This is a genomic window from Paenibacillus vortex V453, from assembly GCF_000193415.1.
Classification (GTDB): Bacteria; Bacillota; Bacilli; order Paenibacillales; family Paenibacillaceae; genus Paenibacillus_AQ; species Paenibacillus_AQ glucanolyticus.
Window position 1 is genome coordinate 346,028 of the sequence record NZ_ADHJ01000037.1, and the last position, 57,671, is coordinate 403,698.

Sequence of the window (57,671 nt, forward strand, 5' to 3'; positions counted from 1 at the left end):
CATTGTAGATATTCAGATTGGTCTCATGCATCTCTTCGATTTCCTGCTGCGTTTTCATCGGTTCCGTGCTTCTCAGATGGACGTATGTCTGAACGTTAGCTGAATCCTCGTTGTCTGTCAGTCGATCCATGACGCGTTCCGACACAATGATATTCAACCCGCCAACACCTACCGGGTTCATCCCCATGGGAGCTTGATCCGTCAATGCGGCAACGGTCACGTTGCTTATCTTCTTCGTTGATCCGCCACTTTCTTCACTGATATTCGTTAATTCGATGCTTTGACCGATATTCGCATACATAGCCTTCGTCTGGATATATCTCCCCGTATTCATGTCTTGGTAATGGATTGTATCCATCACAATTGCGGCGGGATGATCCGGATCCGTAAGCTGCGTGTAATCTGCGCCGACGGCTGTGGCATAGGCTTGCAGACTGGAATCGTTCAGTGCATGAATCTTGATATCGTAAGGATATTTCCCGTTCTGAAGCAACTCCCTATCCTTCTTAACCTTCTCCTGCAATTCTTCGGCAATCAACGCTTCCTCGATCCAAGCGTTCTTGTACCACTCGTGAGTCATATTGTACTCTGTAACACCATCCAGGGAAACAATCGATTGCATCAACCGTTCGTCTATTCTTTTGCCGCTGCTGTACGATACTTCAATATCAAAGTCGACGCCTTCCTGCGACAGATCCAGGGATCGTTTCATACCGACGGTGAAAAACGATACCGTTAGAAACAAAACGATGCTGATAACAAGCGAAAATACGATAGCATGATATCTCCGTTTGTTCCGTTTTAAATTTTTCAGCCCGATCTCCGCTTCAATGCCGAACAGCTTGCGAATGAACTTCGACGTTCTCACGGCTTTGACCGTAAGTTTCACATCGGTGGTTTGGCGAATCGCGTCCATGGCGGATACCTTGGATGCTCGGATCGCCGGGACATACGTCGAAATGAAAATCGTCAGCATCGACACCATACAAGTAATCAAGAGTGATAACGGCGTGACGATGAGTCTCAACTCTTCTTGGGTCCATAATGCCCCTTGAATCATGGAATTCATGAACCAAAAGGTGATTCCAATTCCGGCAAGCCCGCATAGGATGCCAATAGGAATGCTGATCAAGCCAATGACAATGCCTTCAAAAAGCACTGAATTTCGCTTCTGTCTCTTCGTAGCCCCCACACTCGCAAGCATCCCTAAATGGCGGGAGCGTTCCGAGACGGATATCGCAAAAGCATTATAGATGAGCGAAACCGAGCCGATCATAATGACCCCCATAATGATCGCTGATAAGGAGAACATCATGCTGTACGAGGCTTCGCTTTTGGACAGGCCGTAATAATGAAGCAAGCTGTTATTATATTGGACGTTACCGATATCGTTCTTCTCAGCCAACTCCTCCGCATGAACGAACAAGAACGGGTTGACACGCTGTAACACCACCAACGCATCGACTCGATCGTCTGCCCCGATGAAATTTTCATCGACATAACTAAGGATTGTATACCCCGGGGCCCAAGCCGATTCCCATACGGGAGATTTAATGATGCCTACCACCGTATACTCCCTTGTCTTGACATGCTCCAGCGTTTCGGTCAATGTGCCGTCTTCCCTGCGCAGCGGTTCGGTCTGGTCCAGACAATGATTGCCTTCTTGCTCGAATCGTTCCCCGACGCGAAGGGTGAGATGATCGCCGATGTCGTAATTCACTTTGCCGTCCATTGCAACAGCTTCGGATATGACAACTTCCTTGTCCGTCTGCGGGAGACGTCCCTTGCTTAGGTCAATCTGAAATTGCTCAAAACCTTGCGCATTATATTCCTTGATGAATAAATACGGCTTATTGGGATTCTCACCCCCTTCTAATGGGGCGTACCCAACATCTCTTGTCATCGCAACAGATTTGGATTCGTCATCGCCCTGTATTGCCGCAAGCTGCTCCTTGGTGACATCTTGATATTGGACATGCCACTCCCCGGTGTCTGCAATGGTGTGCCTGACCATTACATCCGAGAAGGAAAACACAAGCGTAGCGACAGCGGTCACCATGGCAACCGATATGATGACGCCGATGATCGTTACCAGCGTCCGTCTCTTGTTCTGCTTCAGATGCCGGATGGTTAGTGTATGAACAATGTTCATCGCCTGATCACCTCGTCTTTGGCAATCCTCCCGTCTTCAATTGAGATGATCCTGTCGGCTTGCAAGGCGATTCGTTCATCATGCGTGATAACGATCAGCGTCTGCTGATAGGTCTTATTCAACATTTTTAATAAATCGACGATCTCGCTGCTATTCTTGCTGTCCAGATTCCCGGTCGGCTCGTCGGCCAGCATGATCGCAGGATTGCCGATGAGCGCTCTGCCAATCGAGACCCGCTGCTGCTGTCCGCCGGATAACTGATTCGGCAGATGATTTAACCGATGCTGCAAATTCAGCGTATTCACAAGGCTGTCCAACTGCTGTTGATCTACCTTTTGCTTGTCCAGCAAGAGCGGCAGCGTCATATTCTCCTCCACCGTCAGGACGGGAATCAGATTGAAAAACTGGTAGATCAAGCCGATTTGCCTGCGTCTGAAGATGGCCAGCTGCGTTTCGTTCAAGGTATACATGTCCGTATCCTGAACAAAAACTTTGCCGCCAGTCGGCCGATCCACGCCGCCCAGCATATGAAGCAGTGTCGATTTCCCCGAACCGGACGGGCCGATAATCGCAATGAATTCGCCTTTTTGCACCGAAAAAGAAACATCGTCAAGCGCCTTCACTGCCGATTCACCTGTGCCATATATTTTAGACAACTGCTCGATTCTTAAAATTTCCATTGCCATACCTCCTGCTCTTAATACTCAATTCCAGAAATATACCATTTCTCTAAATCCAACATCCCACAGGGTTGCATTGCCCTCCAGGGTGATCGTAAGCTCATGGGCCTGCGGAATGAGGATTTCGGACATATTCGCCTCATGGCGTTGCGCTTCTGCATATACGGACAGCATCTCATGTCCATCGACAGCAACCCTGATGCTGCCATGGGATTCCTTTTGATCAGGAATTCCATAATTCAGGTAGAGATAGATCTCCTCCTTGTTGCCTAACGTATACGTGTACGCCTCCTTCATTTTGCCTTCGATGCTGTACACATTATATTGGGGTTCTACAATTTGACCGCCGATGCTGAGACTGTATCGCTGGGTTCCCCTTGATGGGTTTCCGGTGCTGTCTTTCCATTCATTTATCGCCACAAACGGACCCATTTCTTTGGTAAACACTTGGTCAACTATACCGAAGACTCCCCATACCCCGAGCAGCAGGACAACACTGGAAATGCCCGCAGCAGCTATATTTCTCCAGTCGTTTTTTGTACGAAAGCCGAGTTTGTACGCCCCGAATCCGATGGCTGCGCCCGATGCGTTCTGTATGACGTCATTCATATCGAAGCTGCCGAGAAACGTCAGTGCCTGAATGGTCTCCAGGATGAGAATGGACAGGATGAACCCCGTCAGGAATCGTATAAAGCTGGTCTGATATAACAACGGAATCAAAATGCCAAAAGGGATGAAGGCTGCGATGTTCCCAAAGCCGACAAGATCCATCAGTGCAGGATGCAGAAGTTCGGATATATCTGGCAGCCTAAAAAAACTGTCCGGCAAGAACATAAAGGTGTGCTCCGTAATCTGATCTACCGTGTCTAATCGACCGAAAGCGAAAAACAAAAAATAAAGAATCAACAGGGTGTAACCTATCGTGAGGCCCAATATCATCTTGCGGTGTTGCTTCAATTGCATGGTTTCACCTCCATCGTTTAGCTGATGAATATCATTTTATCTGTCTAAAATGACTTTCCCGTGACGATGGAGGTGACAATTCAGTCACTTACGGCGTGCCGCCCCGCTATACCACTTGCTTATAAAATTTAATTCGGAACTGCGTACCCTGCTCACTGTCGCTCATCACATCGATCACGCCGTTCTGGCTGGCAACGATGCTATGTGCCATCGCAAGTCCTATGCCAATGCTTCCCTCACCGGCATTTTTCCCTTTGTAAAAACGCTTGAAAATGTAGGGCAGATCCTCTTTCGGGATGCCTATTCCATTGTCTGTTATGACAATTTCCGTAAATAGCGTGTTTTCGGAATATGTGATGGCGATCGCTCCGCCTTCAGGCGTATGCTCCACACCGTTTTTTAGAATATTGATGACCGCTTCGGCAGTCCAATTGAAATCGCCGACAAAAGAAACGTTATCATCGCCCGCGATAGAAACGGACTGTCCCTTGATATCCATCGGAATCATGATCGGCTCTAATGCCTTCTGAATAAGGCTTTTCACGAGGATTTGATCTTTCTTGAAAGGGATGGTCTTCGCGTCCATTTTCGATAGCTTTAATAAGGAAGAAACCAGCCAATCGATGCGTTCAAGCTGGACGCGAATATGATGGGTGAACTCTGATCTTTTGGCAGGAGGCAGGTCAGGGGCGCTTAACAAATCCGCCATCACGGTCATGGAGGTAAGCGGCGTTTTGAGCTGATGCGAAATATCGGAGATGGCATCCGTCAACTGGATTTTGTCCCGCTGCAATAGAGAGCGGTGCTCCGAGAGCATAAGGGTCACTTTGTAAATATCATTCTTGAGAATGCTCAGCTCGCCTTCTTGATTATCGCGAATGTCAAGGGAATCATTACCGTTGCTAATTTCCCGTAAATAGGCGGACAGCTTCGCCAGCTCGCGATATCTCCATCTCGTGAATAACAAACTGGTGCCAATAAGCAGAATGGACAGAATGGCAACAAACGCCGCCGTGACAGACGAGATAAAGGCAGCAGCAACAATCGCCGATAAGCTGATTGCGCCCATGGCGAGCAATAACATTTGGACTTCCCGATTACGCAGCATCTAATCACCGACCTTATAGCCTAATCCGCGTACGGTTTTGATCAAAGTCGGATGTCCTGGATCATCCTCCAGCTTTTCCCTTAGCCTTTTGATATAAACCGTTAACGTATTGTCATTCACGAAGTCGCCGGCCACGTCCCAGATTTGCTCCAGAAGCTGATTCCTTGTGAGAACCTGTCCGATGTGGTTGCCAAAGATCAGCAGTAGACGATACTCTAAGGCGGTAAGTGGAATTTCGGTCCCTTTTTTATGTACTTTGCCTTCCAGCGTATTGATTCGGATATGATCGATGTCTATGATCGCTCTGGTGTGGGACGGCTTCTGGTATCTCCGCAAGACGGACTTGATCCGGGAGAGCAGCTCACGAACTCGAAATGGTTTAGTAATGTAGTCGTCGGCTCCCATGTCGAGCCCCATCACGACATTGACCTCATCGTCGATCACCGTTAAGAAGATGACCGGAATGTCTCGTCGCTCTTTCACCAGCTTACACAATTCGTAGCCGCTCCCGTCCGGAAGCTGTAAATCGAACAAGCATAACGCAAACTGATCTATGTCCTCGGCGAGCACCCTCTGGGCTGATGCAACATCATGGCAGAGAACAGTTGAAAAACCATCCTGCTGCAGCGAATATTCCAGACCCGATGCAATCGTCTTATCGTCTTCGACTAATAAAATGTTCATCTGCAAATCATCTTTGTGAACGACCATGGATCAACAAGCCTCCTATATTCAAACGTCCGCTAATTAAGATTAGCAGTCGTCAGGCATTTTACAACAAAGCATACACTTGATATTTCTGTTGGATTGTAGTTGTGGTTCACCCAACATTAACACGTTATCAGGAATCCATGCAAAAAGCGATGGAGATGACGGACATGGAAGGAATCAGAGTATAAAAAAAACGCTAAACCCTCAGTCTTAAGGGCTTAGCGAATATATTGGATGAAGTGTATCTCATCTCACAACAATATGTTTATCCCAGAACTAGACGATCGTCAGACAGCTTGTGACCGCTAATCTGCTCAAATTCCCCTAACAGCTGCTCCACCGTCAGGGATTTCTTGCGCTCTTCATCCACATCCAGAATGATTCGTCCCTTATCCATCATGATAAGGCGATTGCCCAGACGAATGGCTTGTTCCATATTGTGCGTAACCATCAGCGTGGTCAGCTTCATATCCCGCACGATTTCATCGGTTATTCGGGTGATCAGCTCGGCACGGGCCGGATCAAGCGCTGCTGTGTGCTCATCCAGCAGCAGGATTTGCGGCTGCGTGAAGGTCGCCATCAGCAAGCTAAGCGCCTGGCGCTCCCCGCCGGACAGCATCCCTACTTTGGCCCGAAGCCGATCCTCAAGGCCAATGCCAAGCCGCTCCAAATGCTTGCGGAAGCTGGCGCGCTTGGAGGCTGTAACGCCTATGCTGAGCCCGCGGGACTGGCCGCGGCGATGAGCCATCGCCAGATTCTCTTCAATGGTCATATGCGGCGCAGTGCCTGCCATCGGATCCTGAAATACGCGGCCGATCCAGCGACTGCGACGGAATTCCGGCAGATGGCCGATCGAAGTGCCGTCAATACGCACTTCTCCGGCATCCGGCTTCATCACGCCAGAGATGATATTCATCAATGTGGATTTGCCTGCACCGTTACTCCCGATAACCGTCACGAAATCCCCCGGCTTTAAGTGAAGATTGACATCCATCAAGGCAATCTTCTCATCCACCGTGCCCGGATTAAACAGCTTGGAGACATGATTCATTTCCAGCATCAGAGCGCACCTCCTTTGCTCTTCCCTTGAGCTGCCAATAGTTCGATTGAACGCCTCCGTGCCTGTGAACGCTGTTTCATCGCCCGGTTGATGGTTGGAACCACCAGGGCAATAATAACGATAACAGCGGTAATTAATTTCAGATCCGAAGCTTCGAGCCATGGAATCTCATAAGCAGCGGCAACGACAATCCGATAAATAATCGAACCGCAGATTACAGCCAGCGTCGTCCGGAATACCGAACCGGTACCCAGAACAGCCTCGCCAATGATAACGGACGCCAAGCCAATGACAATCATTCCAATACCGGAGCCGATGTCCGCAAAACTTGATTGCTGGGCAACAACAGCACCGGATAAAGCGACCAGTCCGTTCGAGATGCTAAGTCCCAGAATCGTGGTTGTATCGGTATTCGCGCCAAAGCTGCGAATCATCCGCTTGTTATCCCCTGTCGCACGGAGCGCAAGGCCAAGGTCCGTGCGGAAGAATGCATCCAGCAGCAGCTTTCCAATAATTACAATCACCAACATAATATAGATCGGATCAATAGACCCGAAGATAATTTCTTCCTGACTTAGTGAGATGTTAGGTTTGCCCATAATTCTCATATTGATCGAGTACAAGGCAATCATCATGATGATACCGGAGAGCAGCCCGTTAATCTTGCCCTTGGTATGCAGCAAGCCCGTACAGATACCGGCTACCATGCCCCCGGCAAATGCAGCCAGCGTTGCAAGCCACGGATTCACACCGTTTGTAATCAGGATCGCTGCAATCGCTGCCCCTGTCGTAAAACTTCCATCCACGGTCAGATCCGGAAAATCCAGAATTCGGAACGTAATATATACGCCGAGCGCCATCAGCGCATACAGCAGCCCCAATTCAATTGGACCATCCAGTTTCATCACGAAATCCAGCATGTCTTTGACCTCCTTTAGGATTAAGCAAGGCGCGGGCTGTTATCTCCGCGCCTTACTCTTACTCGATGATGTTATTGTCCGGGTCTTTGACTTCCTGTTTCATGGCGTCCGTCACTTCGATTCCATAGTCAGCCGCAACCTTCGTGTTCAAGATCAGATCGAGTTTATCCGGCTTCGTGATTTCCATGTCCCCCGGATTCTTGCCGTTTTTCAGGATCTCTACGGCCATCTGGCCCACCTGATATCCATGATCGTAGTACTTGAATCCAACCGTTGCAAAAGCTCCCTTTTCCACCGTATCGCGGTCACTGGAAAAGAACGGAATTTTATTCTTTTGTGCGGTCTGAATAATTGTCTCGACTCCACTTACCACGGTATTATCCAGTGTGATATAAAAGGCATCCACTTTACCGACTAGCGATTCCGCTGCTTGCTTCACTTCCGAAGTATTGGTAACAGCAGCTTTCACAAGCTCGATTCCATGCTCCGAAAGTACCTCTTCTGCCGTGTTTGCCATAACAACCGCATTTGCTTCTCCTTCATCTAAGACCAAACCAATCCTCTTAACATTTGGAAAATGAGTATTTACAAAATTCATCAATTGTTTGGTTGCTTCCGGGTTCGTGTCAGATGCCCCGGTGATGTTGCCCCCTGGTTTCTTCAAATCGCTGACCAGCTTCGCATCGAGCGGATCTGTTACAGCTGCGAACAAGACCGGCTTCTCCTTCACGTTCTGCGCCACAGCCTGTGCCGAATCGGTTGCAATCGCGATCACCAGATCCGATTTTGTATCCTTCAGCTTCTGTCCAATCGAGAGGTTGTTCGCCGGGTCACCTTGTGCATTGTTGTAATCAATCTTCAGCGTTTTGTCATCCTCCGAGATGCCGGCTTCCTTCAGTGCTGCCAGAATACCCTCCCGTGTTGCATCCAGAGATGGATGCTCTACGATCTGCGATATCGCAATGCTGTACTCTTTCTTCTCTGCATCTCCGCCGCTACCCGTTTGGGTCGTGCCGCCTTCCTGCTTGTCCCCGCACCCAACAGCCGTAACCAGCAATGCGGACAGTGTAAGTGATAACCACATTTTTCTCTTCATCATGATTCCCCTCTCATTTGTTAACCACTTTGCCTTGCAAACCATAATTTTCTACATAAAGCGACAACGCTTCCCCGCTTTCATAGACGAAAGCATTAAAGTCAAAAAATAGGTCGTTCCAATTGAACAACGGTCTATTATGAACATTTTATATGTACCCAATTGTATTCGTCAATCAGGATTTTCAAGAGAATGATCCTTTACACAAAAGAACATCCCCGGACAACAACAACCCCGGGGATGTCAGCCAAGCATGATATGTTCTTATATAGAAGATAAATTCTCCGAGTCTACAGAATCGAGCGCCCCTGCATTGTGGCTAACCAAGCTTCTGCCATGAGCGCATGACCTGCCGGCGATGGGTGTACACCATCCGGTGCCCAGTAACTCATCTCCATCTTCGAACTCGCTGCTGCAAAAATCCCATCCAGCGGAACGTATAAGGTTTCAAACTCACGTGATAATTCGCGAACGGCTTGAATTTTGGGATCCAGATCCTCACGCCATTCCTTCTTTGCTTCTGTAACAGGCAGCAAGAACGGCTCCATCAGAATGAAATTCGCACCGGTTAATTCGCGGGTTTGGATAAGAAGCTCCCGGTACCCTTCATAATAGGCCTCCACGGAGGTTGCTTCGCCCTGATTATACTTCCTGCCCGTTTCATTGATGCCGACCAATATGGATACCCATGTTGGATCAAGGCCAATGCAGTCTTCCTCCCAGCGGCCCCGCAGATCGACAACCCGGTTCCCGCTAATCCCGCGATTCAGAAAACGCAGCCTTTTCAGAGGAGACTCCATGCCTAACCGGGCAGCAGCCATGAGTGCATATCCATGCCCCAAACTGTCCGACTCCTCGTAATTTCGACCGCAATCGGTAATACTGTCGCCTTGAAACAATACGAGTGCATTATGCTCGATATGTACCATGCTGTTTAACGCCTCCATTTTAATGAAAGTGTTCTCCTGCTCACCCCTTCATCATAACCGCTTTCATTCGCTCTTGTAACCCCAAAATTCACATTTCATGGCAAACTTTCTATACATTTAAGTTGACTATGTGAAATGAATTCACTACAATTCTATAAGGTATACGTATGGCTGAATATATAAAAAGAACAGGTGATTAAATCATGTCAGAACAACAGAATTATCAGATCCTTCTCTATTATAAATTTGTTCAGATACCGGACCCTGAAGTCTTCAAAGATGAACATCTGCAGTATTGCAAGGACCTTGGGCTTAAGGGACGTATTCTTGTTGCCTCCGAGGGCATCAATGGGACAGTCTCCGGTACGATTGAACAGACGGAACAATATATGCAGGATATGCATGCCAACCCGTTATTTGCGGATATGGTGTTCAAGATCGACCCATCCGAAGGACATGCCTTCAAGAAAATGTTCGTCCGTCACCGCGAAGAGCTCGTGACCTTCCGCGTGGAGGACGAGCTCGACCCTAACATGATCAGCGGAGCCCGCTTATCGCCTCAGCAATTCTACGAGCAATTGCAGCGCGATGATATCATTGTGATCGATGGACGTAATGACTATGAATATGATATCGGTCATTTCCGTAATGCGATTCGTCCAGAGGTTCAGTCCTTCCGGGAGTTTCCGGATTGGATTCGGGAGAATCTGAGCGAACACAAGGACAAAACGATTTTGACTTACTGTACCGGGGGCATTCGCTGCGAGAAGCTGACCGGCTTCATGCTTAAGGAAGGCTTCAAGGATGTTGCCCAGCTCGATGGCGGGATTGTCACCTACGGCAAAGATCCTGAAGTGCAAGGTCGTCTGTTCGACGGAAAATGCTACGTGTTTGACGAGCGCATCTCCGTGCCGATCAATCAGACGGACGAGGACATTATTGTCGGTAAATGCCACCACTGCGGTAAGCCTGAAGACCGGTACATTAACTGTGATAATGATGCCTGCCATCTTCAGCATGTATGCTGCGAAGAGTGTGAAGAGCTGCATCATAGCTGCTGCTCGACCGAGTGTGAGGAGATTGTGGCTGCAAGCCATAACGCTTCCTGATTATAAGTAACCTGAAGAAATAACAAGCGACCGTCCCTAACAATTGCGAGGGACGGTCGCTTATTTATTTAGAACATTTATCATTTTAGCGACATTGTCAATTCCATCACTAAATAAATCAAGAACAACGTGGATGCAATACCATTTATGGATTTATAAAACCCGGATTTATTCTTATACAAGCTTCTAACTTTAGTCACATCTAATTCTTTTCTCAACGAGAAAAGTATTGTAGGCATTGCGCGCGAAAAACCATACAAAAAGCCGAAAAGCAGCCCAACGGTTGGATCTTTAAAAAGACCAATATAGATGTACAGTATATAGAAGGTCATAAATGGTAAATACGTAAAGATCCCCGCTCCCAGAATGCTTCCCCATACCCACATATTTCGAACCGGAGGTCCATTAACCCATGATGCCGGGATTTGCCATTTCCGCTGTGGGACTTTTAAGTTTAAAATTTTAAAATCATGCAGAATGTATAATCCGACTAATACGATCATGAATATCATTTTTAGAATGTACGGCAACCATGAGAAAACGACAAATAATAATAAAGTATACAAAAATCCTGATAGCGCGCCCGAAAGGGACGAAGCCATCAAATAGTTAGCCCAGCACTTCATTCTTGTTTTTAAAGTCTTCTCACCGAGAAGACTGACCTCGAAGGTCACATTTAGCCCTCAATTTGTGCTTACTTTAGTTACGCCTGCTGTGCAAGCCAGGAATAACAATATGATGAATTCAACATATTCCAAGCCTAATTCCCCCTAATTATCTTATCGTTACGGCACATCCACAATCCGATGTATATGGTCGAGTGGAGTCGTTACCGCTTAATGTACAATCACAACAAGCTATGGAACCCCAAGAATAACCTAGGCACCAGCAGCCTGTCGATTCGTAACCATGCGCATAAGAGACTTTATAGCCCGTTGGACATTTGCTTGATTGTGAACTTGAACACCCTGGACAAGCTTTCCGGTTAGGAAAATTACAAGTCGCAGATTGATCGTATCCCCAAATTTGGCACCACGAGGAAGATCCATCCGCAAAAACCGGACGTGCCGAGAAAGAAACGAATGAAAGGAAAGCAGTCGAAAGAACTGTTTTTAAGAACGTTGATCGTGAAACTTTTCGTTCCAAGTTCTCAGCCATAACCTTAGTAAACCTATCAACCGATTCAAGCCATTTAATCATTTATTTTACCGTCCTTTCAGGGAGATTTGTTTCTTCAACTAACACAGATTCACCTTCAAGTGCCGATATTAAACCATGGATGTGTTCGATACCGTTGCATAATCCTTTTCCTTTGACTGTCCCATTCTCGTCTATAACAAATGCAAACGGTGTAACTCTAACCTGGCAGGATGCTAGTATCTCTCTTTCTTCATCTAATAATAGTTCGCCAATCAATGATTTATCCGCTAAAAGTTTGGAAAACGACGTCTTGTCCCCGAGCCCTACAATAACAAAGTTGATTTTTTCATTATATTTCATATAAGCTTTATTCCATTCGGGAATTAATTCCTGGCAAGGTTTGCAACCAGGCGAGATAAAAGCAATCAAAGTCGGTTTATGAAAAAATGAATCGATCGGTATTCTTTCATTTGAAAAATACGATTTTGCTGAAAATTCAGGCAGCTTGCTCCCAATCGATACACCGTCTCGAGTAATGGCCTCACGTGTGCCCAAGTACACGGAACCAAATTGTCTATAAAGAAGAAATAATGAGAACAACATGAATAACACAACGATCCACAAGAGCACATTAGAATAAAATAATATGTCCATAAACCCTCCCGTTAGGCTTTTAATAGCTTCATGTTTTTCTTATAATCATTCCATATTTTCTGCGAAAGAAAGTAGATAAAGACTATAACTATACCTAATACCAATGATGCTGCTGAGTATATAGAATGTTGAGACCATGTTACTCCTATTGCCAAAACATTCAATACGATTAAGGCACCATTACGGTACAACGAAAAAATATCCACTTGGCTTTCCAAGAAGTTTCCGAAACATGAGCATGTAACGGATCGTTTTGACTTGATAACCATGATATCCGCGATAAGAAAACTGACCAGCAGCAACAAAGTCATCATAAAGCCGTAGAAGGAACTGCTGTGAAATATAATCAAAATTGAAGCAAACAGTTCGATGACAGGCAGGGTATAACCATACATGACAGATAATTTCCTTGGAACGACTCTATACTCGATGACGCCATCGACGAATTTTTTTATGTTGGCAAGCTTTGGTACCGAGGATATTAAAAAAATCAAGAAAAATACAACTTTTAATATGCTGCCCGCTAGCTCTAACATAAATATAGTTCCCTTCGATTTTATTGATCTTTAGGTTCTTTACTCGAAATCCCTTCTTTAAATTCTTTCACAGCGGAGCCTAGCGATCTTCCCATTGACGGTAAATTCTTCGCCCCAAATACGACAAGGCCAAGAATCAACAATAGAATAATGCCTGGGACGCCGATTTGATTAAACATAACCTCTCCCCTTTCAGTTCTTCCGTTTATTTTCTAAAAAAGCGCACAATGCTAGCCCAATTTCGAAAATAGAGATTAATAAAATCATGGCAGTAATATCCGAAATAAAGTCAGGTGGAGTTAAAACAACAGCAGTTATACAAAAGATGGGATATAAAAATTTACGAAATTTCTTAATGGTAGTCGGGGATATGATTCCTAGATGAGTTAAAAAAACCATAAATGCGGGGATTTCCAGTATTAATCCGGTCAATAAACAGATCATAAATACAAACTGAAAGTAATCGGAGAAGTTATACATCGTATTCATACTCAGATCCTCGGTAACACCCAGAAAAAATGAAAACAAAAATGGTGTCAAGAAGTAATAGCCAATAAGCACTCCAAGAAAAAAGAGTATAGATACGATAATTGAGAACACTATAAAGCCTTTTGTGATATTCTTGCTAATTGCCGGCTTAATAAAAAGAAACAATTGCATAATTAAGATTGGAAATGATAAACACACGCTTTGAAGGAGCAGTCGTTTTAGCATAGATAGAAACAGATTCCGTGACTTTAAAAACATTTAGTTCAATTTCGTGAGAAATTGCTGACGATTGCAACAAATTCACAACATAAGGCGATGTAAAATACGTAATGATTAAACTCGTTAAAAATGCAGCTACGAAATAAAGTAATCTCTTTCGAAGCTCATAAAAATGTTCAATAAATTTCTTAGAATCGTTATCATAAATACGAGGTTCTTCAATAGCGCTTATCTTTTCAATTTCATTTAACATTTTCTCTCCCAAGTATTACGAGTAATAGTATTCGGATTGCTAAAGACGAAACGCCGACGGAATTTGACTTAGTCTCCCTCCTTCCAGCATGTCATTTCAATTTCCTTTAAAATATCCAAATAAAAGAAATATAGCCCAAATATTTACTTGGTATATCAATTATAGTTATATTAATAATTCTTTCAAATAGGACCATTAGCTCAAAAAGTATGATTGCCTAAATATGAAATTGAAATACAAACTCTGATCGGTAGACTATGCTTGATAATGTGAATATATAGTTGTATAATAAGATTCCAAAATTAGTTATTTGAGGCTGGCTAGGTTACTGGTGTTCCTCTAGGTCTTCAAAACCTTTTGGGAGATTATTGGATCTCCGGTGGGTTCGATTCCCACACAGTCTCGCCATTAACTCATTCACAATGTCCATTTTCGGATCTCTTTTACTCTCTTGGTAAATTGTAAGAAGTCCAGAAGTTCGAGAAACTTAACTAGATTTTTTCTTGGCATACTTAAGATTTCCCTTGCATCTTGCAGAGAAAATGGCTGTTTTTTTGTTGCGTGATATAGTAATTTAAATTGATCATCAAAAGTTTCATAATGAATAAGTTGTTTATCGCCTATTGGATAACCCAGTTTTTTCGTAATCATGAAATGATATGATTCATGTTCAAATCGACTATGGACATTTTCACTTCTGCAGTATTCCCCCCATTCCTTCACCTCCATCCGATCATGCTTTAAATTGTCTAAAACTCTGTCAAATTTCGACACAAGTTCTTTCGGGATATGAGGCTCAAAATCTGTCAAATAAATGATGTGCTGCTCCCTTGCAATGGTTCTCTTTTCTATTTCCTTGTTTATAACCGCCTCAATTAGTTTTTTAGGAAAATTTCTTTCCAAAATTTGAATGCACTCTGCTTTGCTTATCCCGATTCGGAAAGGATTTAATTCATGGTATTTATGCACTTCAAACTTTACCTGGGATCCTGCATCATTATAAACTTCCTTAGAAGTGAAAAAACCAGGCTCGATTTCAACAATTTGATCGCTGTCTATCATCCCATTTAATATCTCGTTGATCTGATCACAGCTAATTGACAACGATTTACTTATTTCATTTTTATCCAAACATTTTTTTGTTGATAATACATCTAATACTCTTTCTTCCGAACTTGCTTCTCTTTGTTGCAATAACTTCTGAATCGTTTCTTCACCAAATCGATATTTTTCACCGGCCGTACCAATAACCCATCCACCACCAATGGTTTCTGAAGGTGAAGGTCGTCTTATAATAAAACGATCGCCGCGTTTAACGACAATCGGATTCGTTAATCGAATTTGACACAAAACTTCAGAGCCTTCGCGTAATTCATTACGATCGAAGAATACAATGTATCCCGAGGATTCGGTTGTTCCACAATAAAAATGGATGGGGGGTACGTTGTTTTACAGGATATTGAAGGTGATTTACTGAGTTAAGTGACACATCCACCATCGTACTTAGTGTGAAATTGGTTGATGTTACGATAACATCGCCCCTCTTTATTTTTCTTTGTTTAAGTGCACCACCAATATTGATGGCTACTCGCTGACCTGCCGAAGCTTTATCTTTAGAACAGTTATGTATTTGAACTTCCTTTGCCTTTACTGAGCATTGTTGTGGCAATACGATTAACGTATCCCCTTTGTTCACAACTCCTTCGTATATCGTCCCTCTTACAACGACTCCATGACCGTGAATGGTAAAAACCTGGTCAATCGGTAATCTTAAAGCTCCGTTAGAAATTCGTTGCGGGATTTCTATCAACTTCTCATGTAGCGATAGCTTAAGTTCATCAATCCCTGTTTTTCTTATATTATCCACAAACAACGTTTCAACTTCTTCAAAAATGGAGCCTTTTACGACCTTATTTATATCTTCCACAACCATATTCAGAAATTCAGGTTCTACCCTATCAATTTTCGTGACAACAATAAGACCATTCACGATCCCTAACAGCGTTAGAATTTCAATATGCTCTCTCGTCTGGGGCATTACCCCTTCATCTGCGGCAACGACTAGGATGACAAGGTCTATCCCTGCGACCCCCGCAATCATTTTCTTTATGAATTTTTCATGTCCCGGTACATCGATAATGGATGCTTCTATACCATATAATGAGAATTGAGCATAACCTAACTCAATGGAGATGTTTCTTTCCTTTTCTACTTTCAAACGGTCGGTATCAATATTCGTTAAAGCCTTCGTTAATGAAGTCTTACCATGGTTAATATGACCAGCGATTCCAATCGTATAATACATAGTTTGATCTCCAATGCTATTCAATAGTTTTAAATCATACGGGTTCCAAAGATCTCGTTTAATCCTTGCGCAACAATCACAATTTCGTCCGCCTGTATCGTCCTAGCATCTAGAAGAAGGGCATTCTTATGAATTCGAGCAATGATCGGAGGATCATGCTTTCGTAGTTCTCTTTCCAACCACTGTACATCGAATCGATCGGAATTAACCGCGACAACAAAAGATGGCAATTTTACATCAGGCATCGAACCGCCACCGATCTCAGAGTAATCTGGAATGATTTTAGCATATGGTTTATAGTCGTCTAACAGTAGGTCACAAAGCTCCTCTGCCTTTTTCTTAATTTCTTGTGGCGTAAGCAGGATATCTCTAAGTGTAGGTAGTTCTTCTACCAACTTTTTTTCATCAAGATACAATAATAGCGTGGATTCTAGAGCAGCAAGAGTTAACTTATCCGGTCGCAAAGCTCTGATGAGCGGATTTTTCTTTAATGTATTGATTAAATCACGTCTACCAATAATAATGCCGGCTTGAGGTCCTCCTAACAATTTATCGCCGCTAAAGCTGATCAAATCTACTTTCTTGTCGACGATCTCTTTAATAAACGGCTCGTTGCCGATTTTGTGTTTTTTTAAATCGTATAATACACCGCTGCCAAGATCCTCATACACCGGAATATGATGCTTCTGTCCAAGCATGACGAGGTCTTCAGTCAATACAGAATGTGTATATCCGTTCATTACAAAATTGCTCTTGTGGACCTTAAGTAACATAGCCGTATTCTCATTGATTGCTCGCTCATAGTCATGCGTATATGTGCGGTTAGTCGTACCAACTTCGTTAAGAACAGCCCCGCTTTCCTTCATGATGTCAGAAATACGAAATGATCCTCCGATTTCAACAATTTCACCTCGGGATACAATAACCTCCTTTTCTGAAGCTATTGCCTTGAGTATAAGAAATACAGCGGATGCATTATTATTCACAACCAAGGCTGCCTCTGCACCCGTCAAAGTCGTAATAAGTTGTTCGACGATATCATGTCTGGATCCGCGCTTTCCTGTTTCAAGATTATATTCTAAATTCGAGTATCTTCCGGCTATTTTTGTTAGATGCTGATTAACCGCATTCGGAAGTACAGAACGTCCTAGATTGGTATGCAAAACAACGCCAGTGGCATTAATGACTGGAACCATATTGGGTTTTAAACGCTTCCGAATAAAATCTACAAGATCGTTTAGCAATTGATCCTCCGAGATGGATGTCAACTGTCCAGAGACGATTTCGCTTCTAACTTCTTCAAGATACTTTTTTATTAATATGGTGATATAGTCGGATGATACAGCATGATTTTCTACTATATTTTTTATAATGGGATGATTTAATTGGCTGGCAACAGAGGGAATAGAACGAAAGATCATATATTTCTCCTTGGTTTTAGTATAGGAATACTTAATTACATCAATTTATAGTATATATTCTAGGAAGGGAATCTTATGGTTTAATTATTACTTGATGTAAATTATAGTAATAATTAAATTTATTCTCACAATTTATTCCTTTTGAATCAAAGTATAATCATACTTTTTATATCAAGCAACCGCTTATCTTAAAAATCTACATAATTTTCAAGATGGAATATTGCTACACTATTTCGAATTTCATTATGATGCAATATGTAAAAATCCCTTTCTGCCAACAAATGTTAAGTCATCGTTTCAGATGTACTTTTCAACATTTATGTGCAAAAAGGGATGATATCAACATGTATTTAATTGTTTCTAGCGATTAAATATCATGGAAAACAGCCAGTTCAGCCTCGATAGCAGCTTTGATCTTCTCGACGCATTCTTCCGTCGTTGCCGCAAATACACGGTTTCCATTCACCATTGCATATGGACGCAGCTTGCACAGACCGCAAAGATTCATGCAATCCGCCCGCAGGACCGCGATTTCGGGATACAATTCCTCAAGATGCTCAAGTTCCAAAGCACTCATCAAGTTGCTGTCGCATATTTCCACAACAACAATTCCCATCCCCATCTTCATCACCACAATTCGATTTGACAATACGTTCATTTATTATGAGGAATAGACCCGGTTTTGTCAAATCGAACGAACACTGCAGCATTTAATGAATGAGCGACTCCGCACCATCGATATAGATTTCCGTGCCGGTGATGTGCGAGGAATCATCGGATGCCAGAAAAGCCACCAGTTGGGCCACTTGCGCAGGTTGTCCCGGACCATCTGCCAAAGGCTGGTCCCCTTCCGGATATTCAATCGGGATGGTCACTTCGTCCAGCTCCGGCTTGGCAATCGTGCTCTGATCAATGTTGGTTGCGATTGCACCCGGACAGATCGCGTTTACCCGGATTTTATAACGTGCAAGCTCCAGAGCCGCCATCTTCATAAAAGCAACCTGACCTGCTTTTGTTGTGCTGTATGCAGAGAAACCAAACCCGGTAAACACCCGATTTCCGTTGATGGAGCTGGTTATGATAATGCTGCCCCCCGCTTCTTTTAAGTAGGGAATCGCATATTTCACCGTAGCGAAGGTTCCTCTTAAATTGATGTTAATGGTTGCATCCCATTCGTCCAGCTCCATGATTTCGATCGGGGCCTTCGTTCCGTTTATTCCTGCGTTTGCGAACACGATATCGATCTTGCCCCACTTATCAACCGCTTCGCTGAAGCAATCCTTCAGCGATTCAGCATGGGAGATATCGCAGTTGCCCGTTATGGCTTCGCCGCCGCCTTGTTCAATGGTGCTCTTCACCTTCTCTACGCGTTCACGATCGATATCGATCAACAGCAGCTTAGCTCCCTGCTCCGCCAACAGAAGGGCTGAGGCCTGGCCGATTCCGGAACCCGCACCGGTAACGATGGCTACTTTGCCATCCAAACGTTGATTCGTTGACATTGCCACAACCTCCTTGTTCAGTTACATGATTATACATAACCCAAGGAGTCCAGCTCTGAATCTTGCCTGACCAATGCTGTCATACAATTTACTATCAAATCTTGTTCTTCCGCAGCTTAAAGCTGGAATACCGCTGGTTTCACGCATACCGGCTTCGATTGACTGACTGTATACCCTGTGAAGGCAAGCTTTCCATCTTCCGGATCTACATTAAATAACACCAGATTGTTCCCGTCCCTGTTGGCAACCACCATAAACTTGCCCCCCGGCATCAGCGTAAAATGGCGAGGATGGCCGCCCTCCGTGGATATATATTGAACCGGGCTTAAATAGCCGGTATCTTCATGTACGGAGAACACAACGATACTGTCGTGTCCGCGATTAGATCCATACACCGTTTTGCCGTCCTCAGACACAGCAATCTCAGCGCAATAGCTTTCCCCGTCAAAATCCACAGGCAATGTTGATATCGTCTCCAGAACAGCCAAGCGTCCTTCGTCCTGGATGTAACGAAGCACCGTTACGCTTGAATTCAGTTCATTAATGACATAAGCATAAACTCCGCTTGGATGGAATGCCAGATGGCGGGGTCCTGCCCCCTCTTCAAGCTGGGTCTCACCGTGGAAGCTCAACTCGTTGGTATCCGGATTAATTGTATAAGACAGAATCTTGTCCAATCCCAAGTCCTGCACAAACACATATTTACCATCCGGACTGTAAAATGCCGAGTGCGCTCTGGCTTGCTGAGCTTCACGCACAGGCACGAGATCCGAATGTTTCTTCTCATCCAGCAGCTCACCGGCTAGACCTTCCTCATCGATAGAAAGAAGACCTACCAAGCCCCCATGATAACTTGAAACGATCAGATACTTACTTGATTCGTCGCGCTGTATATGACAAGTCGAGCTGCTGACACTGCGAACGCGATTCCGTTCGATCAGCTTGCCGGCAGCAGGATCAATCTCAAAACTGACAACCTCGCCTGCCTTGCCTCCCTGCTCTGCCATTTCGCCAATGGCATATAAGCGTCTGTTATCCGCGTCCACGTTGAGGAATGTCGGATTCTTAATGCCGGAGACCTCATCGAGCAGCTTCAGCTCGCCGCTGTCCTCATTAAATTCATATATACATACACCGCTTTGATCCTCTTCCGCATAAGCACCTGTAAACAGCAGCGTACGCTGTGATCGGTTAGCCATATTACTGTATCTCTCCTCTCGTTTATCGATAACTCTATATCGTATGTAGAGATCTTTCAGTTACCATGTTAACTTCAAGCCATATGAAAATCAAATGGCTTGTCTTTAATGCCTGTTTGTCTTTTGGCATTCCGGGTATGTATGTATTATACGGACAAAAAGGAGGTATTCCCATGAAACAACCAAGCAGTGAAGAAGTGCGCAATCATCAGGACACAAAGAACGACTCGCAGGAACAACGAGACAAGGTGAAGAAGCGGCAGGATGTGGAACCTCAGGCTGAGAATTGGAATCCCCGGGATCTCCCCAAGCCAGACGATAAACAGCAATCTAAATCCTGATAGATCATATAAGAAGGCCGCATGGGAATGTCCATGCGGCCTTCTTATTATGCAAGTCTCTCTTCTCTTGGATAATTATCCTTCCAGAAGCAGTGACTCCGGATCTTCAAGAAGCTCTTTAATCGTTACCAGGAAGCGAACCGCTTCGGATCCGTCAACGATTCGGTGATCGTAAGACAATGCGATGTACATCATAGGGCGGTTCTCCATGCGCTCAGCATCGATGGCTACTGGACGAAGCTGGATCTTGTGCATGCCGAGAATACCCACCTGAGGTGTATTCAGGATCGGTGTAGACAGCAGCGAGCCGAAGACGCCGCCGTTCGTAATCGTAAATGTTCCGCCTTGAAGTTCAGACAAGGACAGCGCATTATTGCGAGCTTTCGCAGCCAGATTGCCGATTTCCTTCTCAATCTCGGCGAAGCCCAGGCGATCCGCATCGCGAACGACCGGAACGACAAGTCCTTCCTTAGCGGATACCGCGATACCGATATCATAGAATTTCTTCACAACAATATCGTCGCCATCAATCTCCGCGTTAAGATGCGGGAATCTCTTCAGCGCGCCCACAACCGCTTTGGTGAAGAAGGACATGAAGCCGAGGCCTACGTCATGCTTCTCCTGGAATGCTTGCTTACGACGCTTGCGCACATCTAGGATCGCTGTCATATCGACTTCATTGAAGGTAGTCAGCATGGCAGCTGTATGCTGCGCTTCAACCAAACGATTCGCAATCGTTTGACGGCGGCGGGACATGCGGGTACGTTCAACCGGTTTGCCATACTCAGCAGCCGGAGCTGATGCTGCCGGTGCTGGCGTTGAAGCTGCAGGCTTGCTAGGTGCTGCAGGCTGCTTGGCTTCATTATGATTCTTCACATCATCATGGTAAATCCGACCGATCGGGTCGCGGCCCTGTACCTGGTCCAGATCAATCCCGCGCTCACGAGCCAGTTTGCGTGCGGATGGCGATGCAGTCAGGCCTGCTCCTTCCTCGCTTGGGGCCGGCACAGAAGCTTGTGGCTTAGGTGCTTCTGCAACTGGTGCTGGTGCAGCCTCCGGTTGTACAGGTGCAGGAGCTTCAGCAGCCTTCGATGCCGGTGCGCTTGCAACGCCTTCCTGTAGAGAAATTTGACCGATCACTTCCCCGATGGTCACATTCTCCCCTTCTTGACGAAGGATTTTTTCCACAACGCCTTCAGACTCTGCGCTAATTTCTAGATTAACCTTATCCGTTTCTAACTCGAGCAGAACATCACCGATGTTTACGCTATCCCCTTCTTTAACGTGCCATTTGAATATCGTTCCTTCGGTGATGGATTCGCCCATAGCTGGTACAGTAATTTCGCTCACAGCCGCTACCTCCCCAATGAGATCTGTTGATTTATAGTTTTACGATTAAGGGCAAAAGAAATGATGGTCTGTTGCTCATAAGCATGAACATCCTGATATCCGCTAGCCGGGCTCGAACGCTCAGGACGTCCGCTGTAACGGACCTCTGTGCCTTTAGGTGCAATTTCACGAATTCTCGGCTCCATGAAGCTCCAGCCGCCCATGTTCTGAGGTTCTTCCTGAACCCATAGAATCTCCTTCAGGTTCGGATATTTCTGCATAACACGGGAAATTTCCTCTTTAGGGAATGGATACAGCTGTTCCACACGAAGAACATGAATCCATGATTGGTCTTCATCCTTCTGCTTATCCAGCGCGTCCTCCAGATCGATCGCAACTTTCCCCGAGCACAGCACCAAGCGTTCGACCTTCTTCGGTGATTGGCCAAGACCAGGCTGTTCCATAACCTTCTGGAAGCCGCCTTCGCTGAATGCGTTCACCGGTGATGCCACACGCGGGTTGCGGATCAAGCTCTTCGGAGCCATGACAACCAGCGGACGGGCATCTTCCGTTTCAGTCAAAGACGCCTGCTTGCGAAGCAGATGGAAATACTGAGCAGCAGAAGTCAGATTCGCAACCGTCCAGTTATCTTCTCCGCTCAGCTGGAGGAAGCGTTCCAATCTTGCACTGGAGTGCTCAGGACCATTTCCTTCATATCCGTGAGGAAGCAGCATAACCATGCTGGACTTCTGTCTCCACTTCGAACGTCCAGCTGTAATGAACTGGTCAATGATAACCTGGGCACAGTTGGTGAAATCACCATATTGCGCTTCCCAGATAACCAAGGTCTCAGGAGAATATACATTATAGCCGTATTCGAATCCAACAACAGCTGCTTCTGTCAGCGGGCTGTTATGAATAGCGAACGAAGCTTTGGCTTGCGGCAAGCGGTGCAGCGGGCAGAAGGTTTCTCCATTAACCGCATCGTGAAGCACAAGGTTACGGTGAGCGAACGTTGCCCGCTCCGCATCCTGTCCGGTAATCCGGATCGGCTTGCCATCCGCAAGAATCGTAGCGAAAGCCAGCGTCTCCGCATGACCCCAATCCACCTTCTCGCCTTCATCAAGGGAATTGCTGCGGCGCTCAAGGATGCGTTGAAGCTTCGGATATACCGTAAAGCCTTCAGGCCATTGCAGAAGCTCGCGATTAATCCCGCGCAGTACCTCTGCAGATACGTTCGTTGCAGCTTCCTTCTTCGATTTGCTATCGGTCGGTTTCAATCCTAGCAGGATCTGATCCACAGGATCCTTCGACTTTACGCTCTCATAAGAATTCTTCAATACCTCTACAACACGATTCTTCAATTCGTCCACTTGCTCCTGGGTCAGAACGTTTCCATCAACCAGCTTCTTCATATAGAGCGTGCTGACGGTTGGATGATTCTTAACCTTCTGATAGATCAGCGGTTGAGTGGTTTCCGGATCGTCCGTTTCGTTATGCCCATATTTACGGTAGCCAACCAGGTCAATCAGAATGCTCTTCTTGAACTTATTCCGATAGTCGCTGGCAAGTCGGGCAACGGCAATACATGCTTCCGGATCATCTGCGTTCACGTGGATAATCGGAATTTCATATCCTTTAGCCAGGTCACTCGCATAATGGGTCGATCTGGAATCCTTGCCCTCTGTCGTAAATCCGATACGGTTGTTCACGATAATGTGAATCGATCCACCCGTACGGTATGCCGGCAGCTTGTTGAAGTTCAGGGTTTCCGGCACGATGCCTTCGCCAGGGAATGCGGAATCGCCATGGATCTGAATGCTCAGCGCTTTGTTTACGTCCTGCTTCGGATATCCCGCTTCACCGCGTTCCTCCTGAGCCGCACGTGCAAAGCCCTCCACCACCGGATTGACATATTCCAGGTGACTCGGGTTATTCGCGAGCGTAATGCGAATCTCGCGTGCTTCATCCTTCTTCAGATAGCGGTCAGCTCCCAAGTGATACTTCACGTCACCTGTCCAGCCGTAGTTAATGCCCATGGAGCCTTCGGACGGCACCAGATGTTTATTCGGGGAGTGCATGAACTCCGAGAAAATCTTGCTGTAATCCTTACCCAGCACATGAGCCAGGACGTTCAAGCGTCCACGGTGCGCCATGCCCACCAGGATCGAGTTGACGTCCACTTCAGCCATCTGACGAACAATCTCATCCAGAAGCGGTACAAGCGCTTCGTTGCCTTCAACGGAGAAGCGCTTCGCACCTACAAACGTACGGTGCAGGAACTCCTCGAATTGTTCGGCCTCCAGCAGTTTTTTCAGAAGTCCCTTGCGCTCATCAGCGCTTATGTCAGACAAGAAACGGCCGGATTCCGCTTGTTGATTAAGCCACTTGCGTTCTTCTTCATCATGCACATGACTGAATTCGTAGGCAATAGAGCCTGTATATAGTTGTAACAGCCGCTGGATTGCCTCATAGCCGTTCTTGATATCACTAGGAGCCTCCTCCCAGACGATATCTGCAGGCAGAGCTGCCAAATCCGCTTGGCTGAGTTGGTAGCTTTCTGGTTGAAGCAGACGTGTGTCGGCTTCGTTTCCAATTCCAATTGGATCAATGTCGGCGGCAAGATGACCATAGGTTCTAATGTTCCACACCAGTTTGCCGGCAGCTACCCCTTTTTTCAATAATTGCGGGTCATAGCTTACACCTTGTCCCTGCGAATCCGCTTTCTTTTCATTGTTTTCCAAAGATGGAGGCGGTCCCCAGCTGGCGAACAGCTCACGGTATCCTGGCTCCACAGATTGCGGGTCTTGCAAAAACTTCTCATACTGATCTTGAATGTACCCCAAGTTCGGACCGTGATATTTCTGCCAGGGTCCCTCTGTCATTCTGTCAAGGGTCTTCATCGCTGACTCCCTCCGTCAGATTATTTTGATTGTTCATGGACGGAAATTCTGGTTTTACATTAAATTAACGTTTTCTTACGATTACATTATAATACACTTGACCTACTTACCGAAAATACCCTTTATATATAATAATGATCTCGGAAACAGATGAATTTGCGGCAACTTTTTGACGATTTGTCCATTCGCTAACCATTTATCTGTATGAGCATACAATTAAAGTCATTTATCGGTAAAAATATCCTCATCCAGCCAATTCATCTGCCTCAGCGGCTCGGGTCCGCTGTCCATTCCGAGTAAGCGAAGAAGCTGTTTCGCATTATCGGAAGCATCGCCTCCTGAATTGTTATTGAAGATTATCCAGCACTGCTCCGATTTCTCAAGCAGCTCTTCGATCCATCCCTTCCATTGATTGAGCTCCTCCAGGCTGTAACGGTACAAGTACCGCACCTCACGCCAGTTGGGCTGACCGCTGGAATGCCATCCCTCGGCATTGCGCCCATGCATTCGGATCATGACGGCACCGGTATCCGATGTCTCCAACACGACGGGCACAGAACCGATACCTGCCTGGGGCTCGTCAGCTATGCTGTGAATCCAACCTTCACTGCGCATAAGCTCCATCGTCTTCTCGCGATATTCCGGCGCATACCAGCTCTGATGCCGAAATTCCAGAGCTACAGGAACATCCTTCATCCACTCCCGGGTGCGCTTCAGGATTTCCACGTGTTTGCGTTCGCACCCAAACCATGGCGGGTATTGAAAGAGAACCGCCCTTAACTTTCCCGCCAATCGCAGTTCTTCAACCGAAGCGAGCAGATGCTCAAACATCATTTTTACATTCGGGTACCTGTCTTTGCCTTGGCCGCGCGCGTGACCCGTCATGCCTTGATAGGCCTTTACAATAAAACCGAAATGGTCCGGGACCGCGGCTGCCCATTTACTCATCTGTTCTGCTGAAGGAATGGCATAGAACGAATTGTCCATCTCCACAATCGGAAAATGCCTGCTGTACATTTCCAGCTTATCGGCAGCCCTTGCCCCTTCATCGTACAACTTGTCATGGTCTCCCCAGCCGGACAGCCCCATCTGAATCCGTTTCTCAAGCTTTTCTTCCTTTAACATAACAATCCTCTCATCAACATGATTTACCATATCGGGGACTTCTATTAATTAACCTCAACCCGGCGATTTCAAAAGCAAGCAGCCCCATACTGATTTTTCCAATGCCTGCAGGCACCTACTTCTGATCGTAAAAGATATGGCGTGCCTCCAGGGTTTCGTCCTGGATAAGAAGCCGTCCATACGAATACCGGGGCTGTCTGCGTTTGTCAGTTGCCGATCCCGGATTAAACATCAGCACGCCTTGTACATTTTCTAGGAAAGGAATATGGGAGTGACCGAACACTATGCAATCCACCTCGCTATCATGGAATGTCTTTCTTGCACGTGATGGCGTCGTCCCCCCTTGACCGTGTCCATGCACAATACCGATTCGTTTTCCCTCGGCGAGGACAATCCTGTGGTATCCTAAGCGATCTATAATCACCTCATCGTCAACATTGCCGGCAACGCCCTCAACCGGAGCATACTGGCTCAGCAACTCGTAGAGCTCCCACTTGGACCAATCCCCTGCATGGATGATCAGATCCGAATGCCTAAGATCTTCTAACAGCCGAGCTGGAAGCTCCTTCGCCTTTTTGGGCATATGGGTGTCTGATAATACCGTAATTCGAAAAGGATGACTCATCCTGTGCAGCAGCCCCTTCTTGTTCACATCAGATGCAAGCAGCTTTGCTGCGGGCACTATTATATATCCTACCAAATATTTGGATTCAAATAAAACCGCGCTGAAGCTGCGCGGCTCTAAGGGGAGGATGAACAGAAAACATTTTCCAATTCACAGTTTTAGTTTGCCCCGAAGCTGAATACAATGTACGAGCATGCTTGTACGAGTCATGCTTCGTTCCATTCAATCAGGGTAAGGTGGGATAACAATGAGTGTTTTTCTAAGCTACATGATTCTGGGGCTCTCTCTGTCTGCACCGATTGGCCCAATCAATGCTGCTCAGCTTGATAAAGGCATTAAGAACGGTTTTTGGCACTCCTGGATGTTTGGCGTCGGCGCTGTGTTTGCTGATATTCTTTACATGATTCTGGTGTACCTGGGCGTCGTCCACTTCCTGAGCACTCCGTTTATGCAGACCTTTCTGTGGCTGTTTGGTGCCTTTGTGCTGATCTATACGGGATTTGAAAGCATCATGAATGCCAGTAAAATTACAATCAGCAGCGCGCGCAGTGAAGACTCCATTCCCAAAACCATGTTCTCCGGCTTTATTATGTCGGTATCCAATCCCATGACAATCCTGTTCTGGCTTGGCATCTATGGTTCCATTCTTGTTAAGGCCGCTGCGGACGATAACAGCTCCGGTCATATTTTTCTGTACAGCCTTGCGGTCATTGCAGGGGTTGTTGTATGGGATTTGTTCATGGCAGCACTCGGGAGCTTCTTCCGGAAATATTTAAGCCAGAGAGGACTCTCCATCATTTCCATTATATCTGGCGTATCCCTCATTGCCTTCGGTATCTATTTCGGCATTCGGGCATTAACCCTGCTCTATCCCCTCGTGTTTTAACGGGCGGGCTTCGGATTCAATTTGGATTTGTTGAGCGTTTTCCCTTGACCGCTGCCGGATTTCTTCCATATTGGACGCATACATAGGACAACCAGACCGATGATAACAAGGAAGCCTAGACTGATCAAGAGCCCTGTTCGGCTCGTGGGATGCATTGCTGTTCCGCTTACCGCAGATACAATGAGCAGCATGCCGGTGTATCTTTTGATCTGCCCCCACATCGTAAGCTGTACTATTTTGCCTGCAGATATAAGGATAAACAGCCAGTTGTACAATAGCATGAGACCGGCTGCGGTCGTCAAATATTCATAGATCTTGCCAGGAATGAGCAGTGACAGGACGATGGAGAGAATCAGACCTCCTGCTGTAAGGGAAAGCGCATAGACCGGAGCCTGCCGATGAAACTTTTTGGCTGCAAAGATCTTGGGCGCGTCATGATCCTCTGATAAGGTCACGAGCATCGTTGTGATTGCATAGAGCGAGGCAACCATCGTCGAGAAACCGGCCACAATTAATACAGCATTAAAAATATGCGGGATGAACGGCAGCTGATAGGAGCTCAGTGCGACAACAAACGGACTCTTGGTCGTAGAGAATTGATTCCAGGCAACCATCATGACCGCCAGTCCAATTGATAGAACGTATACAATCGACAGCAAGATGATCATCACTTTACCCGACTTGGGTGCTTCCTTTGGATTTTTCAGACGTACGGCCATCATGCCCATTACTTCAATACCGCCGAAGGCGTAGAATGCAAAAATCAGGGAAGACCACACACCCTTTCCTCCCGCAGGGAAAAAAGCATTCAAACTTCCCGGAAAGTGCGGCTTTGTCCCGCCTTTTAGCCATCCCATCCATGCGGCCCCCGCAATGATCAGGAACATAACAATAGCAGCTACCTTTATAACCGCAAGTACATTCTCCAGCCTGTCAAACCCTTTGTTACCAAGCCATATGACAATCAGCCCAAGCACCGCGTATCCAGAGGCAAATATCCACATCGGAACGGACGGAAACCAGAAGCGTGAAAAAATAGCGAGGGCCGTCATTTGACTTCCCATGATCAATACCTCCGAGCACCAATACATCCAGCCTGTCGAGAAGCCTGCCCACCGGCCGAAGGCTTTTTTGGCATAGGTTCGGAATGAGCCCTTCTGCGGGTCTTCGGCCGTCATCTTCGCCAGCACATCGAATACAAAATAGGTCGCTGCCGCTGCCAATATAATAGATAGAAGAAATGCAGGCCCACCCAATCTAATGCCAAGTGCAGATCCGAGAAAATAGCCTGTACCGATGGTGGATGCCACCCCGAGCAGCGACAGCTGCCACCATTTCAAGTTCCCTTCCTTCGACTTCGCCCCTCTGTTCACGGTCTTATCCTCCAGACTTCATAATAAGTACTTCAAAACTTTCCTTATTATGAAGGGAATCTCCATGCATTATGTACCAGGTGTCTGTCCTTATAATCCCTATTTGTATTGCATTGCACCTTTCACTGGATATCCTCGCATATTTTGGCTGTTCCCCGAGAACTCTAAGCTGAAGAAAGTGAAATGGGGGATCGAATAACATGTCCGTTGCTCGCGGTATTCCAACGAATCAAGTATTCATGATTATGATGTTGACTGCCGGTTTGACCAACCATGTCATGATTATTCCTGTCCTGCTTGAAAAGTCAGGCCGGGATGCCTGGATTACAATTCTCTTGTCAGCGTTCTTGTTCATGCCCTGGATTCTGCTTATATACGGAATTATCAAGAAAATCGGCGACCGCACATTAACGCAGGCATTAGACGAAAGCAGCGGAAAATGGGCTCGCATCATCGTGATGGGCATGTCCGGATTGTATTTTTTCTCCTTTTCATTTTATACATTGAAGGAAGTGATCGACTGGACCAAATCCACCTACATGATCCAAACGCCGGTCATCGCAACCACATTGGTCCTCATGTTACTATGCCTCGTCAGCGTGAATCATGGCATCAAAACCATTGGGGTTTCTGCAGGGATATTACTTCCTTTTGTTGTCTTACTGGGAATATTCGTATCCATAGCCAACCTGAAGGTCAAAAATTACAATTATCTGCTGCCCATTCTGGAAGATGGGTTCATGCCTATACTTAGCGGAATCCCTGTCATGTTCGGCGGGCTTTCGCAAATTTTCTTAATCCTGTTTCTCCGTCCCCACCTTCAGAAAAAGCCGCGTTTTGTTACGGTTCTGCTCATCCATCTGATCTTCATCTTTTTAACGTTTGGTCCAACGATCGGAGGCATTGCCGAATTCGGTCCGGAAGAAATGAAGCTGCAGCGGTATCCGGCTTATGAACAGTGGCGGCTCGTCAAGCTCGGAAAATTCGTGGAGCATGTTGATTTCTTTTCCATATTCCAGTGGCTGAGCGGAGCTTATGTCTCTATATCGATCTGCATCTATTTGCTATGTGAAGCGCTGCTGCCCAAAACCAAGCGGAGAACCGGCGTGTTAGCCATTTCCACGCTGCTTATCATCCTGTGCGCCTCACCAATCAGCAATCTGAAAATGTATTATGCGATGGCTGATTATTTTATGCCTGTATCCGCCGTGTATCTTACCGTGTTATGTCTGCTGATGTTTTTCTTAATCCACAAGCAGCAGCAAGCGAATTCCATTACAGCGAAAGGAGAATCTCAACCATGACCATTACCGAGCAGCAGCTCCGAGAACGTTATGCCGATTCCGATGACATCTATATTTCGTCTTATCCTGGGATGGAAGGCGCGGCACAACCATGGGCTCTTATGATATACAGTCCGATGATGTGCGACTCCCAGCTGATGTCCAAAATCCTGCTGCCCGTCATCAGTAAGGAATGGAATATTTCCGTTACGCAAAAACATGAGTTTGATCCGGGACATCTCGAATACTATCTTACTCTTGACTCCATTGAGGCCAGCGCTGAATCCATTGATGACATTGTTTTCTCAGGCTATGTTGCGCTGTATTTCCCCAAGGATAACAAGTTATTCTCCTATAGTGCCTGCAAAAGAATCGGACGAGTACCCGAAGAAACGGCATCGGAAACTTCGATTAAGGGGCCGCGAGACGGATTTGTGGAGGAACTGGACGTCAACGTGTCCCTCATTCGCAAACGCCTGAAATCTCCGGATCTTGTCTACACCTCCTTCAAGCTGGGTGACCGGAGCAAAACCTCCGTAGGCATCATGTATTTGAAGGACAAGGTTATACCGGAAACGGTGAAGGAAGTCGAAGAGAGACTGAATCATTACTCCGGTGATTCACCGGTGGGCATCGGTGAACTCGCTGAACATATAACACCCTACCGATTTACGGTACTGCCGATGTTTGATTATACGGGACGGACGGATCTCGCATACGATTCTTTAACGCGCGGCAGATTGATCATTATTATGCAGGGAAGTCCCGTGGTATTGATTGCACCTGCCAGCTTTATGCAGCTCCTGTTTGCTGCCGAGGACCCGCAAATGCCATTTTATTTTGTATTTCCATGGAGAATCCTTAGGCTTGTGGGCTTCCTGATATCCATCCTGCTTCCGGGTTTCTATATTACACTGATGTCGTTCCACCAGGATCAGATCCCTTTTCCGCTGCTGGCAACGGTGGCCAACACCCGGCTCGGACTTCCTATTCCGACCGGAATCGAAATGCTGGTCATCCTGTTTCTGCTCACCCTGCTGCGGGAGGCCGGCATGCAGATGCCTTCTCCTATCGCATCCACCATCACGGTTGTGTCCGGTATTATTATCGGCGATGCCGCCATTCGAGGGGGATTCTTCTCGCCTACAATGACCGTAGTCGGTGCATTGGCCTTTGTGGCCGGTTCGACCCACTCCAATCAGGACTTTGTGGTAACCCAGACGATTTTGCGTTTTTTTGTGCTTGCTTTCTCTTCGGTATTCGGATTATTCGGTTTTTTTATCGCGATATTCTTGATGGTGCAGTATGCGGCCAACCATAATCCGTTCGGACAGCCCTTTCTCGCTCCCTTCTCCCCCTTCTCCCTGTCCAAGATCATTCGCAATCTCATGAGGTTTCCGGGTAAGCGAAAAAAAGGCGGGGCATTATGAGACGGGTCTTGATGCTTGTAGGTATATTGTCTTTTTTGCTCACAGGGTGCTGGGACAACAAAGAAGTACAGGATATCAACTACATCACTGCACTGGGTGTCGATTATAAAGACGGGAATTATATCATCTATGTGCAGATGCTTGACTTCGCTACAATTGCCAAGCAAGAAAGCGGCAAACAAACGGAGAAAGCACCCATCTGGGTCGGGAGAGGTACCGGAACGACACTGGCCGGAGCATTGGTCGACCTGTATACGTCGAGTCAGCAGCGGGTTTCCTGGGGACATGTCACGGCATTGGTGCTTACGGAAGCCGTATTAAAGCCTGATCAGATGTCCCAAGTGTTTGACCTGACCAATCGTTCCCAGGAAATCCGTTATACCAAATGGGTATACGGCACTCAGGATAGCATGGAGGACCTGTTCACCGTCTCGCCATTCTTTCAACTCTCTCCCCTTCATTCACTGCTGCATGAACCCAAAGAAAGCTACGATCAGTTCTCGTTCATACGCCCGATCCAATTCGTCAATTTCATTCGGCTCTACCGGGAAAGAGCGGCTACAGTTGTCCTTCCGTCCATTCATATCTCCAGTCAAAACTGGTCTGAAAATCTGAAGCAGCACCCGATTCTGGAGGTCAGCGGTGCCTTTATGATTAAAAACCAGAAGCTGATGGGCTGGCTCAGCCGCTCCGACCTGCTAGGTACCCGCTGGTTGGCTTCCCCGCACACCCACGCTTCCATCATCGTGCAAGAGGAGGGTGAAGCCATTGGGAGCATCAGCCTGGAGAAACCTCAATCCTCGATTGAGATCATACGCGAACCCGACGACGTGGCCTACAGAATTAAACTTAACGTAACGGGGACGGTACAGAATATGTACAAGAAGGTTGGTGTCAGCGAGATGAAGCGGTTAACCGAAGCCACGCTGAAGAAAGAGATGCATACCACCTTTCATAAGGCTGCTCTGCTAAAAGCCGACCCCTACGAGTTATGTCTTCAGTTGTATCGAACCGACCCCAAACTATGGAAGAAATTAGTCGAGCAGAAAAAAGAAATCCATGATGCTTCCCTTCGCGAGCTTGAGGTCGATGTCAATCTTCGCTTCTGGGGACAACGTAAAAATCTGAACCGGTAACCATCCGAAGCCGCGATGGATTGGTCATTGCCATGTACGCAAAAAAGAAGCAGGCCGCTGAATGACCGGCCTGCTTCTTTACTTGTTGAATTATTTTTTCATGATATCCTTGATGTCGTCTTTAATGGATTCTGCCTGCGGTCCGAATACGATCTGAACCGCACCCTGACCCAGACGCATGACACCGGATGCGCCTAATTTTTTCAATTCCGAATCTTTAACGGCCTTCTCGTCCTTAACAACAAGGCGCAGGCGTGTGATACAAGCATCGATGCTGGTAATATTATCGGCACCGCCGATGTTTTGCAGGACCTTGGCCGCCTTGGACTCTTTGGATACTGTACCGGATGGAGACTGGCCATCGGTTCCAGTGTCCTCAGAGGACAGATCCAAATCGTCGTCATCCTCGCGTCCAGGCGTCTTCAAGTTCAGCTTGACGATCAGGATTCTGAACAGCAGATAGTAAACTACACCGAAAGCCAATCCTACCGGAAGGAGAAGCCAAGCGTTGGTGGACAGCTTCAGATTCACCAGATAGTCGATCAGACCCGCAGAGAACGTAAAGCCCAAATGTACATCCAGCATATACATGATCAGACCGGAAAGACCTGTCAAGAATGCATGCACCACATATAATAATGGAGCTATGAACATGAACGCGAATTCAAGCGGTTCGGTGATACCGGTCAGGAACGACGCCAGTGCTGAGCCGATGAATATCGATCCGACTAACTTGCGTTTGGACGGCTTAGCAGTGTGCATAAAGGCCAGTGCCGCAGCCGGCATCGCAAACATCATGATTGGAAAGAATCCGGACATGAACATACCAGCCGTCGGGTCTCCCGCAAAGAATCGCCACAGATCGCCGTGAACGACTTCGCCCGCGGCATTCGTGTAATCTCCGATCTGGAACCAGGCGATGGAGTTTAATACGTGGTGCAGGCCCAGAGGGATCAGCAGGCGGTTAGCCATACCGAAGATGAACGATCCAATACCTTCAAGACCAACAACCCAGTTGCCGAAAGCAGATATTCCATCTTGGACCGGGCTCCAAACCATACCGATCAGCACGGCAAGCACCATCGTGGAAGCTGCCGTGATAATCGGAACGAAGCGCTTACCCGCAAAGAAGCCCAACCAATCCGGCATTTTAATATTGTGGAATTTATTATATAAGTATGCGGACCACAGACCAACAAAGAAACCGCCAAGAACGCCCATATTCAACTTCACGTCATCTGGTATAAACGGCATTTGCAGCGGTACTTGTGCAAGAACTTTGGTAAGCACCATGTACCCAATAAGAGCGGACAGAGCCGCAACGGCGTCTCCAGCAAAACCAATTGCAACGCCAATCGCAAAGATGAACGGCAAATTGTCCAGAATCGCAAGGGCACCGGAGGTCATGAACGGAGTTACATATTGATTCAGAAAAGCTCCGAAAGCCCCTAAAGGAATATCTTTTTGATAGTCAATCAATCCAAGCCCCTGCAAGATACCTGCCGCAGGAAGTGTAGCCACGGGCAGCATAAGGGACTTACCCAGCTTTTGCAATTTAGCCAGCATGTCAATCATCCTTTCAACTTCAATAATTTAGCTTTCTACTGAAAACGTTTACATAATGCGTCGAATATATAATTGTTTCGTCCCTCCATTCGGGTAAAAAAAGAATCCTCCTCCTCGCGGGTTTCTTGTATTCATCGAAGATTCTTCAAAAAGAGCGACGATGACTAGAGAGGTACGTTATCTTGTGATATAGAACTCGGTCTGACCTGCTAAAACAATGTGCATTCTATATCAACAAAAAAAGCCAAGGAGGACGGTGACTAAATAAAAATAGTCATGGTCTTCCTTGGCTCATGCCCACAAACGCGGTAACACGCCGTTCTCTTATTCAATTCTGCTGTTATCTTAATTCAGGTGTTCCTGTTTTGTCAATATCCAATATTTCAATCCATGATTCATTATGTTGCACTACTTCAATTCAATGGTGAGGACATGATCTTGCCCGGATACGACATCGCCAATCTGCCCTTCGACCTTTGAAGCCACTTCATCCGCATTAGTCACAATGATTGGTGTAATCGTCGGATAACCCGCGGCCTTGATAGCGGCCATGTCGAACTCAATGAGAGTCTGACCCGACTTCACCTGATCTCCAGCTTGAACATGACTGGTAAAACCTTCGCCCTTAAGACCGACCGTATTAATCCCAATATGAAATAAATACTGTAAGCTTCGTCGCCGGATCTTCCAGCATCACGGCATGCTTCGATTTAATGACATGGGCAACCGTACCGTCAAATGGGGCTACTAATTTCCCCTCTGAAGGCTCGATGGCAATGCCTTGGCCCATATGCCCGGCAGCAAACGCCTCATCCGGCACTTGGGATAAGGGTACTGCTTTACCTGACAATGGAGCTGTGACTTGAATAGCTGTTGCTGTCTTTTTCTTCTTCCAACGATCGAACATATTATGATTCCTCCCTGGGTTGATTCTTCTGCTGTAGTCGGCCTGTGAACAGCCGATATAAATGCATGGCTAGAAAGCAGATTTCCGCTTCCGGTACTTTCTTGCCGAGTTCCTTCTCCATCATTGCCGCAAGACGAGCAGCCATACCGTACTCATAAGTGAACTTGGTACGAATCTGTTCTGCGAACGGATTATCCACGTGGATCTCCTGGTTCAGCATACGATCTACGGAGAATCTCAAATGCATAAGAAGGCGGACATAATCCATACTCCCCCGGTCAAAGGTCGTCTGCCGCTCCTCTTCTATATATTTCACCAAACTTCCCACCACATTCGAGGCCTTCACCAGATGGCCTACCGGCACATGGCTGACAGCAGAATAAACATGATAGGTCAAGAAACCAATCTCGTCCTCCGGAACCTCGATGTGAAAGGTCTGTCCGATGATTTCCGCTGCTTTGGCTGCGATATCATATTCTTTCGGGAAGCTGATTCGGGTCTCTTCAAGGAAAGGGTTTATAATATCCATACCCTTACGGATTCTGTAGATCGTAAACTGGATATGGCTCGGTAAAGCCAAATATACCTTGTCGTTTAATGTGCCCGGAAATTCCTGTCCTATGAGATTGAGTATCTGGTCTGTGATCTCCATCACCAGTGGATCGAATTCTTCCAGCAGATGGTGAGCTTGACTCCACTGCTCCCGATCCTCGAGCCTGAACAGCTTCTCAATCCGCTCATCGTCCGAGGAGATCGTGCCGCCTGTTTTTGCTCCAAAGCCAATTCCTTTGCCGAGGATGACGTATTCCAATTCTTTTTTGCCGCCATTGACCATCACGACATTATTACCTATAACACGCACAACTGTAAACAACTCGATCCCGCTCATTGACTTCCCCCTTTCCTTTAAGTTTAATCAGAGAACAGCCGAAGGATTCATGTCCGAAGATAAGCTCCAGGCAAATTCCCACAAACATGAAAAAAGCCAAGAAAAGACCCCTTTGAAAGCTGTCTCTTCTTGGCTCATGCCCTGCTAAGGTAACACGCCGTCTCTTGTAAGTGCTATAACCCCATCATAAAACAATCCGCTTGCATTCGTCAACATTTGACACTCGAAACTGGACATCCCAGGCGGGAATTCACACCAAGCCCATTAACGGAATTCGTTAATTCCCTACCCATTTCTGAAGAGCGACAATAACCTCGTGAATATGAACCGGCTTATGAATATAACCGTTGGCACCATCGGCAAGGAATTGATCCTTATCCCTCATGGCATTCGAACTCATCACGATAATGGGAAGGTCGGACCACTCCGAATTCTCTCGAATCCGTTTCATTGTTTCGATTCCGTCCATCTCGGGCATCACCAGATCCAACAAAACCGCGTTGATAGAGGATTGTTTATTCAGCACCTCCAGGCATTCATAACCATTTTGTGCTGTATGCACGGTCATCTGGAGTTTCTCCAGCGCATTGGTCAAACCATACACATTACGGATATCGTCGTCCACGATTAATACCGTTTTGTGTTCCAATTGGCTAAGCTCGTCCAGCTCATACTCCTCTATCCGTATATCACTCAAGCTCGTATGGCTTGCGGCAGCGGCCACCTCAGGCAGCACAAATAAGCTTTCGCTTCCGCCATACTCTGTTACGAGCGGCAAATACAAGACAAAGATACTTCCGCTTCCTTCCTCGCTCTCGACGGTAATATATCCGCCCAGCAGCTTGGCAAGATGCAGCGATATGGATAAACCGAGACCCGTTCCACCGAATCTTCTGGCAGTGGTTTCTTCCCCCTGCTGGAAGGCTTCAAAGATCGGTTGAAGATGCTCTGCTGCAATCCCGATACCGGTATCCTCCACTGAAAAAGCAATGACTTCTCCACTGATGATGAAATCCGAAGTGACAATCGAATTCATTTTCTTTACAGACAGTTTTACGCTGCCGCTCTCTGTGAACTTGATGGCATTCGAGAGCAGGTTGCGCAGAATTTGATGGAGCCTCATCCCATCGCTGTACATCATGTCGGGCAGATCTTCCGCCATCTCAATTTCAAACTCCAGATTTTTGGACTCTGCACTCTTGGAGAAATACCCTTCCATCACTTCCGGCAGCTCTGTCAGATTTACCAGGTCCATCTCGATCTGCAACTTACCGGCTTCCACTTTGGACAGATCCAGAATATCATTGATTAAATTCAGCAGCTCACTGCCTGAATTATGAATGACAGAAGCATAATGCTGCTCTTCCTCTGTCAGGTTGCCCTGCTTATTCTCCGATAAAATCTGAGACAGGATTAACATGCTGTTCAGCGGTGTCCGAAGTTCATGGGACATATTCGCCAGAAATTGAGACTTATACTTGGAGCTCTTCTCCAGCTCCTTCGCATAATTCTCCAGTTCACTGGCTGCTATTAACGCCGCTTCCTTCTGGGCTCCCAGACGTTCATTCAGAAGATGCATCTCAACCGAGTGGGCTTGAAGCTCCTCCGTCTGTGTCTGCAGTTCTTCCGTCTGACTCTGCAGCTCCTCATTCAAGGTCTGCGATTCGTGATATAACTGCTGGATCTCCATTTTACTTCGAATCGAGTTCAGCGTAACCCCAAGCTGTTGATTAAGCTGTTCGAGCAGCTGGATTTCCAGTTCATCAAAGGGTTTGAATTTGGCTAATTCAATTACGCCAAGGACTTGCCCCTCGAACATCACAGGTGCAAGCAGCAAGGTCGTAGGCTCAGCATCACCCAGACCCGATTCTATCCGCACATAGTTCGGCGGGATATCGTCCAGAATAATCATTCGCTGCTCCAGCATACATTGACCCACTAAACCTTCACCTGGCAGGAAACGGTCCCTGACCTTGTTCCAGGGCTCACCATCAGGGTCAGCAAAAGCCGCGGCCTTTACCAATTCTGAACCGTCCCGGTTAATAAAAACAGCTCCGTACGGTAGCTTCATGATTAAAGCAAGCTTATGAATGAAAAATTGCACGGCCGTCTCCACGCGATCAGACGATTGAAGCAGAGTGGACATGATCGAAATATGATCCTTGGCCCAATTCTGTCTCCCGACCTGTGCCAGCAGCTCGTTGGTTGTATCAGCCAACTGCCTCACCTCATCGTTGGAGCGCACATGGATCCGTTGGGACATATTGCCGCCTTTAACGATATCAGAGATGATATGGGTTACTTGAGAGATCGGTCTTACAATGCTCTTGGAAATAATCAAAGCCGCACAGATCGTAATCAGAGCTGCTCCGGCCCACAACGCATACATCATATACAGCAATTGGGTGTTGCTATCCTTCATGTCGTCAATCCTGCTTGTTGTCAGCTCACGTTCTGTGTCCCGGAACGAGAGGAACAACTCGTGAATGGAGTTCATCGCTTGCTGCCCGGGATCGTTGATGAAGAAATGAAGGGCTTCCTCATCTTGTCCAAGCTGTTTCAATTGAACCGCAGGCTGGCCCGCATTGGTAATCCATTCCTGGATATTCTCTTTGATATTGTCCAAATGATTCGCTTGCTCAGAACTTTCGCTTACCAACTGGTACAGCTTGTTGTACTTAATTTGCCAGGACGACAACGCTTGGTTGAACGGCTCCAGATAGGTCTCGTCACCCGTGATAACATACCCGCGTTGACCGGTTTCCATCTCCAGCAAATCCTTCTCGATTTCGTGCGTCAAATTATGTACTTCGATATCATGCTCCTCTATAAAATCCGCCTCTTGCTGCAGTGAAGAGATGCGGTCCGATACAATCCAGAGAAAAGCTCCAAGACATAACAGTATCAACAAATATCCGATTACAATCTTGCTGCGGATATTGATTTTCAGGTTGTTAGACAAGTGGCTAACCTCCCTTGTTCTCTATCAGAATAGGTCTGCTCCTATCCTCATAGTAATTGTTATGAAAATGGTTTACAAGCAAAACCATTTTGCATGATCTCAATGCTACTTTAGTCGTAGGCAGTCAGATTTATAAAATCCAAGCATATGTATAGAGAACAACCCCTGTACAGCTTCTATTGACACATTTAGAAAAGGAGGACCGCTCTTATGATGACCTCTACGGCGCTTACGGCGAATTTACATTGACCCGGCATGTATTCCATCTGAGGAGGCAGGCCGAACGTATAACCGGTCAAGGACACGCCCATGTGTCATCTCAGGAGTTGCCCCTGCTCAAAGGCATGTTCGTGTCAGAAATCCACCTAGGGCGCGGCAAGGTGCTTTCCCCTCATGGTCATCCGGACACCGACGAATTATGCTATGTTATTAACGGAGAAATCAGCTATTCCCTGGTTGATCCGTGCAGCCACCGGGTTCACGCATTACACGTTTCGCCGGGTCAGATGGTACATGCTCCGGTTGGCTGGTGTCACTGGGTTACCTCACTCACCCCTGACACGATTTTGCTATTCATGTATAACGCGGAGCATCCGCACCAGATGGACATTGCCCCGTTATGGTCTCATGCATTGCGTGAAGCAGACCCATTACAAATCAATGACGTCCACACACAACCGCAAGCGGGGCCAATCCTCCCCTCTGTTCCAATACAAGAAAAAATGCAGTCAGTCGTTCAAAAAAGCCCCCTTCCAGCTCCACCCTTAATCATGGCTTCGAACCACAGCAACAAAACCACACACAGCCGATGAGTCGGCCATGTGTGGTTTTGTTATAAGGACGCTTGTTATGTAATGATTCCGAGCGTGTAATTTATGCCTGCCTGTTGACTGCTTCTAGTCAATATAAAACCTTTGTTCAGGGCGAATTTGCTTCTTCAGCAGACGCAAATCAGCTTCGAGCTTTGCAACGGTTTCCTCAATCTCTTCCGGATTGAGCGCAGGACGTTTCTGCTTCTGGCTTAACCCCGGCTCTAAGATCACGAATAATGATCTGCTGCTCCTGCCATTTATCCATAAGATCTGAGATGGTTGCGTAAAAACGCTCATAATCTTGAATGACTTCGTCCAGGAAGGAATCCACTTCCTCCTGATCATAACCCCGCAGCTTATTCGAAAAATTCTTTTCATGGATAGACAAAGCGTCCAGTTGAATGCCTAGTTGCCGAAAAAGCTTTTTCTGTTTATCCAATCGGCGTTTCATGTGTTCATCCATAATGATTTACCTCCAAATATTGGCGCAGCCCGTCTTTAAAGACTTCTCTCTCTATCTTTGTTTATATCATATTAAGCACTGCGATTAAAACACTCCGGGGCTTTTTTGGAGAATGTTCCAAAAGCGATAGGCCGCCATTCCCATAATAAATGTGATTGTTACCAACACATTTCGGGTATTGAAAATACATGGGCAGCTTTTAATGGAGCTAAGCTAGAGAGGAGCGACTTTTGATATGACTTCCATAACAAAACAACAATACAATGAACTTCGACAACGGTTGCTCAGCGATCAGGAACGATTAGAGCAGCAGCTCGAGTCCCATGAGGGAACCAACACGAACAATTCGCTTCGCGATTCAACGGGTGAGCTGAGCGCTGCCGATAACCATCCTGCCGACGTAGGAACAGAGGTCTTCGAACGCGGGCGGGACCTGGCCATTCAAGAAACACTTGCTGACGAGCTGGAGCAGATTCGATCTGCATTACAACGAATGGACCAGGGACAATACGGTACTTGTGCAGAATGCGGACAGGAAATTCCCTATGAGCGGCTGGAAGCCATACCTTATACCGCCTACTGTGTCGAGCATTCTCCCAGACAGGATCTATCCGATAATCGGCCGGTTGAAGAAGATGTTATAACTCCGCCACCCTCCGGAGCAGGTGTCAACCGCCAACGAGAAGACGGAAGATTTGACGACGCCGGTGCATGGGAGGCTGTAGAAGACTATGGAACCTCCACATCGCCCGGCATGTCCACTCAGCCTGGACAAGATGACTATAAGAACAATGTATGAACCCGTTCAGCAAAATAGAAGGCAAAGCTGGTACCAAGCCCCTTAGGTACCAGCTTTATTTCGGATTCAGGATTCTTCCTTATTCCGAATATTAGAAGCAAAGAACTCGTATTCGTGATATCCTTCGCCGCGTTTCTTTTTATAAGGGGTCAGCATTTTGTCCAGTTCAACAAAGAATTCACGCGCCTCATCCTCACTCATATACAGCGAAGTATTGGTTAGCATGGACGTCGTTTCGTCATCTTTGCTCATGTTCTTGAAGAAGCGGTCCCTGTTCTGATCGAACAGTTCGGATAATAGTTTGTTCGTCTCCGACCGAATTAATTCCTTAATGACAGGCTCCTCGGAGTTTTTTCCGCGTTTGATCTTTACTGTGCCTGCAAAGGGTTCATAATATTTAGCGATGATACCATTGATCTCTTTCGTGGATACGATTTTAACGAGTCCGATTCTCTCCAATTTCTTCATATGATAATGAACTTTAGCCGGCACGTCGCCGATCTTATCCGCTACTTCCTTCACCGTTGCCGCACGATCCATCCTGTTCAATACATTCAATATCTGGAGCCGATATGGATCTGAATATATTTTGATCTCTTCCAGTGTAGTGAGTTCCATCGTTTCCACACCGTACACCTCAGCTTCACGTTAATTTTTCACTTCTTTTCATTATAGGCCGAGAATGTCGAAATTACAAAAACAGCCCAAAGTTTAGATGGCACGGAAACTTCTTTTTCGGATCAGAAACAGCACGGGCAGCATCATCATGAATCCCATCATCATAAAGAGCACCGGAGGCGATTGATGCTCTGCCACAAAGCCTGTGATTACACTGCCCACAGGAATTGCGGCCGTACATAACACCGCCATAAGGGCACTAATCCTGCCGAGCATATGCCTAGGCGTGACTTCCATCAGATAAGTGGATATCGGAGCATTCAGCATGGAAACCGCAAACCCTGTAATGAACATGCACACCGCAGCCGACTCAACCCGGAATGCAGGCATATGCCCTGGAATCCCCAAAGCAAAATAACCGATTCCGAGCAGTATCGAACCTGACATCATCAAGGTACTCTTTTTGAAGCTCTTGCCGAAGCGCCCGATCCATAACCCGCTGCAGATCATGCCGATCAGCAGCGCCGTTCCGAGCACACTCAATCCTCCCGCTCCCGCACCCAAGGTTTCTCTGACATAAACCGGCTGCAATACATTTAGCGGTGCCAGACAAAAATTATTAATCATGGCGAGAACGGTTGTTATCAACAGCAGTGTATGCTGCTTAACAAACAGGAGAGCTTCTTTAATATCACCAAGGACTGTCTTCTTCTCTTCCACAGACTGTGTAGGAGTTATTCCTGCTTCAGCCAAGTCAGCAGCATCCGGATTTGGCATAAAACCGACAATGATGGCTGCAAGGATAAAGGTCACGGCATCAACCAGAATGGTACCCGAGATTCCAATCAGGGCGATGAGCGCTCCCGCAATGGATAAACCGATCAGTTCAGCGCTGCGGCTAATGGAAGAGGAGAATGAATTGCCTGTCAGCAGCTTCTCCTTCGGAAGCAGCCTGGGCACAATGGACGTCTCAGCGGGCCGCGAGAAACACTCGAGCGTTGAATTAATGAAGGTAAACACGAATAAATGCCATACTTCGAGTGAACCCAGTGCATATAAAATGGCGGTTATCGATACCATGAGGCCACGGCTGAGGTAGGTCAGCATCAGGACCAACTTCTTCGGCCAGCGATCCACATAGGTCCCGGTAAATAAACTGAATAGCAATCCAGGCAAGAAGTTAAAAGCGAACAATGTGCCCATTAAAAGCTCTGAGCCTGTAAGCATGTAGACCATCCAGCTGTATGCAATGGAATCCAGTGAATCTCCAAATCGGGTAATCGCCTGAGCAGACAAATAAATCATGTACGGACGAATCTTCAAGAGCTGACCAAAGCCTTGCTTTTCCACAACAGCAGCATTTTGCATTTTCTTATCTCCTCTTCGTAAAATAAATAATTCTGCACGTTAAATTTTTTCGCCTGTTAAAATAATATTTACGTTAAAATTATTTTATCGTTAAATTTATTTTAACGATTTTGGAGGAAAATGCAATAGACAAAAAAAATAAACCGCCTGCTTCGGCGATTTATTACTCTGAAGGCCTATTTAGTTGGCTGCGGTTCTATTTGATCTCCACGCGCGATGAGGAACTGGCTGCACGGAGACAAGCTTCAATCGCACGGATGTTGCTGATGGCGTCATCCGGGCCGTACGGTAAAGGAACGCCATCCATCACCGCTGCTGCCATTGCATCTGCCTGCAGAGCAAAGTGATTATAGATGCCTACCTTCTCTTCACGTGATCCCTTGGCGGTATGAACGAATATTTGAGACATATCCTCCATTCTCTCCCATCCGAAGGCAGAAGGCAGCTCAATCCTTCCCTCTGTACCCGCGATTTCGAGCGAGCATCTGGAATAGGTCCACATCCCGCAATCAAATGTCAGACCCAATCCATGATCGAATTCCATCATCCCGTGAACCATCATGTCTACACCGTCGTGCTCCTCCGAGAAAAAGGCATGGGCTGTCACGGCTTTAGGCTCCTGCCCGTAAATCATCCGGGCAGCGGATATGGGATAACACCCCACATCATATATCGAGCCTCCGCCCATATCCTTGCTGTATCGCACATTGTCTTTATCCTCTGCATTGTTGAAGGTAAAAGATCCATGGATTCCGCGGAGCTGCCCGATTTCACCGCTTTCGATGATTTCCCGCACACGCGCATGCTTGGGATGATACCTGTACATAAAGGCTTCCGCGAACAGCACGTTGTTGGCTTGAGCAACATCGGCCATTTCACGAACATCTTCCTCCGTCAGTGCTGCGGGTTTTTCACACAGAATATGCTTTCCGGCCTGTGCGGCTTTAATCGTCCAGGGTTTATGAAGGTGATTCGGTAGAGGAATATACACCGCATCAATGTCCGGATCATCCAGAAGCTCCTCATAGGAACCATAGTATTTATCAATATGATAGCGTTCCGCGAGCTCACTTGCTTTTTCGGCATTGCGGCTTGCGACCGCCCCGACTTCACAGCGTTCCGATTTCAATATGCCGGGTATCATGGAGTTTCTTGCAATTCGAGCAGTACTCATAATCCCAAAGCGCAGTTTTTTGCTCACGAGGTCATTCCTCCTTCGGCTATATTCCATACGAATGTGTATTCAATAATTATCGTTAACCGCTTTATGAAGTATCCCCAAACATCGATCCAAATCACTTTTAACTTGCTTTTTATAAAGCTTGGCTTTCTCAGCACCGTCATCGGTAAAATGATAGAGTACGATTTCCTGAAAATCGACCCGCGGATCGTTCCCCTTCAGCTGCTTGGTACGGTATAGAACCCCCTCCTGCACCAACTCATGCAGAGCCCGGTAGATTTCGCTTTGCGGCGGTGAATACCCATGGCTCTTGAAGTCCTGACGCAGTTCTTCCAGCATTTGATATCCATATCCGCGCTGCTGCTCCACCATGGTAATGAGATAAACTTTGATAAATGCTCGCTGCGCAATCATAAATGCCATCTGGGCGCCTCCTTTTTCTACAGAGCTATTTGTCCCCATACTTTCCTCATTATAACCCACAGTTTCCCAGTTTGCACAATAGGAGACATCCTCTTCTTTTTAAACCAGGAAGGGGTGGATTGAAACGTGGAAGGCTGCTATGAGAGCTGAATGGAATCGGGAGTCTCGATGCAATTAACTATTGTGAATTTTTCACATGTTGAAATAACATAATTTATAATTTCTCACATGTTGTTGATTGGTTCGTTGATGCAAGGTTCGGCAGGCGGTGTTCATAAAAAAACCACCCCTCAGGGTGGTTTCTAGCATTCACATGCCCGTTGTTGATGAATGAGACGGACTGGATGGCTGCAGGGTTCGATTTTTTCTTTTTCCGGTCATTCCGACCAGCCACTTGCCGAACGGTAGCATAGCCAGCAGGCGTGTTGCCCCATAGGCCACAGCCGCACTGATGAGCCACGAAGAAAGGATCCGAATCAGAGGAGGCATGCTGATCAGCCATGATTCGTCAACGACATAGCTTATACGCAGTGTCAACAGATGCATTAGATAAGCTCCATAGGAATACAGTCCGACGGAGGTCAGGAGCGAATTCACCCTCGCTCCTCCCTGACGGCAGATCCAGCCGGTCACATCGTACATAACCAATATGGAACTGATCAGGAATACCGACATCATCGGCCGCAGCAGAGACAGCGAATAGAACGTGATCGCTCCATTCTCCGCGGAACGGATTTCATTCACTGCCTGGATGAGCATCCATCCAAACAGGAACAGAAAGATCAGCCATATTCCCGTGCGTGCCTTCTGGATCCATTTTTTCCAGGATGTATGGTACAATCCCGCCGCTGCCCCCAGCGCAAAATAAAAGAAATAATATAGTGCATTTCGATCCGCATAGGTTGTAAACAGCTCACTCCACACGGGAATGTCCAAGCTTCCCATCCATCGGCCAATATCGCTGATAACCCCTGTTAAGCCCACATACAGCAACCCGGACAAGAGCAATATGGTCAACTGGGTTCTCCATCCCCATCGCTCCTTGATTCCCAATATGGCGGAACGGAACAAAGGATACAGCAGATAAAATTGAAACAGCATAATGATATACCAAAAATGCGAGCTGGATTTTCCGGTTAACAGTACTCCCCCAAGATATTTCCAATCCTCTGCCTGGGTAGGGTTGAACCTATTATTGATCAGCAATGTGATCAGTGTCCATACAGCAAACGGAATGTAGATATCACCAAAGCGCCTCTGTATGAACCGGCCATAATGCAATGGACCTTTATCATTATAAAACAGCACCATGCCTGTTATAAAAATAAAGACAGGTACTGCGAACTTGGTCGCCATAAGCAGAACCGCCATCAAAATCCCATCTCCGGTGGTCATACCTGGTTCCACGGTATAATGCGCTATGGAGTGCTGCAAGACTACGGCCAGAAAAGCAATCCCTCGCAGTCGTTCCACTTCCGGTATTCTTTCTCTGGACATTCCGCTCCCCCTTTACGCTGTCTTTCGTTCATCCTAACACACCTCATTGTAAGGGAGACTAACCCCGATCGGGTAATCCAAATTCTTACTGATCCAGATGGTTTGAGCAACAGACATCTGCCTGTATTCATATGTATCATAACAAAACCCGGCCCCTTGCGGAACCGGGTTCGGGTTAACCTCTTACAGCAAATACGTTCCTCGCGGCGGCAGCTTGTCGTCCCGATTCTGATCAACGGCCCCATACTGGTCCTCATTCCTGTAATCGTAGTCGCGGAATATATCGTAAATGCCTGTGTTCTCTTCGTCAGCATCCACGAGTACCAATATTCGTCCTTGCTCTACATAGGATTCATATTCTTTGGCCTCATCCTCCGGTATGCCAAGACCGATGAAACCGCCGACGAGCCCTCCGGCCCCTGCACCCACCGCTGCTCCTGTAAGCGTAGCGGCAATAGGTCCTGCAGCAAGAATGGGTCCTATGCCGGGAATCGCCAAGGCTCCAAGACCTGCCAGCAAACCAGCGGTTCCACCCAGAATGCCGCCTGTTGCTGCACCAGCCGCCACCCCTTCAGGTGCCATCGTTCCTGTCTGTTCAGCAATCAGTTCAGCTTCGCGTTTATCCTTCGCTATAATGGATATGGCATCATTCGGAACCCCGTGACGCTGCAGCTGCTCAATGGCCTGAGCCGCTTCTTGCTCCGAACGGAATACACCTACAACTTTCTTCTCCATGTTAAACCCTCCTTCATCGGTGGTTGTTCATATCTAACATTACCCGAGGGTACGAGGATTTAAACCTGGAACCTTGCGTTGTTAAGCCTTGGGTCTGGTCCGATGGGTCGCGGTTGCTTCCAGCGGATCATCCGGCCAATAATGTTTAGGGTATCTTCCTTTCAAATCCTTTTTGACCTCAAAATATCCGTTCCGCCAAAAGCTTGACAGGTCTGAGGTCACCTGAACCGGTCTTTGGGCGGGAGACAGCAGATGCAAGGTCAGCGCCACCTTGCCTCCGGCAATGCGCGGCGTATCCTGTAAACCGAACATCTCCTGGAGGCGAACGGCCAGAAATGGCTGTTCGGGGTCACTGTAATTAACCGGGATCATGGAACCGCTGGGTACCCTGATATGGGTCGGTGCTTCTTTGTGCAGCAACTGCTTCTGCTCCCAGCTGAGCATATGCTCCAAGAGAGTTCCCGGTGCAAGCCGCCTGATATCATTTCGATTCCGCAGCCCATTCAGATAAGGCAGCAACCACTCATCCGCACGGTCCATCAGGCCTTCATCCGATACATCCGGCCATGAACCATCCCGTTCATGCCGAAACATGAACGCCATTCGTTCCCTAAGCTGCAGCGCGGCCTTGCTCCACTGAAACAATCCAAGTCCCTCCTGCTGAACGCCCTGCAATAATGCCAGCGCCGTTTCTTCTCCTGTCGGATTCGGATAGGCTTGCTCCTTGATGACCATGGCTCCTAGCTTCAGCTTCTGTCTTGCCCTGATGCTTCCTGATACCGCATCCCATATAACTTCCTTATGGCTTTCCATCTCGTTGCGGTAATACTTATCCAGAAAGCGCTCATCCAGTTCCGCGGCAAGCTGTATGTTCCCATCCGCCCCTTGATCATCAACGGCAGCCACTACCACATACCGGGCTCGGCTCAGGGGCTGCATCGCAGGGAATTTCACTCCCCTTCCACTGCGCATCAGGAACCCGCTTCCGCCCCGGTTCTTAGCCATCCGGTCAGGATAGGCAAACGACAGCAGAAGCCCGCACAGGTCAAGGTCCCCCCATGTTGAATATGCGATATCCAGCTGTGCGTGGAGTTTCTTAATTTCCTGTCTCATTCGCTGTATAACAGCTTCCTCGCTTCTGTCTTGTGAATGGTATGACTGAGAGCCCTGCTCATAAGAGAGAATTCGTTCAACACGTGAGCGCAAATCCTGATCCTGTATCGCTTCTATTTCGGCGCATTATATCCCGTTCCTGAAGCAGAACGGCTATCCGGATGGCCAATGATGCTTCGTCCATTTCTTGTGCCCTCAGAAGCATATGAGCCAGTCTCGGATGAAGTCCAAGCCTGGCCATATCGTGCCCGTGCCCGGTTATACTGTCCGAATCATCCAGAGCCGACAGCTCCTTCAGTAACGTTTGACCTTGGGTGTAAGCGATCTGAGGGGGTGCATCGAGCCATGCAAGCTGCTTCGGATCACGAGTGCCCCACGCTGCCAATTCCAGGGCAAGCGGTGCCAGATCCGATTCGCAAATGGCCGGCGTGGTGTGCTCCTGCAGGTGGCGGTGTTCCTCCTCGCTCCACATGCGATAGCATACGCCTGCGGTTACCCGCCCTGCTCTCCCTCTTCTCTGATCTGCGGAGGCTTTGGACAGTCGTCTCGTAATCAATTGCGGCAGTCCCGTTCTCGGAGAGAATATCTCCGTCCGCATATATCCGCTGTCCACCACCATTTTGATCCCTTCAATCGTAATGCTGCTCTCGGCAATACTTGTGGACAACACGATTTTACGTCTTCCGGCTGCATCAAGTTGGATTGCTGCATCCTGCTTCTCAGCCGGAAGCGCACTATACAGCTCACGTATGACCACATCATGGCCTAGACCCGTTCTTACTAATTCATCAGCCGTTCGCCTGATCTCTCGAGCACCTGGCAAAAACACCAGGATATCGCCTTGCTGTTCAGCCAATGCACGATGAATGACCATCGCTGTGCCTCTATGTATCTCGTCCAAGCCAAAGGAGCGCAAATAGTGCGTGGATACGGGAAAAGCCCGCCCCTTACTAACGATAACCGGCGCGCTGCCAAGGAGCTCCGCAACCGATTCAGCTTCAAGCGTTGCCGACATGATGAGCAATCGTAAATCTTCGCGCAGCGCTCCCTGTGATTCCAGCGCAAACGCCAAGCCTGTATCGGCCTGTAAACTGCGTTCATGAAATTCATCAAATATGATCATGCCGATGCCGCTTAACTCCGGATCATCCTGCAGCATGCGGGTCATGACACCCTCCGTCACAACTTCAATCAGGGTATCCTTTCCGATTCGGCTATCCATCCGAACCCGATACCCGATCGTCTCACCTACACTCTCTCCCAGTGAGGATGCCATATAACTCGCGGCGGAGCGCGCAGCAATCCTTCTGGGCTCCAGCATAATGATTCGCTGTCCCTTAAGCCAAGGTTCATTCATAAAGGCCAATGGCACTTGCGTGGTCTTGCCTGCTCCCGGTTCCGCGATCAGAACGGCAGCCGTTCCTGTAGATAAAGCCATTTTCAATTGTGGCAGTACTTGGTGAATGGGAAGTTCAGTCATGGATACATCTCCGTTATCCTCTTCATATAATTCCTTAATTATATAAGACACCTCCACTGCGTCAAGTGGACCCTTGGCGAGAACAGAGGCTGCTGGCAAGAAACGATGTAAATACGCTACAATATGTGAATAACATACATCGTCAGATTCTGGGTAATCCATCCGATCCATTTCGTCAGAAGGTGATATATATGGAGCAGCACACCCCCATTCGAGGCCGCTTTGCGCCGACGCCATCCGGAAAAATGCATATTGGCAATGCATTGACCGCCTTGCTCGGCTGGCTGCAAATAAGAAGTATGAACGGACAATATATTCTTCGCATCGAGGATATTGATACACAGCGTTCCCGCCAGGAGCTTACGGTTGAAATCCTGAGGGATCTGGAATGGCTCGGTTTGGATTGGGATGAAGGCCCGGGCCGTGACGGCGACTACGGGCCTTACCATCAGGCGGCACGCCAGGCATTATACGAGAGGGAAATTACGAAGCTGCAGCACAATCATCTGCTGTATCCATGCTATTGCAGCAGGGCAGATATTACGGCTGCATCCCGAGCACCGCATGGCATTGCATCGGAAGGCCTCCGCTACCCCGGGACTTGCAGATATTTATCTGAGGAAGAAGCCACTATCAGGAAGCTGCGCAAAAAGCCTTCGCTGCGAATGAAGGTCCCGCAGCAGCGAATATCTTTTATCGATGGCATCGCCGGGGCACAGTCGTATCTGTTATCCGATGGAGGGGATTTCGTTGTTTGCAGGGCAGATGATATGATCTCTTATCAGCTTGCAGTTGTCGTGGATGACGCGCTGATGGACATTACTCATGTGCTGCGAGGAGCTGACCTTCTGGATTCCACCCCCCGGCAGCTTCTGTTATACCAAGCGCTGGGTTATGAGCCTCCTCAGTTCGCCCACACTCCTCTGATGGTCGATGCCGAGGGCAGAAGGCTGGCTAAACGAACCCGCGGATTAAGCCTCTCTTTTTTACGCGGACAAGGCGTTAAGCCGGAACGGGTTATTGGGTGGTTAGCCTGGACCGCCGGTCTGCTGGAAAAGCCGGAACTTGTTACTCCTGCAGACTTGATCTCGTTGTTCGACCTGTCAAAAATACCGTCTTCCCCGATAAAAATATCGGATGAAACAAGGCAGCAGTTATTCGAAACATAAAAAAACAATCAGCGCCTGCGCTTTCGTTCTTGTGATAAGAAGAAAGGCTGGCACTGATCTGTTATTCCTCACGGGTTAAACGGTCTCTGACTTGGGTTTCATACTGCGCAAAAGCGCTATTGGCGCTAAGCCCGCGCTGTTCCATGAGCAGCTGCAGTCTTAACTGCTTTTCATTCAGCTTGCGTCGAAGCTGGTCCTGTTCACCCTCATTCCGGGCAGCTCCGAGCAGATCGTACAGCTGAACACATTCCTTGCGCAGCGTCACTTCTTCGGGCACATAACCTGCATTCTTCATGATTCGATAGGACATTCTCATATCTTCGGGTAGGTGAGACAGATCATCAATGGGCAGCTTCTTGCCGGCAAACGGCAGATTATCCAGCTCTCCGTTACGAACCGCTTCTTCAATCTTCTGCTCCGCCAATCTGGAAAAAATGATCATATCTACAGGAGCGATTCCGCTCCATCAATGAATATTTGCGCCCCTGTAATATGCTTTGATTGATCCGAAGCCAAAAACGCCACCAAATCCGCAACCTCCTCCGGTTTACCGGGTCCATCCGACAGCGGCTGGCTTCCCTCCGGGTATTCAACCGGAATCACGATCTCCTCCAGATCCCCTTGTTTCTTCGTGCTTTGATCAATGTTGGTCGATATCGCGCCAGGACAGATTACATTTACCCTGATCTTGAATTGGGCCAGCTCCAATGCAGCCATCTTCGCAAAAGCCACCTGTCCTGCCTTGGTTGTGCTGTAGGCACTCATTCCAAAGTTGGAGAAGGTTCGTGTCCCATTTACGGAGCTGGTGATGATGATGCTGCCCTGTCCCCGCTTCTTGAGGTGTGGGATCGCATATTTGACCGTCAAAAACGTACCGTTCAAATTCACGTTGAGCGTCTTGGTCCATTCCTCCAGCTTCATGTCATCGATAGGAGTCATCACGCCGTTGATGCCTGCATTGGCAAAAACAATATCGATTCCGCCAAAAATCTCTACGGTTTCCAGAATAGCCTTCTCCACTCGGTCAGGATCTGTTGTATCCACATCGAAGGCTCTGGCAGATCCTGCCTGCAACTGATTGATTTCCGCTTCCACTTTGTTCGTACGGTCATCGAGCAGATCGAACAGCGCCACGTTTGCACCTTCCTTTGCCAATAAGACTGCCGCAGCCTTGCCGATCCCAGAACCTGCACCCGTGATGATGGCGGTTTTTCCTTGAAAACGTCCAAATCCTTCATTCATCATTAACACGCTCCTTTTTCTTCGTAATCCGTATACATTCATCTGTCACAAGATTACCCAAAAGTGCCTGTTTTATAATCATGTTTTTCAATTTAGCCGCAGCATCATGACCATCAACGAAAAAAAACCGGCCCTCGAAAGGTCCAGGTCCGGTTAATCGTTAACATTCTGTTGCATCCATATAACTACCACATGAATTCCAAGAAGGAAGCGTCATCTTCCAAACCATCCGTATGAAGGGCATTCATCAGCACCTGAACCTGTTCATCCGGAATATGCTCCATCACAGCATCCAGGTCATTCAAGCCATCACTGTATAACTGCAGGCGATATTCGCTCTCATGATCCAGTCTGCTGCTATACACATGCGGCTTGCCTCCTACTGGACCGATGCGGGATGACCAGCGTTCCGCCGTACGAAAATGGTCTCCGAATAGAGAGGTCAATTCCCTCTGCTTATGCCATAAGCGCACACGAGAATCGCCCTGCCAGGCCAGCCATAGCCTTCCTTTGCGGCGAAAGCGCGTGGGAAGCTCGATACGCCCGCAAATATACATCGCTTCGCTTCCCATGCGCTGTTTCTCTTCCAGAACCTCGCGAAGCAGCTTAGGTGTAGCGGAATCTACTGAAAGATCGCGCAGCTCCCGATCCGCTTCGAGCGATAGATCCTTCAGCTTGCGTTCCAGCGATGCGGAGGAGAGCTCCTCCTGATTCTCCAGCCATTCCATAAGCCCCTGACCCAACAGGCGCGAGGCTACATCCCCACGGTAGCTCAGTCCGACGCCGTCACACAGCACAAATCGGCACACATCTTCGTTCAGTGAAAATGCCAGGAAATCCTGTCCCTTCTCGGACAGCTTCACCGATTCGGCCGCCCTACCATAAGCATAACGACATGTAAATAGATCACGAATCCTCGTAAGCGGCTCTTCCCCGGTCTGTTTACTCTCGTAATAATACGTCGATGTCGGAGACTTCTTCCGCGCTCCCCAAGAATCCATGCTTCCAGCATATGATCGCTTCATATTCTTACCTCACCGGCGTGGCTGCCGACATCTGGAATCCGATGGATACCAGCTCCGAGCATGTGCCCGGAAGCATCATCAGGGCGCCGGGACTCAGCTGATAATCAGCTTCGAGCAGCATTTCACGATAGCTTTCAGGAAGAACCGAGGACATCATTTTAAGTTTTCGCGCGTGCTCATCCTCCAATGATGTGTCCGTCAAGATTCCCTTCCAGCGACGAGGTTCAGTGATCGGCTGGTTCATCAGATGATCGGATATAAATATATTCTCGACAAGCACGTTCCCATCCGGAACGCTCATACTCATAATCCGGCGGGCAATTGGTTCTGGATCATCTCCTGTCGACACTCCATCTGTCATATGGCACACAAGCGGTGCAGGACAATCCTGCATATTCGGAATTTCCGATTGCAGAATTTTCTCTGCCTGAAGAAAGGCTTTAGCCGAATCAGAGAACCTCTTTGGCGTCAAATCAGGCAGTGAACCAATTGCTGCAATCTCGTCAATGCCCTTAATTCCGTTCAACAAATCATATACATCATCGCTATAGGCAAGTATGGCAATCCGGTACCGTGGTGTTAACCGGTTACCCTTGGTCGAACGGAATACCATTTGCCGAATGGCCAGGGATAATGCTTCGTAAACCACGTCGATCCGCCTGCGGTCCTCCATCAGCATATTCATAGATGCGCTGATATCAATCAAATATATGATGAGCGCTGGCGTGCGCTGTGAAGCCTGTATGGTATAGTTCATCGTGAATAACATTCACCCCTGCATTTCGTTATGTTTGCTTCTTTTACAGTTTTGGTATCCAGTGACTGTCGTCACTCATGAATTTTTGCAAATTGTTGCGGCGACTGCTCATTTTGCCAACGGTCTTATAATAGGACTGATCCTTGTTATATAAATTAATGAATTCATGAGCAGCGTTCCTGGCCCGGTCTTTGTTGCCGGCTACCTGTGCATTGTATGCCTTATTATATAAGGCAACCAGTTCCACAACGTTCTGGGAACGCTGCTTCTGGAGCTGGGCCGCCTGCGCTTGCTGAGCCGCCTTGGCTTGTGCCTTGCGATTTGCCTCGGCCTCGACTGCTGCCTGAGCTGCCGCCTTGGCAGCTGCTTCATCCTGCGCGGCCTTCTTCTTGTTCTCTTCCTGCTGCGCTAGATAAGCCTCGTATTTGGCCTGGTTATCGTATTTTTCTTGCAGCTCTTGTTTCTTCTTCTTCTCTTCTACGGATGCCAGGTAAGCATCATACTTCGCCTGCTTATCATACTTGGCTTGAAGATCGGCTTTTTCCTGCTCTTTACGAGCCTGCTCAGCTTCCGCCGACTTCTTGGCTTCCTCTTCCTTCAAACGCTCCGCTTCCGCGATTTTTGCTTCTTCTTCCTTCTTGGCCGCTTCTTCCTGCTGCCTCCGTGCTTCTTCCTCCTGCTTGCGAATGGCTTCTTGCGCCTGCTGCTCGGCTAAAGCCTCCGCATCCATTTGCCTGCTCTCTGCCTTCTCAGCCAAGATCTGATTGACCGTAATCGCCGAACCAGCCAATATGACAAGTGCAGCCGCACTTGAGATCATAAATTTACGAGATAGTAACAGTGCCTTGAATCCTTTGTTCGATGTGTCTTCGACCGGTCGAAGCTGCTCCTCCAGCCCCTGAATCGCAGCGGCGAGCTCCACCTCAAGCGGACTGTCCTTCTTCACAAAATGATACGCGGAACGGAATATTTCCAGCGCACCTGATAAATTACCCGCCTTCTCCAAGTCACGGGCTTGATGGAACAGCCGTCCAACCACATTATCATTAACTTCTCTTGTACCCGGCTCGATCCCTAGCGATGCTATAACCTCTGCAGGCACTTCCTTCGAACGTTCTGGCGCGGCTTCTCCCTCGTCGGAAGCATTAGCCGCTGCGGCAGCGGCTGATGCGGCTGGAATCTCTTCCACCACTTCTTCCTCGCTCAAAGTAGACAACGCAATGAGCCACTCGCCGAATGTCGGACAACTGCTCAAATCCTGACTGTCCCATGCTCTGCCGAACAAGTCTGAAATCCGTGCACCCCAACGCTGACCCAGCGATTTTTTCAGCAGAAAATATCGTTCGCAAGGTGTCTGCATTTCATGCTGGTCAAAATAGCTCTCGCCCCATGCCCGATTCACGATGGCCGAATCGCTCCAGCCCAGCATTTCCGCAATGATGACAGCCCCTGCAAAACGGTCAGCATATGCACTCCATAGCCCACTGTGCACCGTCCGATGAGCCGCATAACCTGGCGAGCCAGCCAGCAAAACATCGGGGCGGTCCATTTTGGGACTGTACATCTGCTCGACATCTACAAGCTCAACGGCGGCCGTGCCCTCCGGCAGCTTCACTTCCGAAAAAAACGGAAGCATGACATTCGGCGCAGACAGATCGCAATGCGCTAATCCACGCTGCTCCATGCTCGAACCAATAGCTGCCAACGCCTTGGCCAGCATCAAACTTTCAGAACGTCCCAGATTACGCTGATCACTGATAACGTCAAACCAAGTGCAGCCATGTATCCATGGCATAATGACCGCGTACAGCAAATCCGGATATTCTGCTATCAAATCTCCGTTTCTTTCGGGAGTGAGCACCTCTCGGCTGCTTACTTGCAATCCCGGAATCTCGCGATAACTGCCCATATGCTCGGATTGATAAACCATAGCCGGAATTCTGAATTTCGGAAAAAACACTTTAAGCGCTTTGGCCTCATGCAGCTCCCCATCAACAGGAATCAGCTGGTAAACAATGCCTTGCCTCCCTGCCTGTGCATAAGCTACGCCAGGTGCTGCGGGATGTTGTCCTACTGTATAAGCCCTTCCATTTACAACAATCCCATCGCCCGGGTTTGGCTGAAATGTCATGAACATCACCCTCTCTATAACTCCATTACCAACCTATATGCTCGATTAAACGGCAAGCCGTAAATTTTAGACAAAACAAGCTGGATTGCAAGAAAACCGGGTTATCTACCACCCGGTTTATTCTGCCTATTAAACTATTATAATGCAAATGCGGCCGAATGAATATTAACGGGATTCGTCAGCCATACGGAATTTCTGAGCGATCGCTTTCAGCTCGTTGCTGATGCTGTCAAGGGTTTGTACGAAGGAGTTCATCAAGCGGCTTGCCTCCTGGAATTCCTGGAAGAAGCGCTGCTTCGTCATACCGTCCCATTGACCTTCCATTCCGTTGATCGATTGAGTCAAGCTGTTGACGATCTGCTGACTTTGATCACCGCTCTGTTTAAATTGGTTCGCTACTTGCTCTACTTGTTCTGGCGTTATTAAAATACGTCCTGCCATTTATGTAACCTCCTTGAAATTCAATTTCTGGTGACACTTGACATCTTAGCCCAATAGACTTGGTTTATCAAAATGTCCTCAGACCTAATTTCCAGTTACCCTGCACGCCCCAATTTGAAACTTTTACCATCTTGATTTTCCCAAAAAAGCAGGGAAATTAGTTAGCAATTCCAAACGAAGAAGGATCCGTAAAGGTCCAACCCTGACCGGACAAAGCCGCTTGTTTAGCCGAATTTCCGTTATCCCCACTTGTCATGCCAACAGCAGCCGCTACGGAACTCGGATTCGAAATAACAGTAGAAGAGTTTCCATAATCCGGCAATATTGATAAACGTCCATCCATACCGGAGGCAGCAAACAGCGCTGTCGGCGATACGGTATTTACGATCGCATGCTCCAAAATGGTATGGTACTGATGATCCGTTTCTTGAAACTGATCGGCTTTACTTTGAAGATGCTTGCCCAGTTGAGCAAGAAGAGCTCCCAGATGCTCTCCTAAACTTCGGGCAGACTGCCACTCATCGATAACCGCCGCTTTGAGAGACGTCTCCCAGACGAGTGAATTCATTGCTTGGTTGAGCGTTCTCGTTATCGCCAAATATTCATCGCCACTATGCTGCAGCTGACGGCTTAACGTCCGGAGAGACTCCGGCTCGACAGAAATACGCATTGGTCCTCACCTTTCATACAGGCTCTGTTACTGTTTCAGCCACATGAGAAGCATATGACGAAACTGCTCTTTGGTCGCTGGTGCTGCGGTTAGCCAGTCCTGGTCTCCCTCCAGGCTCATACGCAGCAGCCAATTCATGGACTCGTTCACTATAAAAGCTGCATTCTGACTTTCCCAGCTGTTTCCGTTCCAAATCGACAGCTGGAGTTCCCCCGAAGATACCTTGTTCTTCATACATTTCGCGAGCGCAATGGAACCCTCGGCATCATCTGTCAGTCTCGCTAAACGATCACTGATATCATCGCTTTTCTGTTCGGAGGCAGAGGTATAAATATCTCCGAACTCCTTTCGGCTGAGCAATAAAGCCGGGATATCCCCCCAGTTCTGATCGCTTAGCGCCAGATCCTCCACCAGATGATTGCAGGTTTGTTCGATTGTTCCGAGTTCACTAAGCATGTAACGCCGGTTATCCTCACCGCTCCTGCATACTTGTATAACTCGTTCGTCCGTTACATGTATATATCCTTCAAACGACGAACCCTGATTT

The 57,671-nt window shown here is 47.4% G+C and carries 52 protein-coding genes, 1 tRNA gene and 3 pseudogenes (2 of these 56 running past the window's edge); 10 read left to right on the plus strand and 46 right to left on the minus strand.

The window, feature by feature from the left end; all coding sequences use genetic code 11:
- The 9 genes from PVOR_RS19400 to PVOR_RS19440 form a co-directional block, all read right to left on the minus strand.
- A protein-coding gene (locus PVOR_RS19400; RefSeq protein WP_006211151.1) for an ABC transporter permease crosses the window boundary here: on the minus strand, positions 1 to 2,152 show its 5' portion. 443 nt of this gene lie to the left of the window's left edge; only the first 2,152 of its 2,595 coding nucleotides appear in the window; the start codon lies at positions 2,150 to 2,152; its stop codon lies off the left edge, out of view.
- Positions 2,149 to 2,832 (minus strand): ABC transporter ATP-binding protein, encoded by a 684-nt coding sequence (locus PVOR_RS19405; protein WP_006211152.1) that lies wholly within the window; start codon positions 2,830 to 2,832, stop codon positions 2,149 to 2,151. Before PVOR_RS19405 ends, PVOR_RS19400 begins: the two co-directional genes overlap by 4 nt.
- Before the next feature lie 24 nt (positions 2,833 to 2,856).
- Complete coding sequence (locus PVOR_RS19410) at positions 2,857 to 3,795, minus strand: VanZ family protein (RefSeq protein WP_006211153.1); 939 nt, start codon at positions 3,793 to 3,795, stop codon at positions 2,857 to 2,859.
- Between the two features lie 106 nt (positions 3,796 to 3,901).
- Positions 3,902 to 4,903: a sensor histidine kinase gene (locus PVOR_RS19415; RefSeq protein WP_006211154.1), complete on the minus strand. Its 1,002-nt coding sequence runs from the start codon at positions 4,901 to 4,903 to the stop codon at positions 3,902 to 3,904.
- Positions 4,904 to 5,587, minus strand: a complete 684-nt coding sequence (locus PVOR_RS19420; protein ID WP_036642480.1) for a response regulator transcription factor — start codon at positions 5,585 to 5,587, stop codon at positions 4,904 to 4,906.
- A 292-nt stretch (positions 5,588 to 5,879) separates the two neighbouring features.
- Positions 5,880 to 6,674, minus strand: a complete 795-nt coding sequence (locus tag PVOR_RS19425) for an ABC transporter ATP-binding protein (protein WP_006211156.1) — start codon at positions 6,672 to 6,674, stop codon at positions 5,880 to 5,882.
- Entirely contained in the window at positions 6,674 to 7,594 is a 921-nt protein-coding gene (locus tag PVOR_RS19430; RefSeq protein WP_006211157.1) for an ABC transporter permease, read from the minus strand. Before PVOR_RS19430 ends, PVOR_RS19425 begins: the two co-directional genes overlap by 1 nt.
- Before the next feature lie 58 nt (positions 7,595 to 7,652).
- Complete coding sequence (locus PVOR_RS19435; protein WP_006211158.1) at positions 7,653 to 8,690, minus strand: ABC transporter substrate-binding protein; 1,038 nt, start codon at positions 8,688 to 8,690, stop codon at positions 7,653 to 7,655.
- 290 nt (positions 8,691 to 8,980) lie between these two features.
- The gene (locus tag PVOR_RS19440) at positions 8,981 to 9,619 is read right to left on the minus strand and encodes an SGNH/GDSL hydrolase family protein (protein ID WP_006211159.1); all 639 of its coding nucleotides are present in this window, start codon (positions 9,617 to 9,619) and stop codon (positions 8,981 to 8,983) included.
- Positions 9,620 to 9,822: 203 nt separating this feature from the next.
- Here PVOR_RS19440 and trhO point away from each other — a divergent pair, with 203 nt between their 5' ends.
- Positions 9,823 to 10,728 carry an oxygen-dependent tRNA uridine(34) hydroxylase TrhO gene (gene trhO, locus PVOR_RS19445; RefSeq protein ID WP_006211160.1) on the plus strand — a complete coding sequence of 302 codons (906 nt, stop codon included), beginning with the start codon at positions 9,823 to 9,825 and terminating at the stop codon, positions 10,726 to 10,728.
- An 80-nt stretch (positions 10,729 to 10,808) separates the two neighbouring features.
- Here the strand turns inward: trhO and PVOR_RS19450 are convergent, their stop codons facing one another.
- The 6 genes from PVOR_RS19450 to PVOR_RS30400 all read right to left on the minus strand — a co-directional run bounded on the left by PVOR_RS19450 (position 10,809) and on the right by PVOR_RS30400 (position 14,019).
- Positions 10,809 to 11,402 carry a hypothetical protein gene (locus tag PVOR_RS19450; RefSeq protein WP_006211161.1) on the minus strand — a complete coding sequence of 198 codons (594 nt, stop codon included), beginning with the start codon at positions 11,400 to 11,402 and terminating at the stop codon, positions 10,809 to 10,811.
- A 526-nt stretch (positions 11,403 to 11,928) separates the two neighbouring features.
- Positions 11,929 to 12,522, minus strand: coding sequence for a TlpA family protein disulfide reductase (locus tag PVOR_RS19455; RefSeq protein ID WP_006211162.1), 594 nt, complete (start codon positions 12,520 to 12,522; stop codon positions 11,929 to 11,931).
- 11 nt (positions 12,523 to 12,533) lie between these two features.
- A complete protein-coding gene (locus PVOR_RS19460; RefSeq protein ID WP_006211163.1) occupies positions 12,534 to 13,058 on the minus strand; it encodes a MauE/DoxX family redox-associated membrane protein in 525 nt (174 codons plus the stop codon).
- A 20-nt stretch (positions 13,059 to 13,078) separates the two neighbouring features.
- Positions 13,079 to 13,237, minus strand: a complete 159-nt coding sequence (locus PVOR_RS19465) for a twin-arginine translocase TatA/TatE family subunit (RefSeq protein ID WP_006211164.1) — start codon at positions 13,235 to 13,237, stop codon at positions 13,079 to 13,081.
- 13 nt (positions 13,238 to 13,250) lie between these two features.
- Positions 13,251 to 13,805: a twin-arginine translocase subunit TatC gene (gene tatC / locus PVOR_RS33085; protein ID WP_006211165.1), complete on the minus strand. Its 555-nt coding sequence runs from the start codon at positions 13,803 to 13,805 to the stop codon at positions 13,251 to 13,253.
- Positions 13,696 to 14,019 carry a twin-arginine translocase subunit TatC gene (locus PVOR_RS30400; protein WP_040680745.1) on the minus strand — a complete coding sequence of 108 codons (324 nt, stop codon included), beginning with the start codon at positions 14,017 to 14,019 and terminating at the stop codon, positions 13,696 to 13,698. Before PVOR_RS30400 ends, tatC begins: the two co-directional genes overlap by 110 nt.
- Before the next feature lie 312 nt (positions 14,020 to 14,331).
- Here PVOR_RS30400 and PVOR_RS30465 point away from each other — a divergent pair.
- Positions 14,332 to 14,427: transfer RNA gene (locus tag PVOR_RS30465), tRNA-Sec, on the plus strand.
- A 9-nt stretch (positions 14,428 to 14,436) separates the two neighbouring features.
- On the opposite strand, the gene PVOR_RS29325 is transcribed toward PVOR_RS30465, so the two are convergent.
- The 6 genes from PVOR_RS29325 to PVOR_RS19500 form a co-directional block, all read right to left on the minus strand.
- Positions 14,437 to 15,453: a SelB domain-containing protein gene (locus PVOR_RS29325; protein ID WP_442952231.1), complete on the minus strand. Its 1,017-nt coding sequence runs from the start codon at positions 15,451 to 15,453 to the stop codon at positions 14,437 to 14,439.
- Positions 15,395 to 16,324, minus strand: a complete 930-nt coding sequence (gene selB / locus PVOR_RS29330) for a selenocysteine-specific translation elongation factor (protein ID WP_052649305.1) — start codon at positions 16,322 to 16,324, stop codon at positions 15,395 to 15,397. The genes PVOR_RS29325 and selB overlap by 59 nt, the downstream gene beginning before the upstream one ends.
- Before the next feature lie 29 nt (positions 16,325 to 16,353).
- A complete protein-coding gene (selA, locus tag PVOR_RS19485; RefSeq protein WP_006211166.1) occupies positions 16,354 to 17,745 on the minus strand; it encodes an L-seryl-tRNA(Sec) selenium transferase in 1,392 nt (463 codons plus the stop codon).
- Between the two features lie 367 nt (positions 17,746 to 18,112).
- Complete coding sequence (locus tag PVOR_RS19490) at positions 18,113 to 18,361, minus strand: DUF1450 domain-containing protein (protein WP_006211167.1); 249 nt, start codon at positions 18,359 to 18,361, stop codon at positions 18,113 to 18,115.
- A 94-nt stretch (positions 18,362 to 18,455) separates the two neighbouring features.
- The gene (locus tag PVOR_RS19495; RefSeq protein WP_006211168.1) at positions 18,456 to 19,247 is read right to left on the minus strand and encodes an SDR family oxidoreductase; all 792 of its coding nucleotides are present in this window, start codon (positions 19,245 to 19,247) and stop codon (positions 18,456 to 18,458) included.
- A gap of 116 nt (positions 19,248 to 19,363) precedes the next feature.
- Positions 19,364 to 20,446, minus strand: a complete 1,083-nt coding sequence (locus PVOR_RS19500; RefSeq protein WP_006211169.1) for a lactonase family protein — start codon at positions 20,444 to 20,446, stop codon at positions 19,364 to 19,366.
- Between the two features lie 173 nt (positions 20,447 to 20,619).
- Here PVOR_RS19500 and PVOR_RS31080 point away from each other — a divergent pair, with 173 nt between their 5' ends.
- Positions 20,620 to 20,787 carry a hypothetical protein gene (locus PVOR_RS31080; RefSeq protein ID WP_006211170.1) on the plus strand — a complete coding sequence of 56 codons (168 nt, stop codon included), beginning with the start codon at positions 20,620 to 20,622 and terminating at the stop codon, positions 20,785 to 20,787.
- A gap of 75 nt (positions 20,788 to 20,862) precedes the next feature.
- Here the strand turns inward: PVOR_RS31080 and odhB are convergent, their stop codons facing one another.
- From odhB to PVOR_RS19520, 4 genes are all read right to left on the minus strand, one after another.
- Positions 20,863 to 22,137: a 2-oxoglutarate dehydrogenase complex dihydrolipoyllysine-residue succinyltransferase gene (odhB, locus tag PVOR_RS19505; protein WP_006211171.1), complete on the minus strand. Its 1,275-nt coding sequence runs from the start codon at positions 22,135 to 22,137 to the stop codon at positions 20,863 to 20,865.
- A gap of 5 nt (positions 22,138 to 22,142) precedes the next feature.
- Positions 22,143 to 25,019 (minus strand): 2-oxoglutarate dehydrogenase E1 component, encoded by a 2,877-nt coding sequence (locus PVOR_RS19510; protein ID WP_006211172.1) that lies wholly within the window; start codon positions 25,017 to 25,019, stop codon positions 22,143 to 22,145.
- A 222-nt stretch (positions 25,020 to 25,241) separates the two neighbouring features.
- A complete protein-coding gene (locus tag PVOR_RS19515; protein ID WP_040680789.1) occupies positions 25,242 to 26,144 on the minus strand; it encodes a DUF72 domain-containing protein in 903 nt (300 codons plus the stop codon).
- A gap of 115 nt (positions 26,145 to 26,259) precedes the next feature.
- Positions 26,260 to 26,769, minus strand: a complete 510-nt coding sequence (locus PVOR_RS19520; protein WP_040680790.1) for a metallophosphoesterase family protein — start codon at positions 26,767 to 26,769, stop codon at positions 26,260 to 26,262.
- Between the two features lie 247 nt (positions 26,770 to 27,016).
- On the opposite strand from PVOR_RS19520, the gene PVOR_RS19525 reads away from it, so the two are divergent.
- Complete coding sequence (locus PVOR_RS19525) at positions 27,017 to 27,655, plus strand: LysE family transporter (RefSeq protein ID WP_006211175.1); 639 nt, start codon at positions 27,017 to 27,019, stop codon at positions 27,653 to 27,655.
- Here PVOR_RS19525 and PVOR_RS19530 read toward each other — a convergent pair.
- Positions 27,652 to 29,028, minus strand: a complete 1,377-nt coding sequence (locus PVOR_RS19530) for an amino acid permease (RefSeq protein WP_006211176.1) — start codon at positions 29,026 to 29,028, stop codon at positions 27,652 to 27,654. The genes PVOR_RS19525 and PVOR_RS19530 overlap by 4 nt on opposite strands.
- Positions 29,029 to 29,228: 200 nt before the next feature.
- On the opposite strand from PVOR_RS19530, the gene PVOR_RS19535 reads away from it, so the two are divergent.
- Genes PVOR_RS19535 through PVOR_RS19545 form a run of 3 tightly spaced genes read left to right on the plus strand, consistent with a single transcriptional unit; the run spans position 29,229 to position 32,877 of the window.
- Positions 29,229 to 30,332 (plus strand): GerAB/ArcD/ProY family transporter, encoded by a 1,104-nt coding sequence (locus PVOR_RS19535; protein WP_006211177.1) that lies wholly within the window; start codon positions 29,229 to 29,231, stop codon positions 30,330 to 30,332.
- The gene (locus PVOR_RS19540) at positions 30,329 to 31,741 is read left to right on the plus strand and encodes a spore germination protein (RefSeq protein WP_006211178.1); all 1,413 of its coding nucleotides are present in this window, start codon (positions 30,329 to 30,331) and stop codon (positions 31,739 to 31,741) included. The genes PVOR_RS19535 and PVOR_RS19540 overlap by 4 nt, the downstream gene beginning before the upstream one ends.
- Entirely contained in the window at positions 31,738 to 32,877 is a 1,140-nt protein-coding gene (locus PVOR_RS19545) for a Ger(x)C family spore germination protein (RefSeq protein WP_006211179.1), read from the plus strand. The genes PVOR_RS19540 and PVOR_RS19545 overlap by 4 nt, the downstream gene beginning before the upstream one ends.
- Before the next feature lie 90 nt (positions 32,878 to 32,967).
- Here PVOR_RS19545 and PVOR_RS19550 read toward each other — a convergent pair whose 3' ends face one another.
- From PVOR_RS19550 to PVOR_RS19565, 4 genes and pseudogenes are all read right to left on the minus strand, one after another.
- On the minus strand, positions 32,968 to 34,443 hold the full coding sequence (locus tag PVOR_RS19550) for a PTS transporter subunit EIIC (protein WP_040680746.1): 1,476 nt from the start codon (positions 34,441 to 34,443) through the stop codon (positions 32,968 to 32,970).
- Positions 34,444 to 34,851: 408 nt separating this feature from the next.
- Positions 34,852 to 35,350: pseudogene (locus tag PVOR_RS19555) on the minus strand (PTS sugar transporter subunit IIA).
- Position 35,351: 1 nt separating this feature from the next.
- Entirely contained in the window at positions 35,352 to 36,239 is an 888-nt protein-coding gene (locus PVOR_RS19560) for a PRD domain-containing protein (protein WP_006211184.1), read from the minus strand.
- A gap of 277 nt (positions 36,240 to 36,516) precedes the next feature.
- The gene (locus tag PVOR_RS19565) at positions 36,517 to 39,201 is read right to left on the minus strand and encodes a CHASE3 domain-containing protein (protein WP_006211185.1); all 2,685 of its coding nucleotides are present in this window, start codon (positions 39,199 to 39,201) and stop codon (positions 36,517 to 36,519) included.
- A gap of 179 nt (positions 39,202 to 39,380) precedes the next feature.
- Here PVOR_RS19565 and PVOR_RS29800 point away from each other — a divergent pair, with 179 nt between their 5' ends.
- Positions 39,381 to 40,013 (plus strand): cupin domain-containing protein, encoded by a 633-nt coding sequence (locus PVOR_RS29800; protein WP_234973024.1) that lies wholly within the window; start codon positions 39,381 to 39,383, stop codon positions 40,011 to 40,013.
- Between the two features lie 84 nt (positions 40,014 to 40,097).
- Here the strand turns inward: PVOR_RS29800 and PVOR_RS29335 are convergent.
- Positions 40,098 to 40,476, minus strand: a pseudogene (locus tag PVOR_RS29335) (DivIVA domain-containing protein).
- Between the two features lie 235 nt (positions 40,477 to 40,711).
- Here PVOR_RS29335 and PVOR_RS19575 point away from each other — a divergent pair.
- On the plus strand, positions 40,712 to 41,275 hold the full coding sequence (locus PVOR_RS19575; protein WP_006211188.1) for a TraR/DksA C4-type zinc finger protein: 564 nt from the start codon (positions 40,712 to 40,714) through the stop codon (positions 41,273 to 41,275).
- Positions 41,276 to 41,341: 66 nt separating this feature from the next.
- On the opposite strand, the gene PVOR_RS19580 is transcribed toward PVOR_RS19575, so the two are convergent.
- From PVOR_RS19580 to hrpB, 7 genes and pseudogenes are all read right to left on the minus strand, one after another.
- The gene (locus PVOR_RS19580) at positions 41,342 to 41,893 is read right to left on the minus strand and encodes a winged helix-turn-helix domain-containing protein (RefSeq protein ID WP_152826478.1); all 552 of its coding nucleotides are present in this window, start codon (positions 41,891 to 41,893) and stop codon (positions 41,342 to 41,344) included.
- Between the two features lie 93 nt (positions 41,894 to 41,986).
- On the minus strand, positions 41,987 to 43,261 hold the full coding sequence (locus PVOR_RS19585) for an MFS transporter (protein ID WP_006211190.1): 1,275 nt from the start codon (positions 43,259 to 43,261) through the stop codon (positions 41,987 to 41,989).
- A gap of 196 nt (positions 43,262 to 43,457) precedes the next feature.
- Positions 43,458 to 44,462, minus strand: a complete 1,005-nt coding sequence (locus PVOR_RS19590) for a Gfo/Idh/MocA family protein (protein WP_006211191.1) — start codon at positions 44,460 to 44,462, stop codon at positions 43,458 to 43,460.
- A 42-nt stretch (positions 44,463 to 44,504) separates the two neighbouring features.
- Complete coding sequence (locus PVOR_RS19595; RefSeq protein ID WP_006211192.1) at positions 44,505 to 44,864, minus strand: helix-turn-helix transcriptional regulator; 360 nt, start codon at positions 44,862 to 44,864, stop codon at positions 44,505 to 44,507.
- Positions 44,865 to 45,173: 309 nt separating this feature from the next.
- A complete protein-coding gene (locus PVOR_RS19600; protein ID WP_006211193.1) occupies positions 45,174 to 46,361 on the minus strand; it encodes an acyltransferase in 1,188 nt (395 codons plus the stop codon).
- A 183-nt stretch (positions 46,362 to 46,544) separates the two neighbouring features.
- Positions 46,545 to 47,096, minus strand: a complete 552-nt coding sequence (locus PVOR_RS19605; RefSeq protein ID WP_006211194.1) for a general stress protein — start codon at positions 47,094 to 47,096, stop codon at positions 46,545 to 46,547.
- A gap of 81 nt (positions 47,097 to 47,177) precedes the next feature.
- Positions 47,178 to 49,689 (minus strand): annotated as a pseudogene (gene hrpB, locus PVOR_RS19610) (ATP-dependent helicase HrpB).
- 191 nt (positions 49,690 to 49,880) lie between these two features.
- On the opposite strand from hrpB, the gene gluQRS reads away from it, so the two are divergent.
- Positions 49,881 to 50,858, plus strand: a complete 978-nt coding sequence (gluQRS, locus tag PVOR_RS19615; RefSeq protein ID WP_006211195.1) for a tRNA glutamyl-Q(34) synthetase GluQRS — start codon at positions 49,881 to 49,883, stop codon at positions 50,856 to 50,858.
- Between the two features lie 61 nt (positions 50,859 to 50,919).
- Here gluQRS and PVOR_RS19620 read toward each other — a convergent pair whose 3' ends face one another.
- From PVOR_RS19620 to PVOR_RS19655, 8 genes are all read right to left on the minus strand, one after another.
- Positions 50,920 to 51,300 carry a DnaJ family domain-containing protein gene (locus PVOR_RS19620; protein WP_006211196.1) on the minus strand — a complete coding sequence of 127 codons (381 nt, stop codon included), beginning with the start codon at positions 51,298 to 51,300 and terminating at the stop codon, positions 50,920 to 50,922.
- Positions 51,301 to 51,302: 2 nt separating this feature from the next.
- Positions 51,303 to 52,100: an SDR family oxidoreductase gene (locus PVOR_RS19625; protein ID WP_006211197.1), complete on the minus strand. Its 798-nt coding sequence runs from the start codon at positions 52,098 to 52,100 to the stop codon at positions 51,303 to 51,305.
- A gap of 185 nt (positions 52,101 to 52,285) precedes the next feature.
- Entirely contained in the window at positions 52,286 to 53,125 is an 840-nt protein-coding gene (locus PVOR_RS19630; protein WP_006211198.1) for a PP2C family protein-serine/threonine phosphatase, read from the minus strand.
- A 4-nt stretch (positions 53,126 to 53,129) separates the two neighbouring features.
- The gene (locus tag PVOR_RS19635; protein WP_006211200.1) at positions 53,130 to 53,882 is read right to left on the minus strand and encodes a vWA domain-containing protein; all 753 of its coding nucleotides are present in this window, start codon (positions 53,880 to 53,882) and stop codon (positions 53,130 to 53,132) included.
- A 43-nt stretch (positions 53,883 to 53,925) separates the two neighbouring features.
- Complete coding sequence (locus PVOR_RS19640; protein WP_006211201.1) at positions 53,926 to 56,013, minus strand: serine/threonine protein kinase; 2,088 nt, start codon at positions 56,011 to 56,013, stop codon at positions 53,926 to 53,928.
- Positions 56,014 to 56,178: 165 nt separating this feature from the next.
- Complete coding sequence (locus PVOR_RS19645) at positions 56,179 to 56,454, minus strand: WXG100 family type VII secretion target (protein ID WP_006211202.1); 276 nt, start codon at positions 56,452 to 56,454, stop codon at positions 56,179 to 56,181.
- 157 nt (positions 56,455 to 56,611) lie between these two features.
- Positions 56,612 to 57,124, minus strand: a complete 513-nt coding sequence (locus PVOR_RS19650; RefSeq protein WP_006211203.1) for a WXG100 family type VII secretion target — start codon at positions 57,122 to 57,124, stop codon at positions 56,612 to 56,614.
- A gap of 27 nt (positions 57,125 to 57,151) precedes the next feature.
- A protein-coding gene (locus tag PVOR_RS19655) for a hypothetical protein (RefSeq protein WP_006211204.1) crosses the window boundary here: on the minus strand, positions 57,152 to 57,671 show its 3' portion. The gene runs 287 nt beyond the window's last position; only the last 520 of its 807 coding nucleotides appear in the window; its start codon lies beyond the right edge, outside the window; the stop codon is at positions 57,152 to 57,154.

What these genes read in the sequence shown, in the direction of transcription:
- PVOR_RS19405 (WP_006211152.1), bottom strand. Translation starts at nt 2,832, where the DNA reads ATGGAAATTTTAAGAATCGAGCAGTTGTCTAAAATATATGGCACAGGT.
- PVOR_RS19410 (WP_006211153.1), bottom strand. Translation starts at nt 3,795, where the DNA reads ATGCAATTGAAGCAACACCGCAAGATGATATTGGGCCTCACGATAGGT.
- PVOR_RS19415 (WP_006211154.1), bottom strand. Translation starts at nt 4,903, where the DNA reads ATGCTGCGTAATCGGGAAGTCCAAATGTTATTGCTCGCCATGGGCGCA.
- PVOR_RS19420 (WP_036642480.1), bottom strand. Translation starts at nt 5,587, where the DNA reads ATGAACATTTTATTAGTCGAAGACGATAAGACGATTGCATCGGGTCTG.
- PVOR_RS19425 (WP_006211156.1), bottom strand. Translation starts at nt 6,674, where the DNA reads ATGCTGGAAATGAATCATGTCTCCAAGCTGTTTAATCCGGGCACGGTG.
- PVOR_RS19430 (WP_006211157.1), bottom strand. Translation starts at nt 7,594, where the DNA reads ATGCTGGATTTCGTGATGAAACTGGATGGTCCAATTGAATTGGGGCTG.
- PVOR_RS19435 (WP_006211158.1), bottom strand. Translation starts at nt 8,690, where the DNA reads ATGAAGAGAAAAATGTGGTTATCACTTACACTGTCCGCATTGCTGGTT.
- PVOR_RS19440 (WP_006211159.1), bottom strand. Translation starts at nt 9,619, where the DNA reads ATGGTACATATCGAGCATAATGCACTCGTATTGTTTCAAGGCGACAGT.
- trhO (WP_006211160.1), top strand. Translation starts at nt 9,823, where the DNA reads ATGTCAGAACAACAGAATTATCAGATCCTTCTCTATTATAAATTTGTT.
- PVOR_RS19455 (WP_006211162.1), bottom strand. Translation starts at nt 12,522, where the DNA reads ATGGACATATTATTTTATTCTAATGTGCTCTTGTGGATCGTTGTGTTA.
- PVOR_RS19460 (WP_006211163.1), bottom strand. Translation starts at nt 13,058, where the DNA reads ATGTTAGAGCTAGCGGGCAGCATATTAAAAGTTGTATTTTTCTTGATT.
- PVOR_RS19465 (WP_006211164.1), bottom strand. Translation starts at nt 13,237, where the DNA reads ATGTTTAATCAAATCGGCGTCCCAGGCATTATTCTATTGTTGATTCTT.
- tatC (WP_006211165.1), bottom strand. Translation starts at nt 13,805, where the DNA reads ATGTTTTTAAAGTCACGGAATCTGTTTCTATCTATGCTAAAACGACTG.
- PVOR_RS30400 (WP_040680745.1), bottom strand. Translation starts at nt 14,019, where the DNA reads ATGTTAAATGAAATTGAAAAGATAAGCGCTATTGAAGAACCTCGTATT.
- selB (WP_052649305.1), bottom strand. Translation starts at nt 16,324, where the DNA reads ATGTATTATACGATTGGAATCGCTGGTCATATTAACCATGGTAAGACT.
- selA (WP_006211166.1), bottom strand. Translation starts at nt 17,745, where the DNA reads ATGATCTTTCGTTCTATTCCCTCTGTTGCCAGCCAATTAAATCATCCC.
- PVOR_RS19490 (WP_006211167.1), bottom strand. Translation starts at nt 18,361, where the DNA reads ATGGGAATTGTTGTTGTGGAAATATGCGACAGCAACTTGATGAGTGCT.
- PVOR_RS19495 (WP_006211168.1), bottom strand. Translation starts at nt 19,247, where the DNA reads ATGTCAACGAATCAACGTTTGGATGGCAAAGTAGCCATCGTTACCGGT.
- PVOR_RS19500 (WP_006211169.1), bottom strand. Translation starts at nt 20,446, where the DNA reads ATGGCTAACCGATCACAGCGTACGCTGCTGTTTACAGGTGCTTATGCG.
- PVOR_RS31080 (WP_006211170.1), top strand. Translation starts at nt 20,620, where the DNA reads ATGAAACAACCAAGCAGTGAAGAAGTGCGCAATCATCAGGACACAAAG.
- PVOR_RS19510 (WP_006211172.1), bottom strand. Translation starts at nt 25,019, where the DNA reads ATGAAGACCCTTGACAGAATGACAGAGGGACCCTGGCAGAAATATCAC.
- PVOR_RS19515 (WP_040680789.1), bottom strand. Translation starts at nt 26,144, where the DNA reads ATGTTAAAGGAAGAAAAGCTTGAGAAACGGATTCAGATGGGGCTGTCC.
- PVOR_RS19520 (WP_040680790.1), bottom strand. Translation starts at nt 26,769, where the DNA reads ATGAGTCATCCTTTTCGAATTACGGTATTATCAGACACCCATATGCCC.
- PVOR_RS19525 (WP_006211175.1), top strand. Translation starts at nt 27,017, where the DNA reads ATGAGTGTTTTTCTAAGCTACATGATTCTGGGGCTCTCTCTGTCTGCA.
- PVOR_RS19535 (WP_006211177.1), top strand. Translation starts at nt 29,229, where the DNA reads ATGTCCGTTGCTCGCGGTATTCCAACGAATCAAGTATTCATGATTATG.
- PVOR_RS19540 (WP_006211178.1), top strand. Translation starts at nt 30,329, where the DNA reads ATGACCATTACCGAGCAGCAGCTCCGAGAACGTTATGCCGATTCCGAT.
- PVOR_RS19545 (WP_006211179.1), top strand. Translation starts at nt 31,738, where the DNA reads ATGAGACGGGTCTTGATGCTTGTAGGTATATTGTCTTTTTTGCTCACA.
- PVOR_RS19550 (WP_040680746.1), bottom strand. Translation starts at nt 34,443, where the DNA reads ATGCTGGCTAAATTGCAAAAGCTGGGTAAGTCCCTTATGCTGCCCGTG.
- PVOR_RS19560 (WP_006211184.1), bottom strand. Translation starts at nt 36,239, where the DNA reads ATGAGCGGGATCGAGTTGTTTACAGTTGTGCGTGTTATAGGTAATAAT.
- PVOR_RS19575 (WP_006211188.1), top strand. Translation starts at nt 40,712, where the DNA reads ATGACTTCCATAACAAAACAACAATACAATGAACTTCGACAACGGTTG.
- PVOR_RS19580 (WP_152826478.1), bottom strand. Translation starts at nt 41,893, where the DNA reads ATGGAACTCACTACACTGGAAGAGATCAAAATATATTCAGATCCATAT.
- PVOR_RS19585 (WP_006211190.1), bottom strand. Translation starts at nt 43,261, where the DNA reads ATGCAAAATGCTGCTGTTGTGGAAAAGCAAGGCTTTGGTCAGCTCTTG.
- PVOR_RS19595 (WP_006211192.1), bottom strand. Translation starts at nt 44,864, where the DNA reads ATGGCATTTATGATTGCGCAGCGAGCATTTATCAAAGTTTATCTCATT.
- PVOR_RS19600 (WP_006211193.1), bottom strand. Translation starts at nt 46,361, where the DNA reads ATGTCCAGAGAAAGAATACCGGAAGTGGAACGACTGCGAGGGATTGCT.
- PVOR_RS19605 (WP_006211194.1), bottom strand. Translation starts at nt 47,096, where the DNA reads ATGGAGAAGAAAGTTGTAGGTGTATTCCGTTCGGAGCAAGAAGCGGCT.
- gluQRS (WP_006211195.1), top strand. Translation starts at nt 49,881, where the DNA reads ATGGAGCAGCACACCCCCATTCGAGGCCGCTTTGCGCCGACGCCATCC.
- PVOR_RS19620 (WP_006211196.1), bottom strand. Translation starts at nt 51,300, where the DNA reads ATGATCATTTTTTCCAGATTGGCGGAGCAGAAGATTGAAGAAGCGGTT.
- PVOR_RS19625 (WP_006211197.1), bottom strand. Translation starts at nt 52,100, where the DNA reads ATGAATGAAGGATTTGGACGTTTTCAAGGAAAAACCGCCATCATCACG.
- PVOR_RS19630 (WP_006211198.1), bottom strand. Translation starts at nt 53,125, where the DNA reads ATGAAGCGATCATATGCTGGAAGCATGGATTCTTGGGGAGCGCGGAAG.
- PVOR_RS19635 (WP_006211200.1), bottom strand. Translation starts at nt 53,882, where the DNA reads ATGAACTATACCATACAGGCTTCACAGCGCACGCCAGCGCTCATCATA.
- PVOR_RS19640 (WP_006211201.1), bottom strand. Translation starts at nt 56,013, where the DNA reads ATGACATTTCAGCCAAACCCGGGCGATGGGATTGTTGTAAATGGAAGG.
- PVOR_RS19645 (WP_006211202.1), bottom strand. Translation starts at nt 56,454, where the DNA reads ATGGCAGGACGTATTTTAATAACGCCAGAACAAGTAGAGCAAGTAGCG.
- PVOR_RS19650 (WP_006211203.1), bottom strand. Translation starts at nt 57,124, where the DNA reads ATGCGTATTTCTGTCGAGCCGGAGTCTCTCCGGACGTTAAGCCGTCAG.